This is a genomic window from Henriciella sp. AS95, from assembly GCF_038900055.1.
Taxonomy (GTDB): Bacteria; Pseudomonadota; Alphaproteobacteria; order Caulobacterales; family Hyphomonadaceae; genus Henriciella.
This window is the reverse complement of record NZ_JBBMQM010000001.1, coordinates 891525-949195: the sequence shown is the minus strand read 5'-3', so window position 1 is coordinate 949195 and position 57671 is coordinate 891525. Positions and strand designations below refer to the sequence as shown.

General features: G+C 57.3%; 46 protein-coding genes and 1 pseudogene (2 of these 47 cut by a window edge). 16 read left to right on the top strand and 31 right to left on the bottom strand.

The features are described 5' to 3' along the window. Nucleotides 1–411, bottom strand: partial view of a TonB-dependent receptor gene (locus WNY37_RS04885; protein ID WP_342972343.1) — the 5' end (the start) only. The gene continues 1860 nt to the left of window position 1, outside the view; only the first 411 of its 2271 coding nucleotides appear in the window; the start codon lies at nucleotides 409–411; its stop codon lies off the left edge, out of view. 309 nt (nucleotides 412–720) lie between these two features. On the opposite strand from WNY37_RS04885, the gene WNY37_RS04880 reads away from it, so the two are divergent. Continuing rightward, complete coding sequence (locus WNY37_RS04880; protein WP_342972342.1) at nucleotides 721–1407, top strand: TetR/AcrR family transcriptional regulator; 687 nt, start codon at nucleotides 721–723, stop codon at nucleotides 1405–1407. Between the two features lie 30 nt (nucleotides 1408–1437). Here the strand turns inward: WNY37_RS04880 and WNY37_RS04875 are convergent, their stop codons facing one another. The 3 genes from WNY37_RS04875 to WNY37_RS04865 are packed head-to-tail and all read right to left on the bottom strand — an operon-like array spanning nucleotide 1438 to nucleotide 4212. Beyond that, a complete protein-coding gene (locus WNY37_RS04875) occupies nucleotides 1438–2043 on the bottom strand; it encodes an FMN-binding negative transcriptional regulator (protein WP_342972341.1) in 606 nt (201 codons plus the stop codon). After that, nucleotides 2016–2972, bottom strand: a complete 957-nt coding sequence (locus tag WNY37_RS04870; protein ID WP_342972340.1) for an alpha/beta hydrolase — start codon at nucleotides 2970–2972, stop codon at nucleotides 2016–2018. The genes WNY37_RS04875 and WNY37_RS04870 overlap by 28 nt, the downstream gene beginning before the upstream one ends. Nucleotides 2973–3009: 37 nt before the next feature. Continuing rightward, complete coding sequence (locus WNY37_RS04865; RefSeq protein ID WP_342972339.1) at nucleotides 3010–4212, bottom strand: PepSY-associated TM helix domain-containing protein; 1203 nt, start codon at nucleotides 4210–4212, stop codon at nucleotides 3010–3012. 249 nt (nucleotides 4213–4461) lie between these two features. Here WNY37_RS04865 and WNY37_RS04860 point away from each other — a divergent pair, with 249 nt between their 5' ends. The 4 genes from WNY37_RS04860 to WNY37_RS04845 all read left to right on the top strand — a co-directional run bounded on the left by WNY37_RS04860 (nucleotide 4462) and on the right by WNY37_RS04845 (nucleotide 11559). After that, nucleotides 4462–6642 (top strand): TonB-dependent siderophore receptor, encoded by a 2181-nt coding sequence (locus WNY37_RS04860; RefSeq protein WP_342972338.1) that lies wholly within the window; start codon nucleotides 4462–4464, stop codon nucleotides 6640–6642. Between the two features lie 27 nt (nucleotides 6643–6669). Continuing rightward, a complete protein-coding gene (locus WNY37_RS04855) occupies nucleotides 6670–9984 on the top strand; it encodes an amidohydrolase family protein (protein ID WP_342972337.1) in 3315 nt (1104 codons plus the stop codon). A gap of 175 nt (nucleotides 9985–10159) precedes the next feature. Continuing rightward, on the top strand, nucleotides 10160–10915 hold the full coding sequence (locus WNY37_RS04850; RefSeq protein WP_342972336.1) for a helix-turn-helix transcriptional regulator: 756 nt from the start codon (nucleotides 10160–10162) through the stop codon (nucleotides 10913–10915). A 239-nt stretch (nucleotides 10916–11154) separates the two neighbouring features. Then, on the top strand, nucleotides 11155–11559 hold the full coding sequence (locus WNY37_RS04845) for a hypothetical protein (RefSeq protein WP_342972335.1): 405 nt from the start codon (nucleotides 11155–11157) through the stop codon (nucleotides 11557–11559). Between the two features lie 14 nt (nucleotides 11560–11573). Here WNY37_RS04845 and WNY37_RS04840 read toward each other — a convergent pair whose 3' ends face one another. The 7 genes from WNY37_RS04840 to WNY37_RS04810 all read right to left on the bottom strand — a co-directional run bounded on the left by WNY37_RS04840 (nucleotide 11574) and on the right by WNY37_RS04810 (nucleotide 18514). Beyond that, nucleotides 11574–12434, bottom strand: a complete 861-nt coding sequence (locus WNY37_RS04840) for a hypothetical protein (protein WP_342972334.1) — start codon at nucleotides 12432–12434, stop codon at nucleotides 11574–11576. Continuing rightward, nucleotides 12431–15169, bottom strand: a complete 2739-nt coding sequence (locus WNY37_RS04835) for a fimbria/pilus outer membrane usher protein (protein ID WP_342972333.1) — start codon at nucleotides 15167–15169, stop codon at nucleotides 12431–12433. The genes WNY37_RS04840 and WNY37_RS04835 overlap by 4 nt, the downstream gene beginning before the upstream one ends. After that, complete coding sequence (locus tag WNY37_RS04830) at nucleotides 15141–15863, bottom strand: fimbria/pilus periplasmic chaperone (protein ID WP_342972332.1); 723 nt, start codon at nucleotides 15861–15863, stop codon at nucleotides 15141–15143. Before WNY37_RS04830 ends, WNY37_RS04835 begins: the two co-directional genes overlap by 29 nt. A 93-nt stretch (nucleotides 15864–15956) precedes the next feature. After that, entirely contained in the window at nucleotides 15957–16532 is a 576-nt protein-coding gene (locus WNY37_RS04825; RefSeq protein ID WP_342972331.1) for a hypothetical protein, read from the bottom strand. Nucleotides 16533–17216: 684 nt separating this feature from the next. Beyond that, nucleotides 17217–17549: a metalloregulator ArsR/SmtB family transcription factor gene (locus WNY37_RS04820; RefSeq protein WP_342972330.1), complete on the bottom strand. Its 333-nt coding sequence runs from the start codon at nucleotides 17547–17549 to the stop codon at nucleotides 17217–17219. A 110-nt stretch (nucleotides 17550–17659) separates the two neighbouring features. Further along, nucleotides 17660–18085: a DUF6691 family protein gene (locus tag WNY37_RS04815; RefSeq protein WP_342972329.1), complete on the bottom strand. Its 426-nt coding sequence runs from the start codon at nucleotides 18083–18085 to the stop codon at nucleotides 17660–17662. Nucleotides 18086–18088: 3 nt separating this feature from the next. Beyond that, a complete protein-coding gene (locus WNY37_RS04810; RefSeq protein WP_342972328.1) occupies nucleotides 18089–18514 on the bottom strand; it encodes a YeeE/YedE family protein in 426 nt (141 codons plus the stop codon). A gap of 84 nt (nucleotides 18515–18598) precedes the next feature. Here WNY37_RS04810 and WNY37_RS04805 point away from each other — a divergent pair, with 84 nt between their 5' ends. From WNY37_RS04805 to WNY37_RS04775, 7 genes and pseudogenes are all read left to right on the top strand, one after another. Continuing rightward, nucleotides 18599–19264, top strand: a complete 666-nt coding sequence (locus WNY37_RS04805) for a peroxiredoxin (RefSeq protein WP_342972327.1) — start codon at nucleotides 18599–18601, stop codon at nucleotides 19262–19264. Then, nucleotides 19261–19542, top strand: a pseudogene (locus WNY37_RS04800) (metalloregulator ArsR/SmtB family transcription factor); the annotation flags it as partial. The gene WNY37_RS04805 and the pseudogene WNY37_RS04800, both read left to right, overlap by 4 nt. A 141-nt stretch (nucleotides 19543–19683) precedes the next feature. Continuing rightward, nucleotides 19684–20550 (top strand): MBL fold metallo-hydrolase, encoded by an 867-nt coding sequence (locus tag WNY37_RS04795; RefSeq protein WP_342972326.1) that lies wholly within the window; start codon nucleotides 19684–19686, stop codon nucleotides 20548–20550. Nucleotides 20551–20580: 30 nt separating this feature from the next. Then, on the top strand, nucleotides 20581–22389 hold the full coding sequence (sulP, locus tag WNY37_RS04790) for a sulfate permease (protein ID WP_342972325.1): 1809 nt from the start codon (nucleotides 20581–20583) through the stop codon (nucleotides 22387–22389). A gap of 106 nt (nucleotides 22390–22495) precedes the next feature. After that, nucleotides 22496–23233, top strand: a complete 738-nt coding sequence (locus WNY37_RS04785) for a hypothetical protein (RefSeq protein WP_342972324.1) — start codon at nucleotides 22496–22498, stop codon at nucleotides 23231–23233. Further along, nucleotides 23130–24836: a DNA polymerase Y family protein gene (locus WNY37_RS04780; RefSeq protein WP_342972323.1), complete on the top strand. Its 1707-nt coding sequence runs from the start codon at nucleotides 23130–23132 to the stop codon at nucleotides 24834–24836. The genes WNY37_RS04785 and WNY37_RS04780 overlap by 104 nt, the downstream gene beginning before the upstream one ends. Further along, complete coding sequence (locus WNY37_RS04775; protein ID WP_342972322.1) at nucleotides 24833–28090, top strand: error-prone DNA polymerase; 3258 nt, start codon at nucleotides 24833–24835, stop codon at nucleotides 28088–28090. Before WNY37_RS04780 ends, WNY37_RS04775 begins: the two co-directional genes overlap by 4 nt. An 82-nt stretch (nucleotides 28091–28172) precedes the next feature. On the opposite strand, the gene WNY37_RS04770 is transcribed toward WNY37_RS04775, so the two are convergent. The 13 genes from WNY37_RS04770 to WNY37_RS04710 form a co-directional block, all read right to left on the bottom strand. Beyond that, on the bottom strand, nucleotides 28173–30794 hold the full coding sequence (locus WNY37_RS04770; protein ID WP_342972321.1) for a TonB-dependent receptor: 2622 nt from the start codon (nucleotides 30792–30794) through the stop codon (nucleotides 28173–28175). A 103-nt stretch (nucleotides 30795–30897) separates the two neighbouring features. Continuing rightward, nucleotides 30898–33666 carry a hypothetical protein gene (locus WNY37_RS04765; RefSeq protein ID WP_342972320.1) on the bottom strand — a complete coding sequence of 923 codons (2769 nt, stop codon included), beginning with the start codon at nucleotides 33664–33666 and terminating at the stop codon, nucleotides 30898–30900. Between the two features lie 327 nt (nucleotides 33667–33993). After that, the gene (locus WNY37_RS04760; protein ID WP_342972319.1) at nucleotides 33994–35280 is read right to left on the bottom strand and encodes a glycosyltransferase family 4 protein; all 1287 of its coding nucleotides are present in this window, start codon (nucleotides 35278–35280) and stop codon (nucleotides 33994–33996) included. Further along, nucleotides 35273–36811 (bottom strand): hypothetical protein, encoded by a 1539-nt coding sequence (locus WNY37_RS04755; RefSeq protein ID WP_342972318.1) that lies wholly within the window; start codon nucleotides 36809–36811, stop codon nucleotides 35273–35275. The genes WNY37_RS04760 and WNY37_RS04755 overlap by 8 nt, the downstream gene beginning before the upstream one ends. A 119-nt stretch (nucleotides 36812–36930) precedes the next feature. After that, entirely contained in the window at nucleotides 36931–37977 is a 1047-nt protein-coding gene (locus WNY37_RS04750; protein WP_342972317.1) for an Ldh family oxidoreductase, read from the bottom strand. Then, nucleotides 37958–39187, bottom strand: coding sequence for a hypothetical protein (locus WNY37_RS04745; RefSeq protein ID WP_342972316.1), 1230 nt, complete (start codon nucleotides 39185–39187; stop codon nucleotides 37958–37960). The genes WNY37_RS04750 and WNY37_RS04745 overlap by 20 nt, the downstream gene beginning before the upstream one ends. Then, nucleotides 39184–40266 carry a cyanophycin synthetase gene (locus WNY37_RS04740; RefSeq protein ID WP_342972315.1) on the bottom strand — a complete coding sequence of 361 codons (1083 nt, stop codon included), beginning with the start codon at nucleotides 40264–40266 and terminating at the stop codon, nucleotides 39184–39186. Before WNY37_RS04740 ends, WNY37_RS04745 begins: the two co-directional genes overlap by 4 nt. A gap of 36 nt (nucleotides 40267–40302) precedes the next feature. Continuing rightward, on the bottom strand, nucleotides 40303–41013 hold the full coding sequence (locus WNY37_RS04735; protein WP_342972314.1) for an RraA family protein: 711 nt from the start codon (nucleotides 41011–41013) through the stop codon (nucleotides 40303–40305). 46 nt (nucleotides 41014–41059) lie between these two features. Beyond that, nucleotides 41060–41737 carry a hypothetical protein gene (locus WNY37_RS04730; RefSeq protein ID WP_342972313.1) on the bottom strand — a complete coding sequence of 226 codons (678 nt, stop codon included), beginning with the start codon at nucleotides 41735–41737 and terminating at the stop codon, nucleotides 41060–41062. Between the two features lie 291 nt (nucleotides 41738–42028). Beyond that, nucleotides 42029–43504: a hypothetical protein gene (locus WNY37_RS04725; RefSeq protein ID WP_342972312.1), complete on the bottom strand. Its 1476-nt coding sequence runs from the start codon at nucleotides 43502–43504 to the stop codon at nucleotides 42029–42031. 203 nt (nucleotides 43505–43707) lie between these two features. Next, nucleotides 43708–44850, bottom strand: coding sequence for an acyltransferase (locus tag WNY37_RS04720; RefSeq protein WP_342972311.1), 1143 nt, complete (start codon nucleotides 44848–44850; stop codon nucleotides 43708–43710). 78 nt (nucleotides 44851–44928) lie between these two features. Continuing rightward, complete coding sequence (locus WNY37_RS04715; RefSeq protein ID WP_342972310.1) at nucleotides 44929–46188, bottom strand: polysaccharide pyruvyl transferase family protein; 1260 nt, start codon at nucleotides 46186–46188, stop codon at nucleotides 44929–44931. Between the two features lie 38 nt (nucleotides 46189–46226). After that, nucleotides 46227–47111 carry a glycosyltransferase gene (locus WNY37_RS04710; protein WP_342972309.1) on the bottom strand — a complete coding sequence of 295 codons (885 nt, stop codon included), beginning with the start codon at nucleotides 47109–47111 and terminating at the stop codon, nucleotides 46227–46229. Between the two features lie 135 nt (nucleotides 47112–47246). Between WNY37_RS04710 and WNY37_RS04705 the strand changes: the two genes are divergently transcribed. Next, nucleotides 47247–48488: a glycosyltransferase family 4 protein gene (locus WNY37_RS04705; RefSeq protein ID WP_342972308.1), complete on the top strand. Its 1242-nt coding sequence runs from the start codon at nucleotides 47247–47249 to the stop codon at nucleotides 48486–48488. Next, the gene (locus tag WNY37_RS04700; RefSeq protein ID WP_342972307.1) at nucleotides 48485–48709 is read left to right on the top strand and encodes a hypothetical protein; all 225 of its coding nucleotides are present in this window, start codon (nucleotides 48485–48487) and stop codon (nucleotides 48707–48709) included. The genes WNY37_RS04705 and WNY37_RS04700 overlap by 4 nt, the downstream gene beginning before the upstream one ends. 47 nt (nucleotides 48710–48756) lie before the next feature. Here WNY37_RS04700 and WNY37_RS04695 read toward each other — a convergent pair whose 3' ends face one another. The 5 genes from WNY37_RS04695 to WNY37_RS04675 all read right to left on the bottom strand — a co-directional run bounded on the left by WNY37_RS04695 (nucleotide 48757) and on the right by WNY37_RS04675 (nucleotide 54505). Beyond that, nucleotides 48757–50961, bottom strand: a complete 2205-nt coding sequence (locus tag WNY37_RS04695; RefSeq protein WP_342972306.1) for a polysaccharide biosynthesis tyrosine autokinase — start codon at nucleotides 50959–50961, stop codon at nucleotides 48757–48759. A gap of 87 nt (nucleotides 50962–51048) precedes the next feature. Further along, nucleotides 51049–52308, bottom strand: a complete 1260-nt coding sequence (locus tag WNY37_RS04690) for an outer membrane beta-barrel protein (RefSeq protein ID WP_342972305.1) — start codon at nucleotides 52306–52308, stop codon at nucleotides 51049–51051. A gap of 100 nt (nucleotides 52309–52408) precedes the next feature. Next, nucleotides 52409–52885, bottom strand: coding sequence for a hypothetical protein (locus tag WNY37_RS04685; protein ID WP_342972304.1), 477 nt, complete (start codon nucleotides 52883–52885; stop codon nucleotides 52409–52411). A gap of 80 nt (nucleotides 52886–52965) precedes the next feature. Then, nucleotides 52966–53553, bottom strand: a complete 588-nt coding sequence (locus tag WNY37_RS04680) for a polysaccharide biosynthesis/export family protein (RefSeq protein WP_342972303.1) — start codon at nucleotides 53551–53553, stop codon at nucleotides 52966–52968. A gap of 13 nt (nucleotides 53554–53566) precedes the next feature. After that, nucleotides 53567–54505 (bottom strand): metallophosphoesterase family protein, encoded by a 939-nt coding sequence (locus WNY37_RS04675; RefSeq protein WP_342972302.1) that lies wholly within the window; start codon nucleotides 54503–54505, stop codon nucleotides 53567–53569. Between the two features lie 452 nt (nucleotides 54506–54957). Between WNY37_RS04675 and WNY37_RS04670 the strand changes: the two genes are divergently transcribed. Continuing rightward, a complete protein-coding gene (locus tag WNY37_RS04670; protein WP_342972301.1) occupies nucleotides 54958–55572 on the top strand; it encodes a hypothetical protein in 615 nt (204 codons plus the stop codon). Here the strand turns inward: WNY37_RS04670 and WNY37_RS04665 are convergent. Together WNY37_RS04665 and WNY37_RS04660 are read right to left on the bottom strand one after the other, a co-directional pair. Next, nucleotides 55511–56659, bottom strand: coding sequence for a glycosyltransferase (locus WNY37_RS04665; protein ID WP_342972300.1), 1149 nt, complete (start codon nucleotides 56657–56659; stop codon nucleotides 55511–55513). The genes WNY37_RS04670 and WNY37_RS04665 overlap by 62 nt on opposite strands. A gap of 54 nt (nucleotides 56660–56713) precedes the next feature. Beyond that, the gene (locus WNY37_RS04660) at nucleotides 56714–57421 is read right to left on the bottom strand and encodes a sugar transferase (protein WP_342972299.1); all 708 of its coding nucleotides are present in this window, start codon (nucleotides 57419–57421) and stop codon (nucleotides 56714–56716) included. Between the two features lie 220 nt (nucleotides 57422–57641). Between WNY37_RS04660 and WNY37_RS04655 the strand changes: the two genes are divergently transcribed. After that, a protein-coding gene (locus WNY37_RS04655; RefSeq protein WP_342972298.1) for an O-antigen ligase family protein crosses the window boundary here: on the top strand, nucleotides 57642–57671 show its start. It continues 1374 nt past the right edge of the window; only the first 30 of its 1404 coding nucleotides appear in the window; it begins with the start codon at nucleotides 57642–57644; its stop codon lies beyond the right edge, outside the window.

Sequence of the window (57671 nt, the reverse complement as noted above, 5' to 3'; positions counted from 1 at the left end):
GTCCAGGATCGTCGAGTTGCCATTACTCGAGATCGGAAGCTCGTTGATGTAAATGGCGGTCGCGGCCTGAAGGTTCGCGCCATAGCCATTCGTCGCGATGCCGCGCGTGGTGATTGTGTTGAAGTTCGCGGTGGGCTGGTTGAGCACGATGCCCGGCGTTTCGCGGGCCAGGCCATCATAGCTGACAATGCCCTTCTCGCTGAGCGCATCCTGCTGCCAGGCCGTCACAGCCAGCGGGACGTCCTGCAAACTTTCTTCGCGGCGAGTCGCCGTCACGTAAATACGCTCCTGGCGCGCCTCATCTTCCGTTGCCGGGGCTCCGGCGTCTGGGGTCGTTTCTTGAGCAAAGGCTGGCGCTGCCAGCGCGAAAAGCGAAATAGCAGACACGGACGCCATGAAATGCGTGGACATAGTTTCCTCCCTTAGTCCCGCGGGTTTTCCCGCTTGTGTCGGGAATATGAGACCAGGAAAAACGACATGTCAATAAAATTCACTCAAGCGATAATGAACATTATTCAGAGCGTGTCTTGACGGGCTCGCTCAAGTGAGGCGTGATCAAGAACTGGCGGAGTGATATGCGCTTCCCAAACGGACCATACGTGCATCGATGCCCGCAGAAGGCGGCCTTATCGATGACAGGTGTGACCTTGGGGAACGTTGACACCGTGACCAATTCGCCATTGACCAACAAATGAATAAAGCAAATGGCTGATTGACCTGATGACAAAAACAGCACCCAAACGCCGCCCGATGACCAAGGCTGAGCAGCGCGCTGAAACCACGGAACAAATCCTGGATGAGGCGGAGTACTTGTTTGCCCAGTCGGGCTTCAATGGCGTCACATTGAAGGACATCGCCAAGCGGGTTGGCGTACACCACACACTGCTCAACTACTATTTTGATGACAAGAAGAGCGTGTTCGATGCAGTCATCGCCAGGCGCGCGGGTGTTACCAGTTCGCTGCGCATAAAGGCCCTCGACGAATACGACAAAGCAAGCGGCGGCAAGCCAACCGTCGAAGGAGCGCTTCGCGCCTTTCTGGACACCGACCTCGATCTCTACAGCCAGGGCGGCGAAGGCTGGAAGAATTATGGCGTGCTTGGCGCGCAGTCATCAAACACGCCCTACGGCGCCGAACTGTTTGATTTTCACTTCGATCCAGTTGTTCTGCGCCTGATCGGTCTGCTCGAGAAGGCATTGCCCGGATGTTCACGCGAGGACCTGTTCTGGGGATATCATTTCGTCACCGGCGCGCTGATGCTGTCGCTCGGACGTACAGGCCGCATCGACCGGCTGTCTGACGGGCTGTGCAAGTCTGATGACTTCGAAGCCATAAAGAAACGCATGGCCTCATTCATGGCAGGCGGTTTCCATGAACTCTGCGGCAATAAAAGCGGCCGCGCCTAGCCAAACCGCCCAAGCGAGCCGGTCCACACGCTACTTCATCCACTGCGCCATCGGGTGGGGCTCAAGCGCCTGTTTGATCTCCTCATGGACGGCTGGTGTCTCGTCCTGCCCCAGCTTGAACCTAGGCTGGGCGGATGTGATGTTGGATCGAAAGCCAATAATTTGGTTCAGCAATGTGTCGTAGCGTTCACCGATATCATCGACACTCCAGTCAGAACCTTGTCGACTTTCCATGTGGCGAACCAGCGCCTCTACAGCAGGCCTGGTGAGCGAGTCCTCTATTTCCGCTTGGTCACTCAAGATCTTGAGCGAAAGGAAATTCCAGGTGGGAACCCAACCGGGTTTCGAGACCCAGGCCGGGGGGATGTAGGCGTTCGGCCCAAGAAAAAGAAACACGGCGCGCCCATCCTGCTGCAGCAGCTCAGTTGCCGGTGCACGCCTTGGAAGATGTCCTACTACGCTTACTGGCTGGCCTGCCGGATCGGTTTCAATAAGCAGCGGCATCAAAAGCGACGCGGCCGGATCCGCAACAGGCGTGATCCAGGCCAGAGGGAATTCGGCAGCAAACTTCACCACGTCATCGGTTGAAACGTCGCCAAACGCTGAACTCATTGGCCGAGAACCCGCTTCATCCACTGCGCACTGTCGTCAATAGCCTGCCTGGCAGTGGGCGAAATCGAAACGGCCTCAAGAAAACTGTGCGTCACTCCCGGATAGATGACGGCTGTCACATCATTTCCTTCGGCGGTGAGCCGACGGTGCAGTTCCTTGTTTTCATCAAGCAATATATCGCATTCTGCCACGCACAAATGCGTTGGCGGCAAGCCGCCCAGGTCGCCGATCAACACAAGCGCATACGGATCTTCTTCGGCGCCATCGGGGAGATAGGCTTGCCAGAAATCATCCATCTCCTTGGTCTCCAGCATGTAGGGAGCCCCGTCATAGCGTTGATGAGAGACGCGATGTTTCGTGTCGAGCGCACCGTAATTGATAAGTAGTCCGTCCGGGAGGCCGCGTTCGTCATCCCTGAGTTTCTTGGCTGCTGCGAGCGTGAGATTGCCACCCGCCGAGTCGCCGCCGATCAGCAGTTTGGTGGTGTTCAGGCCATATTCCTGCCCCGACTCACGCAACCAGATCACGCATTCGATAATCTCATCCAACGCCTTGGGAAACGGGTTCTCGGGCGCCAATGAATAGTCGAGCCCCACCACCGCGCACCCGGCAGCATCGGCATACTCCCGCATCAACCGGTCGTGAGTATCGAGGCTGAATAGCATCCAGCCCCCGCCGTGAATGTATAAGAGCGTACCTTCTCCCGCGCCGCCTTCCGGAATGTACAGGCGCATGGTTCTCGCGCTTTGGGGAAATTTGAGTTCACGAACAGACGCCATTGCGGGGCCACCATCAGCCCAGGAAGCGCGAACGAGTTCGGCGACTTCCCGCCGACGGCGCGGGTCGACGGGCTGGCCGGCAGTCAACTCGACCGACCGGCTTACAATGTCCTCGACGAAGGTCCGCACTTCTGGTTCGAGGTCATCAGTCTGCGTCTGGGAGGGAGCACTCATAGTCATGTCTCTGAATAATCTTTTCTGGATGTGATCCTCAGGCGTCCGACTGGTTGTCCGCCGCAAGTCTCTTCTTTTTGGCTGCGATCCTGGGGCCACGTTTCTTTAGCCAGACCCAAATGCCTGTGACGCACATTTCAGCCGTCGCGAGACCGGTGAGAAAAACGATGAAAACCGTGACCGGGCCGCCCACTTCGCCGCTATGCAGCGGGTAGACTGAACGCATCAGCGCCAGCCCGGTGCTGTCATCATAAGGATTGACCTGCTGGATGTAGGCACCGCTCGATCCATCGAAGTGATAATAGATCGGCCCCAGCGCCTTATAATTGAGCACGCCATTGTCGGTGAGCGTCGCGCCATAGAGATTCCAGTCGGGGTAATACAACATCGTAGCCGGCTGCCATGACACACCCGCTGCCTCGATTTGCTCTCGTGTGCGGCCAAGGGCGTCCTGAAACGACAGGTCGGGCTGAACCCCCTCTGGAAACAGGACAGCCTGATCAAAATAGGAGTCACCGGTCGGCGCAATGGTCTCGGCAAAGGGTGCCCAGAACTCGAAAAAAAAGTTCAACGCGACCGACGTGAACGCAACAATCACGACGAAGGCAAAGAGCCAGAGCCCGCTCGCCTGGTGAATATCCAGCATTTGGCGCGCGAAACGGCGTTTCGGACTATACGTCCAGGCAGACTTCCATTTCCTGAAGAATGGCCCGCGCTTTGGAAATGTCAGGTATAGCCCGATCAGGGAGGTGAGCAGCCACCCCAAAGCGATAAAGCCAAGGAAGATTCGACCGGAATTTCCCAGCAAAAGGTTTTCATGAAATCCGAGCAGGAGCGGGATGAACTGGCGTCCGGAAAGCCCGGCTTGCGTACTTCGCGTGCCAACCAACGTTCCAGACACGGGGTCGATAAAGACTTCGTCAAAGTCGAGCGCGTCCTGCCCCGGCTTCGGCACAACTTTCAACGGGATATTTTCGTTTTGATGCGGATTGAGCGGGAACTCGACAACCTGAATGTCAGGGTTTTGGGCTTCGAAAAGCGAAACGGCTTCAATGGCATCGATCCGGTCTTCGACAGCTCCGGAATAAACCATCAGATCGCTATTGATCCATCGATCGAGTGTCGCGCGGGCTGTCAGGACAGACCCGGTGACCGCTGCCAGGAAGAGAAAGACGGCCATCAGAACGCCGAACCACCGGTGCAGGAATAACCAGACATTGGAAGGCAGAACAGATGACATTGTACGGGATCGCTCCGGATTTGTTATCGTCGAGAATAAGCCAAGAGCCCTCGACGGAGCCATACTCAGTCCGGGTCGATATTTAGCTTGAATGGGTCTCTAGGTGCAAATAGTTCTCATTCTCTATAGCATTAAATGGCCAAATAAGAGAACTATGCGACCCAAAGCCTAAATTCAGTCCAGCCGACCACTGATATGATTTCGGCACAGGAGAGGTATGTGACGCAACCAAATCCAGAGGGATCAACAATGACTGTCAGACCAAAACAAACTTCGAGAAACACCAGGGCTGCACTGCTCGCCTCGACCATGGTTGCGGCACTCGTCGCACCTGTAGCGCTGGCCCAGGACGTTACACCCGAAGACGAAACCAGCGTGCAGGACACGATTTACGTCATCGCACCAGACTTCGTCCCCAAAGAAGGGCATAGCGCAAACAAGAGCGACATAGCCCTGATAGAGACCCCCCAGTCTGTGTCCGTCATCACGCGAGATCAGATTGACCTCCTGAACTTCATCGATGCCCAGCAAGCCGTGCGCTACACGTCTGGCGTCTTCGGCGAAAATTATGGCCCCGACCTGCGCTTTGACTTCCTCAAGGTGCGCGGGTTCACTCCGAAGGAATATATGGACGGCCTCGCCACGCCGAACACGACGGCGATCAAGAGTGTCGGCGTTGATCTCTACGCCTTTGAATCCTTCGACGTGCTGAAAGGCCCAGGCTCTGCGCTTTATGGCAGCGCCCCTCCCGGCGGTCTTTACAACCTCAACCTGCGCCGCCCGCAAGATGAATTCAGCGGCGAAATCTCGGCCAAATATGGCACCGACGACTACAAGCAGCTGGCTGGCACGATGACCGGCCCGCTCGGCGATGCGGTGAGCTTCAGCCTGACGGCGCTCTACCGCGACCGCGAAGCAGAGCGCGACTATGTCTCGGCCGAACGCCATTTGCTCGCCCCGGCGCTGACCTGGCATATGACGCCCGATACCGACCTGACCCTGCTCGGCTATTATCAGTCCGACATTGTCATGGGCGACACGAACGGCTTCCTACCCGTCTATGGCACGCTGCTGCCAAACCCGGTCGGCAAGGTCAGCCCGTCGATCAATCTCGGCAGCTCGGACAACCGGTATGACCGTGATCAATGGTCCATCGGATACGAGTTCACTCATGCTTTCAATGAGAACGTGTCCTTCATCTCCAACACCAAGATTTCCGACTATGACGAGGAAACCCCGACGGGCATTTATGGCTCGGGTGGTGTTGTCGATAATGATTTCGACGGCGTGCCAGACGATTACCGGACCGTCCTCCAGTCCAACTACACCTATCGGGAAAAGGTCGAGAGCCTTGCCACCGACAACCGTTTTGACATCGATCTCGATGCCGGCGGACTGCAGCATGACATTATCGTTGGCTATGACTATCGCGACGTCGACAATGTCGCCGATTACGGCTTCTTCTACGGCACAGACACGATCGACCTGTTCGACCCGGTCTATGACTATCCGGCCGACCTGACACCGGGTTTTCCGACAGCCTATGTCAATCAAAGCCTGAAGCAGTCGGGTTTCTATGCCCAGGATCATATCGGGCTCGGCAACCTCTTTTTCACGCTGAGCGGGCGCTATGACGATGTGAAGATCGACAATGACCTGACCGGGGAAAACCAGAAGCAGGATGCCTTCACCTACCGGGTCGGCGCCAACTATGTCTTCGATAGCGGCTTTGCGCCCTATATCAGCTATGCCACCTCCTTCGAGCCTGTGCTCGGCACAGATGCCGACACGGGCGAAGGGTTCGACCCGAGCGAGGGCGAGCAGGTCGAGGCCGGGATCAAGTATGACGCCCGTGGCCTGCCAGACGGGTATGAGCTGCTGCTCACCGGAGCGGTCTATCAGATCAACCAGAAAAATATCGTGACAGCCGCCGGTTCGCTCACGCCAGTTGCCGCCAAGCAGACCGGCGAAGTCGAGGTGCAAGGCGCGGAAGTGGAGCTGGTGAGCCGGATTAATGACCAGCTCTCGGTCAATGCCTCCTACAGCTATACCGACAGCGAAGTCGTCGACAGCACGACCCCGCAGGAGATCGGCGCCGAGCTGCCCGTAACGCCAAAGCACAAAGCGGCCGTCTTCGTCGATTACAGCTTTATCGACGGCCCGCTGGCCGGTTTCGGCATCGGCGGCGGTGTGCGCTATACCGGCGAAAGCCAGGGCGCGCTGCCTGGCCCGTTCGCGCCAGTAGTTTATACCGGCGAGGAATCGACCCTGGTCGACGCGATCATCCGCTACGACACCGAGGACTGGCGCTTTGCCCTCAACGGGTCCAACATTCTCGACGAGGAATATGTTGCCCGCTGTGACGGGGCGGCTGGATGTACCTATGGCGCTGGCCGCCAGGTCATTGCGACGGTGACGCGCAAATTCTGATTTGTTGAAGGGCATGAGGCCGGTTGAATGACATTTGAGACTTCATTCCGGCCTGCTGCTCGTCGCATGATCTCGAAACTGCTTCTCGGCGCTGCGCTTTTTTGTGCAGCGCCGAGTTGCGTTCAGGACCCGGTGTCGAGTGCCCCGCCAACTGAGACTTCATCATCCAACGCCATACCGCCGACGCCAGGCGTTTCAGGAAAGCCGCCGACAGCGACCGCTCAGCCGGGGCAGAGCCTGCCTCTGCAAGCAGAGCGAAGCGTGTCATTTGAGACGGACGAAGGAACCAATCTGTCGATCGACGTGTCACCCAGCGGCAATCATATCGTTTTCGACATGCTGGGCGACATTTACCTGCTACCGGTTGAGGGCGGCGAGGCGCAGGCACTCACACATGGCCTGGCGCTCGACACCCAGCCCGTCTTCTCACCTGACGGTCGTTCGATCCTGTTTCTGAGTGATCGTTCAGGCGCCGAAAACTTATGGCGCATGAAATCGGATGGCAGGGGTATCACCCAGATATCCTTCTACGACGACAATCCGATATGGGTTTCACCGGAATGGTCGCCGGACGGAAAACACATCCTCGTCTCCCGCTTCTGGTCCGATCGCAATGCCTATGAGCTCTGGGAATTCAACGCCGCAGAACCAAACATGGGCCATGTTGTCCGCTCGACAGGCGATGCCAATGATGCCGACGATGCAACGAGCTCATTGGGCGCGCTCTACTCTCCTGACGGAGACACAATTTACCTCGCCTCTCTCGCGCATGAGTCCCCAGCCTTTGACCGCCTCTCGCTGTGGCAGGTGATTGCTTTCAACACGGCAGACGAAACGGAGCGTCAACTGGCGGGCAGCAAAGCGCAGCCTGCATTCCGTCCGCGACTGTCTCCCGACGCTAGCCACCTTGCCTATGCAGAACGCCGGGCAAATCGGACCTTTCTTGTTTATCTCGACCTGACCTCTGGAGAAACGTCGACACTTGGCGAACTTGACCCAGACTCGCTACAGGCAAGCCAGTGGCACGATGCGGTACCGCGCTATGATTTCACGCCAGATGGAAAATGGGTGATCGCCAATGTCCGCGGAGGATTGAAGCTTTTTTCAACGGCCGGCGCGCCTTCCAGGAACATTTCATTCTCTGCACAGGTGGACGTCCCACTCGGGCGGCTGGCGCGGACTGAAATCCCACTTGAAGACGGTCCGGTTCATGCGCGGCTGCTGATGTCGCCCGATTTATCGCCGAACGGTGATCAGATTGCATTTTCTGCGCTGGGAGACGTTTACGTGGCCGATGCAGCTGAGAACGCCACGCCTCGTCGCCTTTCCACTACCGTGCAGTCTACTTATCACCCGTCCTGGTCACCCGATGACACGTCGATCGCTTTTGTGAGTTGGACAAAGCAGGCCGGCGGACAAATCTGGGCCGCCAAAGCCGACGGTTCGGCCCTGCGGCAAATCACAGAGGATAGTGCGTTCTACACACATCCTGTCTTCACGCCGGACGGCTCGGCTATCATCGCGGTACGGTCATCTCGCGAGGCGCGCTCGAAAACTTATATGGAATTCGGCCAGTTGCGGGACGCCGATCTCATCTACATCCCACTGGATGGCTCGTCAGAAAGCGTCATTCTGAGCGGCCGGATCGGTGGCACGCCGCATTTCGGTCCCGACACCAGCAAGGTCTTCATCAACTCCGACGAAGGGGTTGAGGCCGTCTCGCTGAGTAATGGTATGCGCACGGTCGTGACGCAGTCGAAGGGGCCTAATTGGTACTTTGCAGAAGGACCCGCCGCGGCCGATGACATACGCGTATCGCCCGACGGCGAGTGGGCGCTGGCACAGATAACGCAGCAGCTGCACCTCTATCGTCTGCCAGAAGAGAAGGGCAGCACGGTTGACCTGACGTCCTCCGACACGCCCCACATCAGGCTGACCGATATAGGCGCCGACTACTTCGGTTGGAGCGACGATGGCAATGGCGTGTACTGGACGGTCGGCTCGACTCTGCACCGACTGTCCTTGAAAGATGTGGCATTCGATACACCGAGCCAGGGCCGCATGGTGCCTATCGAACAGACCTACGCCGATGCGGTGCGGTTTGACGTGTCAGCTCCCAGAGCTTTGCTCGGACGCAGCATTCTCCTGACGGGCGCCACCCTCATTCCAATGGATAACCGCGCCGAACCGGAACGCATCATTACCAACGCCGACATTTTGCTTAAGGACGGAAAAATTGCGAGCGTCGGTCCTGCCGGAAGCGTTGAGGCAGATGCCAGCATTCCCCGTGTTGATCTAGCAGGTCACTACATCATCCCCGGCCTCATTGATGCGCATTATCACGTTGGCGACATTCGCCGCGATGTCCTCCAGCCAGACGCCACGGGACTGAAAACCAATTTCGCCTACGGCATCACGACGCTGTTCGATCCGTCCACTCTCACGATCGACATGCTGACCTATCAGGATTTCATCGACAGCGGAAAAACACTTGGTTCGCGGTTGTTCTCAACCGGTCCGGCAATATTCGACTTCAATGATTTTCGATCCAAAGCCGAGGTCGATGCTGTATTGAAGCGCTATCGCGATTATTACAGGATCAAGAATCTCAAGCAGTATAGAGTGGGCAATCGGCGTGTGCGCCAATGGCTTGCTCAGTCGGCGGCGGAGCTCGGGATGACGCCGACTACGGAAGGGGCGCTCTCCTTCAAGCTCGGCCTGACACACATCTTCGATGGGTATTCGGGCAACGAGCACGCGCTGCCCCCGCCGGCGCTTTACAACGACATCGCGCAGCTATTTGCACAAAGCGGTACAAGCAGCACCCTCACCCTCATGATCACGCATGGTGGAACGCCAGCCGACGAAAGTTTCATCGCGCGGCGCAATCCCGTTGCAAACGAGAAATATGCACGGTTCACACCGCGCTGGTTTATCGAGAGAGAGTTCGCAAGCGCGACAAAGTACTCGCCCGACCGGTTCTTGTACAAAACCATTGCCAATAGCGCCCACAAGATCTTTGAAGCTGGAGGCCTTGTCGGCGTGGGGGCACATGGCGACATTCCCGGCCTTGGTACGATTTGGGAAATAGAGGCCTATGTTGAGGGCGGATGGTCACCCGCCGAAGCGCTGTGGGCTGCCACAATGGGCAGCGCAGGCGCCATAGCGCGGCAGGAAAGCCTCGGCAGCCTGACCCCAGGCAAAGCCGCAGACCTCGTTGTTCTGCCCCGTAATCCCATTGACGATATTCGCGCCATTGAAGACCCGATCTTCGTGATGAAGAACGGCCATCTCTATGACGCGGCCACGCTTCAGGAGCACGCCCTGACATTGACTGAGTAGTTTGTCGGCGCGGCGACTTGCACGGATTCTGACCAAGACTGGACTATCAGTTGGCCTTCTGCATGCAATAAGGTCATATATTGTCTTGAATGGGCCACAACCAGTGTGATGCAATTGTCATGTTGAGTCTTGCTGGCATCATCTGATGGACCCTTAGCAAGCATGTGAGTTTGCCATGAAGAGCACTGTCGATATCGACCTGGACTGCCGCGCTGTCGTGGGTCTGGCTGATGAGTACCCAGCAGGCTTCCGCGATCCAGAGCATTCGCATAAGCGAATTCAACTCCTCTACGCATGTTCCGGCGTGATGTCGGTGGTAACGGACACGACGAGCTATGTCATACCGCCGCAACGAGCGGTCTGGATCCCGAGCGGTGTTCCCCACGAAGTCTCTTGCCGCGGACCTGTATCGTTGCGCTCGCTGTATATTGATCCAAGGTATGATCGCGGCGAGCCGCACTGTCACATTGTCGAGGTCAGCCAGTTGCTGCGCGCGCTGATTATCGAAGTGACACAGCTTCCGCTGGACCGGGAATTAAACAGCCGGGACGATCAGGTGATCAATCTGCTAATCCAGGAGCTTCTCGACTGCCGCAACATTCCCTACGCAGCACCGATGCCGAACGATACCCGCCTGGTACGCGTTTGCCGTCAGATTCTGGAGCAGCCTGCCGATCAGCGCGACACCAATGAGTGGGCCGCTGTCGCCGGCATGAGCCGAAGGTCGTTCACGCGGGCCTTTAAACGCGAGACTGGAATGGGTGTCGCGGTATGGCGCCAGCAGGTGCGATTGCTTGAAGCGCTGTCCCTGCTATCGACAGGGTCCCCTGTCACGTCAGTTGCAATGGATGTGGGCTACGAAAGTCCCAGCGCCTTCTGCGCCATGTTTCAAAAAGCATTCGGTGTCCCACCGAGCAAATACGCATTTTGAGCCCCTATCCCGACTTCAGGTATCCTTGATGCACGCTCAATGAGGGCGGCTCTACCTGCAGTTTGCGCATTGGTCGTCACCAAGCATTTCTCACCGTCAGATTGCTTGCGACCAATCAGCGAGTCAGTTAGCCGTTAACCATAGTGTTTGGTGGGCGCTGGGGCACGGGCGAGATCTCCACTGTTGCTGGCTTATTGAAAGGTAACGAGATGGAAAGCTCTCAGCCGTATCTTTCTGATATGAAGCCAAACAGAGCCGCCCTTCTCGTTTCCCTGACCTGTCTCGCTCTTTCAGCGCACGGCTCTGCCGCATTCGCCGAAAGTGATCTGCAGATCAATTTGAGCGCCAGCGTCGCGAGCAGCTGCGGATTAAGCTCCGCTGAAACAACACCCAATGCGAACGGCGCAACCATGCGTATCTCGACGGTTTGCAACGCCTCCGGATTTACGCTGACTTTCGACGGCGTTCCGGGCCTGGACATCTCAGGAGCCCGCTCGGCGCATATCTCGACTGGGCCTGTATCTGTATTAGCAGACAGCGTAATGCTGACCCCGGTTCGCCCCGGCCTTCAGGCGGTCGACATTGATTTCTCGAATAGCGCAGCTGAGCTGTCAGATCTGATCATCGGGATCGACGCCCAATAACGCAAGTTTCCCGATCAATCGGTCGTAAAGCTCAACGTTAGCGTATCGGCATAGTCGCCAGCGACGGGCGCACCAATATCTCCAACCCGCAACCGGACGGTCCCCATATTATGGGCCCCCATATTTGAGCTTAGCGGCAGTGACTGAGCCCCATTAGTGGAAATGGCGCGGTCATTGATGAACGCGGCATACGGGATCGAATAGACGCCCGGCCCATCTTCATGGACAAGCGTGCCATTATTCAGAGACTGTGCTGTCACAGACAGGTTTGCATTGGACTGGTAAATGAAGTTCGAGGTGATCTGTTCGCTGCTTTCCAGCGTCTCGAAATCGATCTGACCATGCCCATCGGAAACATCGCCAAGCAAACGCATCGCGGGCGATACAACCAGCTGTGGTTCAACAGTGTCGACTGGCACGCCGTTCACTTTTACATCGAGAAGGTTCGAGTAAGACCCTGCCGGAAAGAAAGCACCCGGTTCAATCCAGGCGTATTCGAAGAGCAGGCGACCGGTTGAGGTAAGTTGACTGACCGCCGGCTGGGAGAGACGAAGCGTTCGGTCGGTATAGGACGAAAACACTGACTGCCCTGGCGGGATTGTGCCCGAAATCGTCGGACCGCCATCAATGAGTTCACGTACGCCAGAGGCCGTCTGGCTTTCGATTTCCACCACGTTCGAAGCACAGGATGCTTCAGCCGGTCCATCGATGAGGAAAATCTCAATCTGCAGCGCCACCGGCGACAGATTGTTCGGGCTATATTCAGAGTCCCCGACTTGCTGTGCCGCAAGGTTGAATTCAGTACAGGCGTGAGCTGGCAAGGTCACACCCAGCCCGCAAATCGCCGAAGTCAGAATAGCTGCAGTCCTCATCATGAGTCCCCTTGCGTGAGATCGATCAAGCCTAGATCAGAAAAGGCCTCGGTGTCCTCGTCGACCGCAAACTCGAAAGTAAAGTCAGTTCCGGCGAATTCAAGCAGATACTCGCCTGGCGTGAGATTGGAAACCAATGCCCGGCCAGCATTATTGGTAAACGTAACCTGGGTGTCGCCGGTTGTCTTGTTGGTGATTGTGCCCGCCGTCAGTTTCAGCGGCTCGTCATATGCGACGAACGTTGCCACCACGCTGCGGAACGCATCGTTGCCAATTGTGATCTTGATGCCGGACCGTGCGCCCGGCACGACATAGTAGGCCCCTTCGCCAACATTGTATCCGATCGGCGCATCCAGGACATCAACCGGAATTGTGGTCGGCACATAAGGTGAGTTTACGCGGGCGATTGCCGGGCCAAGCAGTCCGGACGTCGCCTTTACGGCCCGCCGGCCACGCGCTTTGATCGTGGTGCGAGCACCATCAAGGCTCTCATGCTTGTCGACCATGACGAATCCGCGCCCTGGATCGCGGCCGATTCCGAACTGACCATCAGCGAAAGCGATACCGGTCTGGAAGCGCGCCGTCAGTCTTGAATCGTCCCCGATCGCGTCGTTATCGCGGTTTAATTGCGTGAAGGATACACGTGTTCGGTACCTGTTTGCAGTGTAGTCGGCCGCCCCTCTCAAGCTCACATCCTGGTCGCGGCTGCTAAGCTCGGCTTCGTACCCGAAACTGCCGACCTCGTCGCGCGCTGGACGTCTGTACCGCAGGCTTGCCCGGTCACTTCTCGTGTCATAGCGCGCATTCGCCGAGCCGCGATCGCCAAAGCGCCGGGTCAGCGTCACAAAGCCGCCGACGTCGTCGTCCCCATTGAGATCGGATCCCACGCGCACACCGGCACCAAAGAAGAAATGACCAAATTGATAGCTGCTTCCAAGCGCAATACTCTTGGCGGCAGTATCGGAGTAGTAGTCTTCCGAGTATGTCCCCGACAGGTTCATTCTGAGACGATTGGTCAGCTGCAGCTCATAAAAAGCCGAAGCGTCGTATTTAATGCCTACGCCGAATTGCGAACCCGCCGTTGTGAAATTCCTGTCCCGGTAATCAAATGCAAAAGCGAAATTCTGGGATCGAACGGCGTTGGGTGAACTGTTCCAGCGATAATCGAGTGACGTCGCGAGTCCATTTCCTGAGGTCTCGGAATCCGAATATCCGAGTTCCAGTTGCGCGATGCCATCGAGAAGGCCAAACACTGATTGTGTGCCGACGACTGAAAGCTCTTCCGAGGCGTAGCCGAAAGCGCCCAGCGTCAGATTGGAATTGAGACCGAAACTGTAGTTGCCCGCCGCCACGACGTCGTCAGTGTAGGTGAACCCACTGCGATTGCGGTCCCGTTTCTGGCCGATCCCAAAGGAATACTCAGACAGTCCGGGCTGAAGCAACATCGCATCCGACGCGACGCTGAAACTCTGGGTTTCGCGGCGGCCAAACTCGTCTTCGACAACAATCGAGACGCGGTTGGATATGTTCGCCAACGGAATATCATTGAGATTGACGGCCCCCGCCGGAGCATCGAAGCGGGAGATTTCCTGACCATCGACAAGGACCGTGACTTCGCTCGCTCGGTTCAGCTCAAATGATCTTTGTCCAAGCGGCCGCAAAACGCGTGTCGGTTGAAGACGGCGGTAGGACTTGGTGATGCCCACACCCAGGAAATCGTTCTCGCCCGCAAGTTCTGACAGGGGCGTATACAGCGTACCAGCCTCAAATCTGAGGGCATGTTCCGGACGGTCCATGAAGAGTATTGTCCGGTCAGCGTCGAACCGGCTCTCTCCCGTGCCATCATCGAAAGTCAGGATACCGCCATAGTCCAAATTCAGGCCACGAACGCCGCCGTAGTTCACAAACCCTGACAAGGACGTGGACAGCGTACTGGAATTGGCGTCTTCGAAGTCTTCGTTAAAGAGAAAAGTCGACGTGAGACCCGCCGCGAAGTTTGCGGCATCCGCCGTTTGAGTGCCCTCGGGCGCTTCGCGGCCGCCCAAATTCATGTCCAACGGACCCTCTTTTTTTGGAGGCGCCTCAATCGTCAAGGTTAGCGTGGCCGGGTCGAGGCGGGCCGTAACACCGATCGCCTGCAGTCGCTCAACCGAGACAAACCCACTTCTGAATTGGGACAGTAACAGCTGTGTGCTTTCGTCGACATAAGGCTCCAGCGCAGCCCTCAACTGGCTCGCTTCGACGTTCAGCACGCGTGTCAGCGTTGTTTCAACCGTTATGAGGCCGAGTTTGCGCCCCTGATAAGTCGCGGCGAGCTCAATCGTAACGACTTTCGACTGGTTCTCATTGAACGCGTCAATTCTCGAGGGCTGCTCATTTCGCGAAGACGAAGGTTGAGGCGCCGGCGTATCGAGCATGTAGAACGTCGGCGAATTGGACGGCACCTGCACCGACACCGACAAGGGTGCATCGCCGGACTTCGGTTCCGCTGTCGCTAAAGGCAGCCGCTTCGCCTGCTCCGTGGCAGAGCGCGGCTGCGCAGATTTCGGCACAACCGGTACCGACATCGTGGACGCGTCTATTGGTCGGGTTTCGTCAGCTTCTTCTGCGAAGGCAACAGGGGTTGCTATCGCGGCGGCTGTGCCGAGCAAGAAGGCCAGCCGGCGCTTTGCGCGCATCCTGTTCGAAGACGATGTGGGAGAGACGAACTCAGTCGGGAGTTTCTTCAAGTGAAACACTTAAGTCTCCGGCTGCTATGTTTAGCTCGCTCAAATTAAGCGTCAGAGGAATCTGGTTTTCAGGCGGCACAACAACATGATCAGCGATGCTCATAAACGACTCGCCTTCGAGCTCAAGCTTGGTGTCACCCTGGGACAGGATCAGGCGGTCATTCGTCAGTCTGCCAAACGAGTTGCCGGAATTCTTCACCGTCATCTTGAGCGTGTCGCCATCCCTGACGACGTCACTTATTGAAAGTTCGGATTCTGCCCGAGCATTCTCGACATAGACGACCACGCCGAAACTGTAGACGTAGCGCAGTCCGGTGAATCCGGGCTCGAGTTCGACAGGAACTTCCCGCACATGGATCGTATAGGCTGTTTCAGAAGTGACAGTCTGATCACCGACATACTGAAAGCGAAAAGCCTGCTTGGCACCTGGCTCTATAAGAGCCTGAAATGGAAAGATTATGAAATCATCATCTGCCGGAACGAGCGTCTGCTCGCCATTTTCCCCGAACACCCGTTTTTCAACGACCAGCTCCACCGGAAGCGGTTTGCTTCGTGTGTTTTTTACCGTCAAGAGGCCCGTGGTCTGTCCGCTTTCGGGATAGACAGAGTGCCGCATAGGCTGCACTTCGAACGCACTTGCACTTAGAGAACCCCAAGCCAAAACCAGGCTCAGTCCGATGGCGGCGTTTACGCTTCTGTGCATCGACAATCCTGCCCTTATTATAATCTACGCATAAGAACGCAAAAACGGGGCCAACCTGGTGAGATTGGCCCCGCTACATTAAAACGCCAAATATTAGTTGGCGGTTACCGAAACCGTTACAGTGTCGGAATAGGCACCCGCAAAGACGGTTGTCGTCGGTGCGTCGTTGAAGTCTGGGCCCTTAACGCCGTTCAGCACGATCGCTGCGCCAACTTCACGGCCGCTCAGGAGCTCGGTGGAGCCGGGAACGGTGAAGCTACGGTCGACCGTCAGGTTCAGCGGTGGCGTACCGGGAGAGATACCAGGGAACGCATCGCCGCCGGTGTCAAAGTTCACCTTGTAAGTGATCTCGTTGCCCGGACCGGTTTCGGTGCCGCCGCGAAGCAGGTAGCCGCCATTTGCCGAGCTCATGCCGAAGGTAGCGCCACCGGCAGCGTTGCAAACGATACCGAAGTCAGCGCTGCGGGTGATCGGGCCATCCGTCGCGGCCAGTTCACCAAAATCGACGTCGATGGAGCTGCTAGCAGCCGTGATGCCACAGATTTCCTGAACGGTTCCGTTCAGCACAAGCTCCAGCTCTGCATCGCCACCGTTTGCGTCGATGAACTCGGCAGATGCTGCGCCAGCGATAGCGAGTGCCGCTACTGATGCAATTGCAAATTTTTTCACGTGTTTAGTTCCCTTTTCTGAGGACCCCACCAATCGGTGTCGCTCGATAATCAGACTTCGCAACTTTCGCTGCGTCATCCCCAACCTGGGCCTGAATTCAATTTACATCCGCTTCAGGCTCTTCCGTCTCAAGGCTTCAAGCCTCAAAACTTATGTTTCGACAGGAGTTGGAATGGATCAGAACGCTTCCCACGATGCGCGCCAGAGAGGCGGCAGCGAAGAGCGCCGTAAAAAGCTGCGGTTCGTCCCCATGAACTCTAATTGTCGGCCCAACTGAAGATGCGGATCCCCAATCGAACACACCGAGAATTAAACTTTCAGTAACCTTTGTAAAGTGTAAATTACGCGCGTTCTGGCTTTTCACCTGACAGGGGAATCGGACACGCCTGATACGGGATTTTCTTCGTAAAATCTGGAACCTAGGACGCCGGGAAAAGCACTGACCGTGCGCTAATTCAGCCCCTTTTTCAGGGTCCAAAATATCTACCCTGGGTAACCATTGAATCAGCTGTCGCCTTTACAGGAACGGCCCTATCTCCGGTCGCATTTCCGAAGCAGCCATCTCGCGTCGCCGAAGCTCGAAATCACCAGAATCCAGACGCGCTGGCATTCAAAGGGGCGCAAACTCCGAAACAGTTGAAATCGCGCGCCACCCTTGCACTTAAGTCAGCCACGGCCGGAGTTTCAGTGGGCGTCAGGCCGGAAATGCCGGCAAAGCACGTCCATCAAGTCCATGCCAATGCCGTCACGCGCACAATAATAGATGGTCTGCGCAACACGGCGACTTTCGACCAATCCGACCGACTTCAACTTCGAGAGATGTTGCGATACCGAGGAAGCCGTCTGCTCCGTCTTTTCGGCGAGCGCAGTGACGGAAAGCTCCGATTCACTGAGCAGGCACAACATCTTCAGCCGTGACTCTGACGCCATCGCCTTCAAAAGGTCCGCGACCTCGGATACCAGCTGCGGGTTCGCCTCAAGATCCAAAATCGGTGGAATCTGGGTAACCTGTCCCACCTGAATACCTCCAGTTCATGAGCGCGCCGCACCAGAGCAGAATATCGCCGAATTTGTGAAATTATCAAAATCCGAACAGCAGACTTCACGGGGCTGCGACATTAGCCTTTTTACGACCGAACTCTGATCCACTCAAAGAATTGGTAAAGCACCATCCCGCCAATCATGGCAGCGAGAAATCCAGCCGCTTCCCAACCACCCAGAGTGATTGCCGTGATCGCAGGTCCCGGGCAAAGACCAACCAGGCCCCAGCCTATGCCAAACAGGACCGCACCGATCGCAAGTTTGCTGTCGACCTGCCGATTACCCGGCAACAGGAATTTGCTCTCGAAGAACGGACGCCGCCTTGTCCAAACCAGGCGATAGCCGATTGCCGTGACGAGCAGCGCACCGCCCATCACCAGTGCAAGTGAAGGGTCCCAGTCACCAAAAATATCCAGAAAAGCGATCACCTTCGCCGGGTTGACCATTTGCGAAATCACGAGACCAAGTCCGAAGATCAAACCCGCGAAGAGGGCTGCTACGTTGCGCGCCATGGCCTAGCCTCCCACCAACGGCTTTAAGAGAGCAACGGTCGCCATACCGGCGCCCATGAACAGCGCGACTGAGACCATTGAGCGGGGCGAAAGGCGAGACAGCCCACAAACGCCATGTCCGCTTGTGCAGCCTGAGCCCAGCCGCGTTCCAAATCCGACGAGAAGCCCACCCGCAATAATGAGTGGCCATCCGGCGCTCAACTGGAAGTCCGGACGTGTTCCGGTAACCGCCAGATAGACCAGCGGCGCGGCGATCAGCCCAAGCACGAAGAGAGCCCGCCACGCCTTGTCGCCCGGTTCGGCGAAAACCGCTCCGGAAAACACACCGCTAATGCCTGCGATCCGGCCATTGGTCAGCATCAATATCACTGCAGATAGCCCAATAAGCGCCCCACCGACGCTAGCGCTGACAGGCGTGAAATTTTCCATGAAGCCTCCTTGAAGCTTTGAAACATACTATCAATTGACATATTTGTATTTTGTATTTTATTAAAATGCAACTGAGGAGATCGCATGACCCATCAAATCGACGGCACAAGCGCCACGCCATCGCTGCCCACCGCGGGTATTGGTTCTGTCGCTCCCGACTTTGAGGCGCGCTCGACCCAGGGGCCCATACGGCTTTCCGATTATCGCGGACGCTGGCTTGTCTTCTTCTCGCACCCGGCAGATTTTACGCCTGTCTGCACGTCGGAGTTCATTGCTTTCCAAAAGAAGGCTGATCGATTTGCTGCGCTCAACTGCGACCTGCTCGGCCTGTCGGTTGACAGCCTTTACTCACATCTCGCCTGGGTAAAGGATATCGAAGCCAGGTTTGATGTTCGAATTTCATTTCCGATCATCGAAGACATTTCCATGTCGATTGCGCGCGCTTACGGCATGATCCACGACGATTCCCAGTCGACAGCCTCTGTCCGCTCCGTCTTCTTCATTGACCCTGAAGGACTCATCCGGGCCGTCATTCATTACCCCCTCGCGGTTGGCCGCTCCGTCGAGGAAGTTATTCGCGTTCTGGCAGCCCTCCAAACCGCTGAACAAGACGGCGTCTCCACCCCGGAAGGGTGGACACCCGGTGAAGAGAGCGTCCTTCCCGCACCAATAAGTCTTCAAGAAGCCGACGAACGCGCAGGGCTGAATGGCGACGCCTGGTACTTTACGCGCAGCGGAGACAGACAATGAACCGGGTTTCGAAGGAGATGCGTCCTCTCGCTGATGAGGCAGCCAGTCTTCTGAAGGCACTCTCACACCCAGCGCGCCTGATGATCTGCTGCCAGCTGCGTGGGCAGGAACTCTCGGTCGGAGAAATCGAGGAGGTTCTCGATATCCATCAGCCTCGGCTCTCACGCGAGCTCGCAAAGCTTCGCGAAGAGGGCCTCGTCGAGACCCGCCGAGAAGCAAAGTCAATCTTCTACCGCCTGGCAGAAGAGTCGCGCGTTGGCCCCATGATCGATGCGATCTGCATGGTCATGATGGGAAAAGTTGCACCCGACGTGAAGCCCCTGGCCCGTATCGCCCGAACGGCTTTCGTCAAAACGACCGTATCGGAAGGTGCCGGCCAATTTGCCCGCATCATCCGCTAGAACAAAAGGAAACTTCAAATGACCAAGCCTGAAGTGAAAGAGTTCTTCGACAAAGACACCAATACATATAGCTATGTCGTCTGGGACCCGACCAACAATGTCGCTGCCGTGATCGATTCCCTGCTCGATTTCGACCAGGCCTCGGGCCGCACGACAACCGACTCCGCCGACAGGCTGATCGCCTTCGTGAAGGAGAAGGGCCTCACCGTAGACTGGATCATCGACACTCACGTCCATGCCGACCACCTCACCGCCGCGCCCTATGTCAAAAGCCAGCTCGGCGGACGGGCCGGCATCGGCGAGCACATTTCCACCGTCCAGAAAGTGTTCGCGAAGATCTTCAATGAGGATCAGCGCTTCCACACCGATGGCAGTCAGTTCGACCACCTCTTCAAGGATAGTGAGACCTACACCGTCGGCACGATCGAGGCGAAAGCCATTCATACGCCGGGCCATACGCCCGCCTGTATGACCCACCTCATTGGCGACGCGGTTTTCGTCGGAGACACCATCTTCGCGCCGGACTACGGCACGGCCCGTTGCGATTTCCCGGGCGGCGATGCCGGCACGCTCTACGATTCCATCCAGCGTCTTTTCGAGTTGCCGGACGAGACCCGCGTCTTCCTCTGCCACGACTACAAGGCGCCGGGCCGTGACACCTTCATGTTCGAGACGACCATCGCGGACGAGAAGGCCCACAACATCCATGTCGGCGGGGGCACTTCGAAAGAGGACTTCGTGAAGATGCGCACCGCGCGCGACGCGACCCTCGACATGCCAAAACTGATCCTGCCTTCAGTGCAGATCAATATGCGCGCTGGCCACATGCCTGAACCTGAAGAGAACGGTCAGCGCTATATGAAGCTGCCAATCAACGCACTTTGAGGCACAGGCAGATGAAGGGGCGAAGCTGACATGACCGGAAAGCTCGCACGGTATTTCCCCATTTTTGAATGGGGACGCGCGTACAAGCGCGAAACACTGACCAACGACCTGATCGCGGCCGTGATCGTCACGATCATGCTGATTCCCCAATCGCTGGCTTACGCAATGCTGGCGGGGCTGCCGCCCCAGATCGGTCTGTACGCGTCCATTCTGCCGCTGTTCGCCTATGCGATCTTCGGGACCAGCCGGACATTGGCCGTTGGTCCCGTGGCCATCCTTTCCTTGATGACGGCGGCCGCCGCCGGCAAGATCGCGGCGCAAGGCTCACCGGAGTATATTCAGGCCGCGCTCGTTCTGGCGTTCCTGTCTGGTGCCATGCTCTTCATTCTCGGTCTTCTGAGGATGGGGTTTTTAGCCAATTTTCTCAGCCATCCAGTCGTTTCCGGTTTCATCACGGCGTCCGGCATCATCATCGCCGCGTCGCAAGTGAAACATATTCTTGGTGTGGATGCTGGCGGCCATAATCTCTTCGAAATCGTGGTCTCAATCGGGGAAAAGATCGGCAACACCAACCTGCCGACCTTCATCATCGGCGTGGCATCACTCGTCTTTCTTTTTGGCGCCAGAAAACTCCTCAAGCCGGCCCTGAAGAGAATGGGTCTCTCGGAAAAGACAGCCACAATCCTGACCCGCACCGGCCCCGTCTTCGCGGTCATCGCCAGCATTCTGGCCGTGGCTCTCCTGCAACTGCAGGATGAAGGGGTCAAAATCCTGCGCGAGGTGCCCCGCGAGCTTCCGGCGATCGGGATCCCGACCTATGACCACGATGTCTGGATGCAGCTTCTCGGGTCGGCGGCTCTCATTGCCCTGATCGGCTTTGTAGAGTCGGTGTCAGTGGCTCAGACTCTCGCCGCCAAACGCCGCCAGCGGGTCAACCCGAACCAGGAGCTGATCGGCCTCGGTGCGTCCAGCCTTGCTGCCGGTATGTCGGCGGGCTATCCAGTTACAGGCGGTCTTGCGCGCTCCGCCGTCAACTTTGATGCAGGCGCAGAAACGCCAGCCGCAGGCGCATTCACGGCCGTCGGCATCGCTCTGGCGACGCTTTTTTTGACACCTTACCTCTACTATCTGCCTCAGGCAGTTCTGGCGGCGACGATTATCGTAGCGGTACTGTCACTGGTCGACCTCAAATCGATCCGTCAGGTCTGGAACTACTCAAAATCTGACTTCGCAGCTATGGCAGCGACGATCCTTGTGACCCTGTTCTCCGGCGTCGAGCTCGGCGTTACAACGGGCGTTGGCCTGTCACTCTTTCTCCACCTCTACAATACGAGCCGTCCTCACTTTGCGCTTGTCGGGCAGGTTCCGGGCACACACCATTTTCGCAATGTGAACCGGCACGCAGTCGTGATTTCCGACAGCGCCCTCATCATCCGCATCGACGAAAGTCTCTACTTCGCGAATGCGCGTTTCCTTGAGGACACGGTCTACTGCGTTCTGGGCAACCGGCCTGATCTGAAACACCTCGTCCTGATGTGCTCGGCGGTAAACCGGATTGATGCAAGTGGCCTCGAAAGCCTGGAGGCCATCAATCTCCGACTGAAGGATGCGGGCGTCACGTTGCATCTGTCCGAGGTCAAAGGCCCCGTCATGGACCGCCTCAAGCGCTCGCACTTCCTCGATGAGCTGACAGGCAAAGTCCACCTCACCACCTATGATGCGATGGAAGATCTCGACCTCGAATGCGTCCAGCGCGCGTTCAGCAAAGACGCGCAGGTCACGTCTCCTCAAGCCGTGCCCTGCCCCTCCCTGGCGCTCGCTGGACTGGAACGGGTGTAGATGACGATCGGCTGGTAAACACGACAGCCGCCTGGTTTCAGAGCGCTCGCAAAAAGAGTCTGCTCCCCGATTGACTCTTTTTGATTTGAGAACAAATAATGAACAAATGGCATCGACACTTGACCTCCAGACGCCCGGCATATTCCGCCTTGGGCAGGCTGCCGCACCGCGTGAACCAGCCCAGTTTCCGCTTGGACTGGGGACCTGCGGGGTGCATGAAATCTGCGAGACCAGCTTTGGAGATATGCCAGCCCTGACAGGGTTTGCGCTGAGTGCCGCGCCCGCCAGAAGAGGCGCGATTATATGGGTCAGCCAGTCGGGCTTGCTCACCAATCATGGCAACCTGCTCGAAACCGGCCTTCGCGGCTTGCGGCGCGAGCGGGCGGACCTGCTTCATGTTCACGCGCGCAAGCTTCCAGATACGCTCTGGGCAATTGAAGAAGCCATCCGCTCTTCAGCTGCAGGCCTTGTTATTGGTGAGCTTTCCGACATGGACTTTACGGCCAGCCGCCGCCTCGCCCTTGCCTCCAGCCGGCATGGTATCCCGGTTGTCCTGCTGATGCCTTATACGCGCGAAGGGGCAACAGCCTCCATTGCCCGATGGCGGGTCATGCCCCGCCCATCCGCCCCCAATCGCTATGACCGCAAGGCCCCCGGCAATCCACGCTGGCAGGCCAATCTCGAACGCTCAAGACAGGCCCCGCATATGGCCGGCCACTCATTCGATGTGGAATTCGACGATGAAACGTTATCTCTCACTGTGGTTTCCGGACTGGCCGCTGACACGCCTTCGCCGGGAGAGACTGTCCCGGCAGACATCCTCCCCCTCCGGCGCACCGGCTAAACCACGCCGCCCCTTTGTCCTGACAGAAACCGGCCCTTCAGGCCTGCGCATCGCTGCGGCAAACAGCCTTGCCGAAAAAGCGGGCGTAACCGCCGGCCTCGCCTTCACCGATGCCAAGGCCCGCATACCGAACCTTACCAGTGAGGATATCGACCGCGCCGCTGATGCCCGCGCGCTGGACAGGCTCGCCCACTGGATGATCCGCTTTACGCCGCTGGTCGCAATCGATGGTTCAGACGCAGTGATGCTGGAAACAACCGGCTGCGACCATCTTCATGGCGGGGAAGAAAAGATGGTCAAAGCCATTGCGGCTTTGCTCGGCGCAAACGGAATTCCTTGCCAGTCTGGACTGGCCAGCACGCCGGGGGCAGCAACCGTGCTCTCGCGCGCAGCCCCGGGCACAATTCTGCCTGATGGCCAGGAGGCTGACGGCCTCGCGGATCTTCCCGTCTCGGCGTTGCGGCTTTCGGGCGAGGCGACGCTTCTTCTTCGCCGGTTCGGACTGACACGAATTGGCCAACTGTACGGAATTGACCGCAAGGCGCTTGCCCGCCGTTTTCAATCGAAAAGCGCTGCCGACAAGGTGCTTCACAGGCTGGACCAGGCACTTGGACTTCGCCATGAACCGCTTGATCCGCTCCGCCCTGTCCCGGCAAAATCGGCCCGCCTGCCCTGCCCGGAACCGATCGCGACACGCGAGGCGATAGAGATCGCACTGGAGCAGCTGACGGGTGAGCTCTGCGCTGATCTCACAGCTTTCGGACAGGGCGCGCGACACTTCGTTCTCACGGCCTTCCGCGCGGACGGCACGAACACCGCCATCGACGTTACGACAGCCCAACCCGTCCGCACACCAAAGCACATCCTGCGGCTCTTCCATGAGAAGATTGACCGGATCGACCCCGGCTTTGGCATAGACCTGCTTTTGCTGGATGCACACCGTACGGGATCGATGCAGGTAAGCGCGGCAGCCCTCTCTGGAGATCTTGCGGCCAGTGATACCGATGAGGTCGCGCTTTCGGCGCTGGCCGACCGGATTAACGCCAAGCTCGGGGCCGGCACGGTCAGCATTCATCAGCCTGCCGAAAGCCATATCCCTGAGCAATCCGAACGGCGCGAAGCTTTTGATGGGGCCTTGGCAGAGGCCCCACAACCAAACCAGAAGGCTGGCCCCCGCCCGCTTCGTCTGCTTGCGCGTCCTGAGCGCGTCACTGTCATGGCCGAAGTGCCGGACGGCCCGCCACTTCGCTTTATCTGGCGGCGCGTCGCCCGAAGTGTCGTGCGCGCAGACGGGCCAGAACGCATCAATCCCGAATGGTGGACGCATACCGCTCCGCCGCAGGGCCACAGCCCGAAAGGCGTATCGCGAAAATGGCTCTCGCCCAAGCTCGACAAGCGGGCTGACTTCGATCTCATTGCCGAGTTTCGCCGCAGCCTCGAAGCCAGCGAAGAAAGCGCTCCCGTCACTCACCTGCCCCGCGCACGCGACTATTACCGCGTCGAGGATGAAGCGGGGCGACGTTACTGGCTTTATCGCGACGGGCTTTATGAGGATGGACGGGGCGGGCCACCCGACTGGTTTGTGCAGGGGCTTTTTGCATGACCCGCTATGCCGAACTCGCCGTGACAACCAATTTCTCATTTCTGCACGGGGCGAGCCATGCCGAGGAGCTGGTGCTACAGGCTGTCAGCCTTGGTCTTGAAGGCATCGGCATCGCTGACCGCAACACACTCGCCGGTGTTGTACGGGCCCACCTCGCGGCCAAGGAGCATGGGCTTCGTCTCGCTATTGGCGTGCGCCTCATCCCGGCGGATGGACCGGAAATGCTCTGTTACCCGACGGACAAGGCCGCCTATGGGCGACTTTCAAAGCTGCTCAGCGAAGGAAAATTGCGCGCCGAGAAGGGTGAGTGCCTTATCCATGTCGAGGATATTGTTCACGCTTCAGAAGGGCAGATTTTCATTTTTCTGCCGCCTGAAAAACCGGGCGAAGACTTCTTTGACCTGCTCGAACGGTGGGCCGAAAACCGGCCACATACAGTCTATTTAGGGGTCAGTTTCCGGTTCCGCGGACGAGACCGCGAGCGAATTGCCCGGCTCGCCGATCAGGCCGCCCGCGTCGGTGTGCCGATCGTTGCCATCAACGACGTTCTCTACCACCATCCTGAACGCCGCCCGCTTCAGGATATCGTGACCTGTATTCGCGAGCATTGCAGCATTGAGCAGGCCGGTTACCGCCTCGAAGCCAATGGCGAGCGCCACCTCAAGCCAGCCGCTGAAATGGCTCGGCTGTTCAAGGGGTTTGAGCCGGCCATCGCCCGTACGGCGGAAATCCTTGAGCGTTGCAAGTTTAGCCTCGACGAGCTCTCCTACCACTATCCCGACGAACCGGTCCCGCCCGGCAAGACACCCCAGCAGCACCTTGAAGACCTGACCTGGGCCGGAGCGGACTGGCGCTATCCAGGCGGCGTCCCTGAGACCGTACGAAAAGCCCTCGAGAAAGAGCTCAACCTGATCGCGGGCCTCGACTATGCGCCCTATTTCCTGACCGTCCACGACATTGTCGCCTGGGCGCGCGGCGAAGGCATTCTTTGTCAGGGGCGCGGATCTGCCGCCAATTCCGCTGTCTGTTACTGTATCGGCATCACAAGCGTCGACCCGAGCGTGACCAGCCTGCTCTTCGAGCGCTTCCTTTCCAAGGAGCGCAAGGAGCCGCCGGATATCGATGTCGACTTCGAGCATGAGCGGCGCGAAGAAGTCATTCAGTATGTTTACCGTCGATATGGCCGTCACCGTGCTGCGCTGACAGCGACCGTCATCTGCTACCGCCCGCGCTCGGCCGTGCGCGAGGTCTGTAAGGCACTCGGTCTTTCAGAGGATATTTCCTCGGCACTTGCAGGGACGGTGTGGGGCGCCTGGGGCTCTGAGATCAACACAAAGCAGATCTGCGAGGCCGGCCTCGACCCGAACAACCCGATGATCCGCCGCGCGATCATCCTGACACGTCAGCTCATTGGCTTTCCGCGCCACCTCTCCCAGCATGTCGGCGGTTTTGTCCTGACGCAGGGCCTGCTCACAGAAACCGTCCCCATCGGCAATGCCGCCATGGATGAGCGCACTTTCATCGAATGGGACAAGGACGATATTTCCGCGCTCAACATCATGAAGGTCGACGTGCTCGCGCTCGGCATGCTGACCTGCATCCGAAAGGCCTTTGACTTCCTGAAGCTTCACAAAGGGATCGAGCATGATCTGGCTTCGATCCCGCAAGGCGATCCAGCAACCTATGACATGCTCTGCGAGGGTGACAGTCTTGGCGTCTTCCAGGTCGAGAGCCGGGCGCAGATGAATATGCTGCCGCGCCTTCGGCCGAGGACTTTCTATGACCTTGTCATCGAAGTCGCCATCGTCCGCCCCGGGCCGATCCAGGGCGACATGGTCCATCCCTATCTTCGCCGCCGCAAGGGCCTTGAAAGCGTTTCCTATCCAAGCCCTGCGCCAGAATTCGGGCCACCCGACGAGCTTGAAAAGATCCTGAAGCGAACGCTTGGCGTTCCGCTGTTCCAGGAACAGGCCATGCAGATCTCCATTGATGCGGCCTGTTTCACCGCCGACGAAGCCAATGGCCTTCGCCGCGCCATGGCAACCTTCCGAAAAGTCGGGACGATCCAGAACTATGAGGAATTGATGGTTTCCCGCATGATTGCGCGGGGGTATGACCCGGCCTTTGCTCATCGTTGTTTCGACCAGGTAAAAGGCTTTGGCGAATATGGCTTTCCGGAAAGCCATGCCGCCTCTTTTGCCTTGCTCGTCTACGTCTCTTCCTGGCTGAAGAAACATCACCCGGATGTTTTCTGTGCCGCCCTGCTCAACAGCCAGCCCATGGGATTTTACGCCCCGGCGCAGATTGTTCGCGATGCGCAGGAGCATGGCGTCGAAATCCGGCCGATTGATGTGAACCTGTCAGACTGGGACAACACATTAGAGCCAGACGGGCAGAACGGGTTCTGCGCGGTCCGGCTTGGCTTTCGCCAGGTTGAGGGCGTGCGCGAGGATGAGATGGAAGCACTGATGGAAGCGCGCCGCTCAGGCTATGAACATCCTGAAGACATTCGCCGGCGAACCGGGATTGGCCGGCGGGCGCTGGAACAGCTCGCCGCCGCCGATGCTTTCGGCTCTATCGGCATGGACCGGCGCGCCGCGCTTTGGGCTGTCCGCGGAGAGACACAGGGCAAACCCCTGCCGCTCTTTGCGGCCACTGATGCCCCAGAGCAGCAAGCCGAACTTCCGGTCGACCTGCCTCAGATGCCGACATCCGAACATGTCCTGCAGGACTATCAGATGACCCGTCTGTCCCTAAAGGAGCATCCGATGAGCTTCCTGCGTCAGCGCTATGACAGCTTCGGCCTCAAGACGACCGCTGAAGCCAATTTACTTCACAATGGCGCGCGTGTGCGCACGGCCGGTGTTGTTCTGGTCCGCCAGAGACCAGGCTCCGCAAGCGGGGTCTATTTCGTAACGCTTGAAGATGAGACCGGCATTGCCAATCTCGTCATCTGGCCACGCGTCGGAGAGGTGTATCGCCCCACGCTGATGGGCGCGCGTATCATGCTTGTAAACGGCCGCGTCCAGACAGCCGACAACGTCACGCATATCGTGGCGAACCAGCTGATTGATCTCACCAGCGACCTGCACCTCCTGTCAGAGGAAGCGCAGTTCGACCCGCTGAAGGGCGCCCTGGCACGGGCTGATGAAGTCCAGCGGCCTATACCGGAGCGAAAGGGCCCACCAGCGCGAAGCGCGGGGCGTCATCCGCGCGATGTTCGCATCATACCCGCGAGCCGCGACTTTCACTAAGCAGAAACAAGAACACCGGCGGGAGGCTCGGCTCTGAGACCGTTGCCACCCGCCGGTGAAACTCAACAAACTGCACTAAGCTCTAGAACCGCATGGTCAGGCTGGCAGAGAAGCTGCGTCCCCGGTCGTAGGTGTTGTACTCGGTCCGACCCAGGCCGTCGCTTTGCTGAAACTCCTGGTGCTGCTCATCAAGAATGTTGCGCAGGCTAAGACCGAGTTTCAGATCCTGACCAGCAATCATCAAATCCCGGTTATAAACCGCGTCAAGTGTGACGCCCGGATCCTCGATAATGTCGGGCAGGCTGACACTCTGCGAGTCGATGCCGCGCTGCAGGATGCGCTCATCAACCCAGTTCAGCAGAAGCGTGAACTGCTCTGAATTATTCTGCCAGCCAAACTGCATATTCAGGATATTCTCTGGCGTGCCCTGAAGCTTGGTACCGTCGATATTGAACTGCGTCGCATCAAGAGCACGGCCGGTGAATGGATCCAGAATGGTCGACCCACCAGGCGTCTGCACTTCAGACTCAGTGTAGGTGTAGTTGACCGCAAACAGCCAGTCGCGATCATTGACCCACGAATACTGCGAGAAGACCGGCATATCGAAGGTGGTGCGATACTCAGCCTCAATGCCGTACAACTCAGCTTTCGGCGAGTTGATGAACGTCGTCTCGTAAACGAAGGTGGCGTTCGCGAACTGGACTTCCTCAATCGGGTTCTCCAGTTCCTTGAAGAAGCCAGCAAGGGTCACAAACTCATTGCGACCGAGATAGTATTCGAGACGCGCATCGTAGTTCGTCAGCTCACTGTCGAGCAGGAAGCGGTTACCGCGATAATTGCGGTCGCCAACCGGATCAAAGTAGAGAGACGGTGCCAGCTCCCGGAATTGCGGGCGGGCAATCGTTTCCGAATAACCGAGGCGAAGCTGAAGGTCGTCTGCGAAGTTCCAGGTGAAGGTCGCCGATGGCAGCCAGTACTCGTTGGAAATGGCACCGCCAGTTCCGACATTTCCGAACCGGTCAAAGGTCTCGACAGTCTCATCGCCCTCTTCATAACGCACACCGAGCGTCGTCTGAATGTAGGGCAGGATCTCCATGTCAGCTTCAAAGAAAGCCGCCGCAACATCCAGATCGGCGCGGTAGGAGTCGTTGATGGAGGTGCTTTCCACCAGCACAAAACGTCCTGGCTCAATATTGTCCGGCGAGAACAGGAAGTCTGGCCGTGCAAGCTGAACATCAAGCGGGAGCGCGTTGCCACCCGCGAACCGGAAGGACACGAAATTGTAGTCGCGCTCAGTCGTTGAGTAGTCGTAACCGGCCTTGAAAACCGCCTCACGATAATCGCCCAGCGGCATAGTGTAAGACAGGTCTGCACCGATGCTCTGATTGTCGTCCGTCAGCTCGGAAAAGCGAATATTGTAGTTATTCGCTTCAGCATAGCGCACCCGGCCCTGATCATCGATCAGGCGGCGGAGAGAGCGCTCATACGGCGCGTCACGGTTGGACCGCGAAATCGACCCACGCCAGTTGAAATCAAAATCACCAAATTCATGCAGGCCGCGCAGCTGGAAGAAAGTGAGATCACGCTCGAACCAACCCGTCGACTCGTCATATACGAGTCCCGTCGCGCCCGGTGCGTTAAAATCACTGCCTTGGTCGACCTGCGCCTCTTTCGAGGTCGTGTGGACGTAGAACAGCGTCGCCTGGACCTCATTGAGGTCCCAGCCCAGCGTTGCGGAGCCGAGCGCGTTGACGGTCGCGTCGAAGGTCGTTTCCACCGAGTCGATATCAATGCCGACGGTGTCGTTTGATGCAATCTGGCGCTTGGCTTCCTGGATCGACCAGCTGCTATCATAGCCAACGACGCCGACCAGTCCGAGATCGAAATTACCGAAGTCGCCGCTCCAGCCGCCATCGATTGACGCGTTGAAGTCCGGGCCAACTTCACCCTTCTGGATCACTGTCAGCGGCGAGTTCACCAGGCTTTCACCCACCGCCTCAATTTCGGTCGGGCTCAGGGCGCTAAGACGGGTGCCGCTGGAAATGACGCTGGAAAGCGGGCCGGGAAGGTCTCGAAGACCGTCATCATAGCCCGACCAGTCAGTGTCAGACCCACGATAATAAAGACCATCGTAAAAGTTCGATTCCGGATTGATTCCGATACCGACTTTGACGTTCGCATAGTTTTCGCGCGGGGTACGCAGCGTTTTCAGATCGATCACACCGCCGCCAAACTCACCGGGATAGGCCACCGAATAGGTCTTCTGGACGGCGGCGCCTTCAAGCACATCCGATGGGAACAGGTCGAGTGGAACCGTCCGGCGCAGCGGCTCTGGGCTCGGCAGCGGCGAACCGTTCAGAAGGGCGGACGAATAGCGGTCGCCCAGCCCCCGCACATAGGCGAAGCGCTCGCCCACAATCGACAGGCCGCTCAGGCGGGTCAGCGCGAGAGCGGCGTTGGAGTCGCCCTGGCGCTGCAGGTCCTGCGCGCTCAGGAAAGAAGCGACCTGAGACGTTTCGCGTTGCGGCGCTGGAATGAATTCACCGCGAACCACGACGGTGTCGAGGTTACGGTCAGCTTCCTGCTCGTCTGCGACTTCAACAGGTGCATCAGTCTCCGTTTCCTGAGCGATAGCCTTCTGCGCAGGAAATGCGCACAGCGCCGTAGAGAGCATGAGATAGACGTAAAGAGATCGATCAGTCATTTCGATGTGTCCTTTCCGGTAGGACATGAGTTTTCTTGGATGTTGCTGTTGGGATCAGATGAATGGCGCCAGACCGGGAATTGGCCGGTCTGGCGCCGTTTCTTCAGCAAGGATCAGAGGTTTCGAGACCGCAGCTCCAGCCCTGCCACCATGTGTCCTGGGCATTCTCGACGGCGCCGATATAGCTCGTCGCTTCGAAGAAGCTGTCCAGGGTCGATGCATCAAACGGCGTGACGTCGGCTTCTGCCGTTCCGTTCACGAACGTCGAGGTCAATGTGCTGCCCACTGCTGTCGTGTTGTTCGAACCAGCCGCGACCGCTTCGCTCGGCGAGGTGGCATCGTCGCTGGCCAGGGCCAATCCGCCATCACAATCGAACAGGACAGAGTCGAAACTCGGATCGAGGGCGACACCGTCATAACCGACCACGCCGTTACCGGCTGAAGACTGCCAGCGGAAGCATTCCTGGCCGTAATCGACCACACCGTTCACATAACGGCCGATCGTGTTCGTGTTCAGCCGGAAGGCATTCGAACGGTTACCCACGAAGGTGAAGTTCGACAGGGTTGCGTTCGACTTTGGATCGACGTCGCCGCCTGCCGAAGATGCCTCAACGATGTTGTCGCCGCCGTCGGTCCGCTGAACGACGATGGCATACTGAATGTTGCCCTGGAAGCCGTTATCGGTGTCGATGGAGTCGTCATCATTCCCGGTCAGGACCAGATACCGGATGTTGACTGTGCCGCCGAAGAATTCGACGCCGTCATCGGCATTGTTGTGAACCTGAATGTTCTCGACGGACGTTCCATTGCCGACCCCGCCGAAGGTGATGCCATTCAGTTCATTGCCGGTCGACAATTCATTACCCGCAAATTTCACCAGCGTGTAGGAAAGGGAACCGGAATTGTCGGTCGCATCAGCACCGCCATAGAATGCGGCTGGCTCAACGCCTTCGATGACATTGTCACAGTCGGCCGTGCCTGGGGTCGACCCTGGTGTGAAGCAATTATTGACCGGGGCCTGGCCAAGAATGACGAGCCCGCCCCACTCACCGATCGAATTGGTCGCGTCGACCTGCGAATTGGTGAGATCGTCTTCGGAGGTGAACACGACCGGGTCGGCTGACGTCCCGTTCGAGAAGATCTGCGAGCCACGGTTCACAACGAGGTAGTCGTCACCTTCGTCGCCGAAGACAGTCACGCCGGCTTCAATCGTCAGCGTCGCAGCGTCACCGGCAGCATCGCTACCGTCAGCGCCGGTATCCACACCAACGTCAACGCGGCCAACCAGCTCGTAAACATTGCCCCGTGTCAGACGCAGGTCGTCCGTGATCGTACCGGTCAGCTGGCAAACATTCGAACTGTTGAGATCAACGCCGGAGTCGGTGGTACCAACCGGGCATTCCGGGTCGGCGAAAAGTGCGAACGTCCAGCCGGTCGCCCAGTTTTGATCTTCGCTTTCAGTCGGGCTGAACGCACCAACATAGGAGGTCGGCTCAAAGAATGTGTCGAGCGTCGAGGCGTCGAATGGCGTAATGTCACCTTCTTCAGGCCCCGGGAAGAAGCCGGACGAGAGGGAGCTTGGGCCGTTCACATTGTTCGACCCAGCAGCGACCGCTTCCGCCGGGGAGGTGGTATCGTCGCTGGCCAGGGCGAGGCCACCATTACAATCGAACAGGACAGAGTCGAAGCTCGGATCGAGGGCGACACCGTCATACCCAACCACGCCGTTACCGGCTGAAGACTGCCAGCGGAAACATTCCTGGCCGTAATCGACCACGCCGTTCACATAACGGCCGATCGTGTTCGTATTCAGCCGGAAGGCATTCGAGCGATTACCGACGAAGGTGAAGTTCGACAGCGTTGCGTTCGATTTTGGATCAACGTCGCCGCCTGCCGAAGACGCCTCGACAATGTTGTCGCCGCCATCGGCCCGTTGAACAACAACCGCGTACTGAATGTTGCCCTGGAAGCCGTTATCGGTGTCGATGGAGTCGTCATCATTCCCGGTCAGGACCAGATAACGAATGTTGACTGTGCCGCCGAAGAATTCGACGCCGTCATCGGCATTGTTGTGAACCTGGATGTTCTCAACCGTGGTGCCCGCGCCGATACCGCCGAAAGTAATACCGTTCAGCTCGTTACCGGTCGAAAGCTCGTTACCTGCGAAGCGGACCTGCACGAAGTTGAGTGTACCCGAGCTGTCATTGCCGTCTGCGCCGCCGTAAAAGGCTGCTGGCTCAACGCCTTCGATGACATTGTCGCAGTCAGCGGTGCCCGGCGTCGACCCGGGCGTGAAGCAGTTATTGATCGGCGCCTGGCCGAGCAGGACCAGACCGCCCCACTCACCAATATTATCACCGCCATCGTCGTTCGCTGGGTTGCTATCGGCCTGACGCTCAAGATCAGCCGCTGACGTAAAGATAATCGGAGCGGATGCACTGCCAGCCGCGTCGATTGAGGACCCGCGATTCACGACGAGGTAGTCATCGCCAGATTCACCAAAAAGAGTGACGCCCGGTTCAATTCTCAGGGTTGCTGCCGTTCCACCAGCGCTGCCGTCGGCGCCAACATCGTCACCAATGTCGACGCGGCCGCTCAGCCGATAGGCAACGCCATCAACATTCGGCACGGTCAAATCAGCGAGGACAGTTCCGGAAATGTCGCAAGTGGTGAGGCCGCCTACGCCGGATCCTTCAGTGAAGCCGCTTGGACATGACGCCGTGCCGCCGTCACCGCCGTTTCCGCCGTTGTCGCCGCCACCGGATCCCGTCCCCGGATTGCTCGCGCCCGGCGACGAAATATCAGAACCTTGCGTACAGGCAGCCGCAGCGAGCAGTAGCGCAAAAGCGCTTCCAGCAGTTTTCAATTTCATGAGGAACCCCATCAGTTTCCGAGCTTCAAAGTTGCGCAAGACAAATTCAGCACCTTGCTCGGAGCGGACCGGTATCCTTAACGAGTGACAGTTTGACTACAGAAACTTCATGGTTTTGTGACCGAGGCGTGCTCTGGATTTCCGACACCTCAGGAATTGGAGAAATCCGAACGGTCGAAACACAATTCGTCCTGATTCAACTTGGTTTTCCCGGCATTGGGCAGATGTTGCAAATTTGCTGCTGCGGCTCGATTTCGAATGCGGAGGGAACGCCTCAGCGGTTTCGCGACGGCAATTCAGTCGCTGAAATCCTTGGTGCGGGGCGGATTACGAGCAAGGATCAGCCGTTGCCACCTGCCCGATCTTGGAGGCGATTGCCTCTTGCCTTGCAGACGCGGCTGCAAGCTTCCCCGAGAAAACAGAAATATGAGCGTCGGCCCAGCTCTCGGGCGTGTGGCAAAGCGAGCGAGCAACCTCAGTGGCGCGCTTGCTCATTGCACGGATGACATCATCTTCGCGCGCAAACGTCTTTAGCACGTCAACGAGAGCAGCTTCATCCAAAACACTGACGCGTTTGCCAAAACCCAATTCATCGACGTCTCGCGAAAGGTATGCCGAGTCAGAGACAATGACCGGCAGACCGCTCACGGCCGCCTCCAGAATAACGAGCCCGAATGGCTCGGTTACTCGGCTCGGCACGATGAGCGCACGCGCCTTGCGCGCATGGTCCGCTATTTCTTCTGGCCCGAGCCAGCCCGTGAACGTCGCGTTCGGAAACGCCGCTGCGTCTTTCGTAAGCTCGCCCGCGCCAATGATTGTAATTTTCTCCCCCGCGTCCCGGGCCGCTCTCAGCGCGATGTCCGCCCCCTTGTCTCGTCCGACGCGGCCGACGAACAGAAAACCGGAATTCTCCTCAGCGCGAATGCGATCACTGGTCCAGGCACTGACCGGGTTTGGAATGATGGCCGTGTTGGGTGCTTCGAAGCCCGATCTCACAAACTTGTCGCGCATCTGCTTGTGAATGAACGCAAATGTGCTCGGATTATTATCGAAATCAGCGAGTTGGTTCAGGTGAACATGCCGGGCAAAGCGCCAGTATTTGTGCAGAGCGCTCCGACGGTCACATTGTGAGAAGAAGCATTTGGCCGAGAGTGGTTTTAAATGGCACGTCGTCGACGTATCAAAATGCAGGAAAGACCCGTTCGGGCACACATTGAAGAAGTCGTGACACGTCACCAGCGTCCGGTCCGCGACGGGACGAAGCGCCTTGTAGATCGTCGGGGACAGGATCTGCGCCCAATTATTCAGGTGATAGACCGTGCCCGGCGTATCGTTCTCATCGATCCAGGCCCGCACGCGCCGTATCGTTGCGGAATTGTGTATCCCGTTCCTCAGCGCTTCAAGCTTTGATCGCGCAAGAAGGCTCTTCGATCCCAGACCAACGACGGACACACCAAGCGCGTCGAGCGGAGCATTGGACAATTCGCCGGTTATGAGCGTCACCGGATAACCACGGCTCCGGTATTGTCGTATCGCCTCCATAGCAAGCGTCCCAGCGCCGCCTTCGGCCTCGCTGTAGTCATGAATGACGACGATGCGATCGATATTAACCACCAACTCCCCCGGAGCGCTCAGCGCGCGAACGCGCGCCGTAACCACCTACCCTGCGCCTAACGTCAATTACCACCTTGTCCCCCCGCGCGTCCATATGGTGGCACCCGATAACGCCCGGTTCAAAGTCAGGTTCTATCTTGCGAACCATTGTCTCGCGATAGTCGTTCAGGGAAATATGGTCGATCTTCATCACGTTCAGACCATAACCATATCGGCCGTGAGAGTTATCCTGCGACATACGAAAATAGGCACCATCCTGCTCCAGGATGCGCCCACCATTTCGGGCTGTGCGCGTGTCGAACACGACGGGATTGAGCGCATGAGGCGTCAGCTTCGTCATGGCTGGACTGTCGGCCTTGTACAGGTGGAGTTCCGAATTCATCTCACCGAACGGGTCAGTTGAGATATTGGTGAAGAGCCACCAGTCCTCCCCGATCTGCACCAGGCTCGAGTCAGCGGCGATGACATCGTCAAGGATGGTCGCTTCGCGAACCCATTTGTGCGGAAACTCCACACAGCGCCAGGTTTCGATCCTTTTGGCCCCGCACGTCTCCGGCATCATGAAGAGCTCGTCTTGATATTCAAAAAGGAACGGGAATGAGAGGTGATAGTCTGTTTTCAGAACAGGAGCGACATCCTCCAGACCATTGTCACCCAACCGGCCGGCGCTGATATGCCCCTTCTGGGTCGCGTAGTCGAACACCTCAAAGAAGCAGAAGGTCTCCCCATCCTTTTCCCAGAGAAACGGGTCGGCATAATATTCATTTGATGGCGCGGTGTGCGGCTGCATGATCGAGGGATCGGCCCCTGATATGTCGCTGTCCATCGTCTTCAAAAAGAACATGCCCGGACGGAGCCCTGCCTTTGTGGCTATCTTCTCAATGACGCGGGCGGCCAGGCCAGCGATGAGCTTCACCGAATAAAGCGCCAGGTCGGCGATACCCGTGGATTTGACCGCATCCGGCGCGGGCTTCAGCGTTTCCATATCGAGCGCATTGAGCGATGCACGTTTCAGTTCGCGCAAGATAAGCGTCACCGTTTTCTCGCACATGAAAAGATGGTTGCGGGAAACGACGAACTTCGTGTTCAGCGCGGCCGACGCGATGACAGAACGTGGCTGGTTCGTACCGGAGACATGAACAAGATGGATGTCAGTGACAGGCGAGGCTTTCACGATGGCGTGCATCGCCGAATTACCAACGCCGTCCCTGATGACACTCGGTGCCCAGATTCCATACCGGAACTCGCCGGCCAGATGATCGAGACGTTTGTCGACGCTCAAATCAATGACGACATCCGCCCCTAGGCCAAGGACACTCGCCTTATCCGAAACGTCGGTCTTGGTGACGCTCTCCAGGTACGTCTCGAACAGGCCGCATTCTGCCGCCATCGGCTTTGCGGCAAACCGGCGCTCTAATTTCCACCAGAGCCGGAAAATTGCATTTTCAGGAACGGGTTCTGAAGCGTCCGAGGAGGAGACAATCAGCCCACACAGTTCAAGACCTGGATCCCTGCAGATGCCTTCAGCCAATCGACGCATCCAGGGCTCAAGCGTTTCTGAGCCATTGCATAGAAGAGCAATTTTCAACGGCATGTGAGCCACCGGACGTCACGGCGGCACAAGCAGTCAATTGCGCAAGTCCGTTTCATTCAGCCCCCACAGCGCGCCCACGGCAGCGAAACGCCCTGTTCTTGCGCGATCGCTTCAAGCGCTTTCAGCGTGTCCGGTTCAAGTCGGATCCCGTTTGCGACACTGTCATCATAATACTGCCAGCGCGCCTCACCCGGCAGTCTCGCTTGGCCACCTTCATCGCCGCCAGCCACCGCGTCGGCGAGAAATTCCATGCGCTCACCAAACGCTTCTGGGGACATCCAGAATGAGACGTCGAGCACGATGAAAAACTGTCCGTTATCACCGCCCGCATCGACATTCTTGTACATCGAGCCGACCTGCTTCGAGATGCCGGCCCCCGTCAGCACAGCCCCCAGAATCTCGACCATCAGAGCCAGACCGAAGCCCTTTCCACCAGACGCCGGCAGCAACGTTCCTGACATCACCTTGTTCGGGTCGACGATGGGTTCGCCTGCAGCGTCTATTGCAATGCCCGGTTCAAACATTTCGCCTTTCGCCGCCTTCTCGCGAACCGTCGACCCGGCAACTGCGGCCGTCGACATATCAACGAGGACGGACCGCCCATTGGTCCGCGGCGCCCCGAACGTAAACGGATTGGTGCCAAGGACCGCCTTCAGACCGCCGGGCGCGGCAACCTTCGGAAACGAATTGCTAAGCACCAGGCTGATCATGCCCTGACGTGCGGCAAGCTCAGAATAGTAAGCGCCAGCGCCGTAAAAATTGCTGCCGCTCACGCCGACAACGCCGACGCCCTGCTCCTTGGCGAGCCGACAGGCGCGGTCGATCGCGAGTTTGCCGGCATAATGACCAAAAGCATTGTCGCCCGCGAGGCGCTCAACCGATGGCGATAGCGAATTGAATTTGGGTGATGCCGGGCACTTGATGCCGCCCGCCGCCACTCTTTTCAGCAAGACGGGAAGCCTCTCGACCCCGTGATTTCGCCTGCCAACCAGGTCGCACCAGACAAGATTGTCCGTGACAGCCTCAGCTTGCGCCTCATCAACACCTGCTGACGTCAGAATGCGGCGGGTAACGTCCGCAAGATCATCGCTTTGAATCCGCATGGCGCTCCGCTCTCTTGAACACACCGGCAATTTTCCCGAACAGGCGAGAAATATTTGCTCCGGTTTCGGCCAAGCTTGGCATCGGATCGGTAAAGCTGAAATAGGGCAGCACAAATTTCTGCGCGAAGACGGATTTTAGCCACGCCGTAAAGCCTAGGCGCCCAAGACCACTCAACTCCCGCAACGCCATGAAGTCACGAATAGGATACCACATCCGCAGCCTGTTATTGTAGGTCGTGAACGTCGGGACCGGCTGACCGGTCATATGGCAGTAGATCATCTCGTCGACCGGCGCCCCCGAAGCGGTGACGAGACGGTGCGCTGCAGTGAAGCGCGCATTGACCTCAATGATTTTCAATTTGCCGTCACGCGTGTCGCGCTTGAACTCGACATTGCCAAAGCCCTGCCAACCAATCCGGTCAAAAAGCTTCTTACCAATGTCGGCCGTTTCAGGCAGCCATTCAGACTGATGGAAACAGGTGCCGCCGCGATTGAGTGGCCAACGGCGAATAACGCTCTTTGTATAGTCGAACAGGCGCACACCCTCGGCAGTGCGGTAGGTGTAATAGGAAGACAACAGATCGTCCGGGCCCGGGATCATCTCGACCACCATCACCTCGTGCCCCTTGGAACGAGCCAGCGCAACTTTCTCGACAACCTCGTCGAAGCTGTCATGAATGATAAAGAGCTTGCGGCCGAACTCGTGACTGAAAGCGTAGGAGTCGAGCGGCTTCACCATGACCGGAAAAGTGATCTCCTCACGGATATTCTGTACGTCCAGATTTGACGTGATTTCCCAATATCTCGGCGCTGGAACATCGACCTCGCGAGCCAGTTTGAGGGTCGCCTGTTTGTCGAGCATGATGCGACGCAATTCGGGTACGAATTCTTCGACAAGATAGTGCTCAGCGAGTAAATCCCGGTGCGTTTCCATGAAGGCCAGCGACTCATCGCAGAATGGGAAAATGATAGCGCCCTTGAGATGGTCGAGCTGGGCGGAGAGCAGCAGCTCCCGCCAATAGCTGCTCGCGCTCATGCCGTCGGGCACGGGGTACGACTCTTTGGTATATCGCGAGTTCATCGAGCGGCAGCCAGGAAGGCCGCTTGCGATAATCCGGATACCTTTGCGACCGAAATTACGGGCTACAGCCACCGCGTTTTCTCGTCCCCCCAGAAGGATGACGGGCGTGCTGGAATCAAACTGGCTCATATCGTAATCGTTCCGGCTCCGGTTTCGAACATCCGGGTCAGAAGGAGCGGTGCGAGTCCAACCTGTTGGTCCCGGTCTGAGACCAGGTAATGGTGGTGGATTCCCGGATTGACATTGACCTCGTTAAAGATCGTATCCCCTTGCTCCAGCGGCGCCGAAATGTCGCTTGCTGTGACATCGAGCCCTGCAAATCTTATTCCGAAAGACTTCACCAGTTTGGCACCGGCTTCAATGATGCTCGGGTGAACGTCATCGCGCACGACATGGTTCTGCGCGGCCCCGTTTTCGTTGACCGCAAGCTTGACCTGCACGCTTTCGACCTTAGCCGGTACATAGCTGGCATTCCGGCCAGCCGCCGCTAGCGTATTGCGGCTTTCCTGATCCAGGATGAGCGGGCTGAGCGCGGTTATAGGATCGGCGTTCAGTCGGCGCTCGTTTTCGGCTTTGACCAGCCCCGCAACCGACGAATGACCGTCACCGACGACGACCGGCGAGTCGCGCCGGACCGCATCAATGAAATCACCATCGAAATAGAGAAGCCGGAATGACGCGCCGGTCAGCTGCTCTTCGACCATCAGGGCCTGGTTGAACCCTGCCGCATGCCGCGCTGCAGCGTGCAGTGCCTGCAACGAATTGATCCCAGTCGTCACGCCCCGTCCGCCGCCCGTGCCGTCAGCAGGTTTGACCACGACGACGGGCCCCGCCTGACTTTCAAGGAAGGCTTCTGCCTTCTCGATCGTTGAGAGCGTGAACTTCGCAAAGGCGGGCGTTCGCAGGTCAGTGCCAGACATCAAATCGAAGGTCATGGCCTTGTTCGCCATCAGGCGAAGCGTGATGGCGCTGTCCAGCATGAGGTCTGAATGGTCAACGAAAGTCGAGCGTTGCCCCTGACTGATCCTGACCAGTCCGTTCGGGCACCGCGACAGCGTCGCGCCAACCTGCTCGGCCGCTTCTGACCAGAGCGAGGTGTAAAATGCGTTGCGTATTCTGCGAAAACGCCGCCGTGCCAGTCCCGCCTGAGCGTCGAGCAAGCGGCGTTTATTCCGCAGCCAGACGCGGGTTACAGGTTGGACCGACATGGCTAAGCCTCTCGAAGCGAGCTCGAATGTATGGCGTTAGTCGTTAAAGGCACATCCAGTGGAACGCAGCTGGTCTTCGACCCATGCGTTCGAGAAGATTCCGCGCTTTACATCCTCGACATATGCGGCCTGACGGGCCTTGCTCGCGCGAAGGCGCTCAAGGATCTCGGATCCGTAGTCACGTGGAACGACAGCAATACCGGTCTTGTCGGCCTTGATGATATCGCCCGGATGGACGACGACGCCGCCGCAGCTGATCGGCGTGTTGATTTCGCCCGGGCCGCGATGCAGCGGTCCGAACGGTGTCACACCGCGAGCGTAGACCGGCATTCCGGTTTCCTGAACGCCGGGAAGGTCACGGATCAGACCGTCGATAATGAAGCCTGCAATGCCGCGATAGGTTGCCTTATTGGCCACCAGATCGCCGAACACCGCATTCGTCATCGCGCCGCTACAATCGACAACAACAACGTCACCCGGCTTGGCGATGTCCAGCGTCTTGTGGATCATCAGATTGTCGCCAGGGTAAAGTTTGACGGTCAGTGCCGGGCCGAGAAGGTCCTTGTCATTCGACAGGTTCCGGATCTCTCCATTCATCGCATAGAGCCGGTTGAGGCTGTCGGAAACGTCTGCCGTTTCGAACTCTGCGTAGCCTTCGATGACCTCTTTTGGAGGGCGTGGAAAGTTGTTCCGGATCATGAAGCCTGGTCCGGGAGTCATTTCCGCTGATTTGAGTTTCTCTGCCATGCGTTGTCCCCTTTACGCTGTACCTGATGGTCGGAACAGAAGCGCTTTAAAGCGCTTCTGCCATGGGTTTCTGTCCAAAAATGTTCTCACCAAGCGGGTCACGGCCGTCGCCATTCGCCTTGATGTAAAGGATCGCCGCACCGGCTGCCTTCACACGTTCGTGGAAGATGGACGAGCCGAGAAAGACAACCAGGTCACCGATGCTCTCATTGAGCATGACGCAGGTTTCTTTCTGGTAGATCTGCTCCAGGTCCGGATGGTCACGGTCCGTCATGAAGAGGGCTTTTTCTTCCGGGTTCGGACCGAATTGCAGCTCTGGAAAGACGCAAACCGTCGATCCTTTTGGAAGATGGACTGGAAGACCAATAGACACTTCCGAGGCGGCCCGGTCTTTATGAGGTGCCGGCCACGGATTGGCGGCCTTGTCATAAACTTTCAGGTGACGCTCTGAAATCGTGAAGGCATCGCGATCAATGCCGGTCAGTGCGGCAAGGCCGTCGCGAAATTCTTCAGCAGCTTCCTGAGACGGAAACTCGAAGACGTATTGGCGTTTCTTGCCATAGACTTGCCAGTCCTCCGCTTCGGCTGAAGCGGTTTCCTGAGTTTCGTCATAAAAGGCTTTGATGTAACCGACGAAATCGTCAGCGAGCACATCCTTCAGATGCACGTAACCCTGTTCATTGAACTGCTTGTGGGCAGAGCCAGGCTCATACTTGAACAACATGGTGTCCCCTCTCCATGCTTAGATATGTTTTCAATTCAACCGGCACCGGATTTGGCCGCTGCCGACTGTCCCCATGACCCAACCGGCTAGACTGCGATCCACGGCAAGGTCGAGCATATTCTGCTCGCTGTTTACCATGAGCGCAATAGCCAGGCCTCATTTTCCTTACAAAAAATCCATGCTGGAAAGTGGTGCCGGAATTTTGGGTCATCGAGCTCTCAATTTGTGCGAAAAGCGTATCACTGCTGCACACTTCCGCCTGAACGCTCGATATGCATTTTCTACGCCAAGCTAGAAGAGCTGACCTCTCATGCGGGCAGAAACGGCGCCTTTTACGGGCATAATGGGTTCTTCATCGGCAGACGGATCGTACACATTTGCTGGCGCCTTGCGATAAAATAGCGATGCGCAGGCTATGCCGGCCATCACGAAGAAATGGATCCCGAGGTCTACCGATGACGACGACACGGCGGAGGCGGTGAAGATCGTGAAACATCCCGCTCGCGCAGCGGCTGCGTATTGGCGCGAGTCATCGTTTGCGAGGGCTGATCGAGCCGACCGATCGACCAGGAACAGGCGCGCCAGGAACACACCGAACAGGACGGTTCCAATCACGCCCAGATTGGCCAGAACCCCAACCAGAAAACTCGACGTTCGAACGCTTCCAATACCCGCGCCCAGACCGAAGGTCTCAAAGAACGCTCGCAGGCCAACCATATTCCATGTCGTGCGTTCAACGCCGCTCGCGCTGCCAAGTTTGTTCGTGATGGAGCTATCAAACGTCTGCACGATTGGCGCAATCAGGTCTGGCTTGATGGCGACGGCTGTCGCGCCCAAAATCGCGATGACCGGGCCAAGCGACAGGAAAATGATGCGGTTGGTCGAACTACGCATCGCGTACGGCGTATTCTTGTCCGCCCGAATGAGAACGCTGGAATAAGCAACTGTCAGATAGACAATCAGCGCGAGATAGCCGGTCGACGAAAACGAAAATAGGATCGCCGCCAGCGTACCAAGCGCAATCCAGCCCGTAACGTCCGTACGGACTCCGCCGCGCCAGAGCCTGAAGTTGAAGGCAAAAAGCCCGACGGCCGTCGTCGCAAATGAGGACGCCTCGGGAAATGAACCAGTGACCCGCTTCACCCCCAGGAACTTATGATAAAAAATCTGGGCGTAGTCGGCGTTTCGAATGAAATCCAGAACATGGTACGCACCCACCGCAAACGTCACCGTATCAAAAAGCACGATGACGATGTTTAGAATGCCCGCGATGATCAGCGCTTCGCCAGCTTTCTTGAGCATTTCATTGGTTCGCGCCATCGAAGAGACGGCCGCGAAGACGAAAAGACCGCTCACAAAGTAGATGGCATGATTGAAGTTCGAGCCCGAAGGATAGAGCGGCACCTCGATAATGAATTTCCGATCTGAAGACATCGGAAAGACCATGAACTCGCCTGCAAACAGCCGGGGCAGAAACAGGCCAGATATAAATCCCCAGGAGCACAGCAAGAGCAGAACAAAGACCGGTCCGCCCCGCTGCATGGGCAATGTCGCATATCCCAGACCACCCGGGCGCAGAAGCACCGCCATCGTAAAGAAACCAAGGCTAAGGTGCCCGGGGGTGACGTTCGCCCCGCCAAACGCCATTGCAGAGGCCGCACCGAGCAGTCCCATGCAGCACACCAGTGTCAGCGCCGCGGCAGACGACCGCAGGGTCGCATAAACACCCAGCGCCGCTGTAATCAGGCCGATGAGCTCGATACTCAAGACGCTACTCCCGGCAGGTCGTGGAGACTTGTGAACCGGTATGCATGGGCAACCAAGCTGGTGGCAGTATCGGTATTAGCGTCACACTTCATAGACGATCGCACGGCGACGGTTTCCCCATTAGATGCTGACCAGAAGTCGGAGATTAAGAGATAGCGCCTGTCACGCAAGAAGCTTGCCGCGTCGCGGCTCGCAGAGCCGTATCACCTTGCCGATTGCATTTGCAACCTGACGATCGATCGATTCAGTGGTTGCTCGTAGCGCGTGAAGATAATCCGCGAGGCGACCAGCAAGACAGCAAGGGTGGTCGGCAAGACAAACGCAGCGACCGCCCAGCCCGGCATGAACTGGCCGGCCCAATACATTATGCTGAGCCCGATGACCTGATGCAGCAGATAAAACGAATAGGAGGCACGGCCGATCTGCACCAGCGGCGACCATGAGAGCATCTTCTTGAAGGAGTCGCTCCACAAAGCGGCGCCGAACAGCACGAAGATTGCCGCATATGCGACGAAGAATTCGATGCCCATCAGCGCGCCACTGTTCAAAATCAGAACAGTCGCAACAGCGTGAACCGCGCAAAACGCGAGTGCTACTTTCATCGACGTGGAAAATGCGCCTTCGGAATAGGCCTTGTAGGCGATCACACCGATCGAAAAATACACGACGTCCTTGAAGAAGAGCAGGGAGCCAAGCTTCTCGAAGGCGCCATTGCCTGTGACCCAATACGCCAGCATCAACAAAGCGCAGATCGCCTGAAAGCTGAACCAGGCCATCATCCAGCGTGATCTCAACACAAAGAAGCACACACCAATGACGGCATAGAATCTGATCTCAACCCAAAGGGACCAATAGGCCCCATCCAGCCAGGCCCATTCCGGCTGGCCAATCTGGTCCCCTATGTATTGAGGCGGAAAGGCAAGGATGCTGAGAAAAAACTCAATCGGATTGGCCTTGAATTGGTCTGGTCCGATGGCCCACGCGATCATCCAGGTCAGGCATCCGCACAGGGCCAGGGTGGGCCAAATTCTGGCAATCCGGCGAACCGCGAAATTTCCGATCGTCGCCGTTCGCTCAAGTGTCATCAGGATGACGAAGCCCGAAATCATGAAGAACAGGGTGACACCCAGATAACCGACACTGGAGAATGGCATCCACGCAAGCAGGTCGCCATAAGGCAAAACTGCATCGCCTGCCCCTGAGGGCGCCCAGAATGAACAGAAGTGATAAATTGCAACCCAGGCAATCGCGATGCCTCGCAGCGCATCCAATGGCGCCAGCCTGCTCGCGGCACGCGCTCCGGAGGGGCTAGGTGTGCGCGGCGCTTCAGTTGCTACAACGCTCATTCCACTGCCCTCCCCAAGCTACATTAAAAAACCTTAATCCTGATGCAAGTCTCAGACCAGCACATTTCGCTGCTCGTGCTACAGGATGGGCGATACACCGAGGCCCCGGCTATCTGCGTCGACCAGATCATGCGCACTTCTGGATTTGCCTGTGCAAAGGCGGGCGCACATGCGCTCAATGTCATTCAAAGCATCACGCTTGGCTCTTGAGACGCCGTCAGGATCAATGCCTTCACGAAGCGCACGACCAACGAGGTCCGTCGCTTTTCCGCTCCACATGAGTTCCCGGGGACCGATCAGAAACTCGGATCTGTCCACGGCCTTGAAAAACTCGTTCACTTTGTGGTCCCACGAAAGCCCGACGTGCGGCACGCCGTAGGAGTAAGCGATAATATTGGCATGAAGCCGGTGAGCCACAATGGCATCAAACCCGGCAATCATCTCAGCGAGCTGCTGAGGAACGACTGGCCGGTCCATGAGCGATATCGACTTGCGACTTTGATGCTGGGCCTCAACGCGCTTCATGACCCTCAATGCGAAGGCCTGATCGTCTGGGGCTCCATTCGAAAACAGGCTTACATCAAAGCCTTCTTCGATGAGCGACGTTACGAACTGAGCATAAAGTCCGATCCAGTCCGGATTTTCACACCAGGCGTCGTCAGCGTCCGAGTGGAGGCGCAGAACGCGTGGATCAGTGACCCCCACACCAATCCTCGGTTTGCTGGATCCGTTCACTTTCGCGACTGGATAAAGGTCGCTGACAAGAAGGCCGGGGTCACGAACTCGGTATGGGGTGGGTTCTTCAAACACCGCGCGCCAGCGCGCAATCGAAAGGTCGTCTCGAAGTCCCACCAGCTCCAGACCGTCATCAAAGGCTTCACGGAAAAGCTCGATGCCTTTTTCGCTCACAAGGTGCCCGACCCCAGCCCCGAAGATTGCGATCCTGGCACCATTGCGGCGGCCAAGTTCGACGGCAGCTGAAATTTTCAGGGGGAAATTGAGCCCAGCGTCGGCGATAAGCTGGCCGCCGCCGATGATAACAACGTCAGCGTCGGACAAACGGCGCCGATACTCACCGAGCCCCTTCGCCTTGACCTGATAGCGAACCATGCTGGCAAGCGCCGGGCGGCGCATCGCAGCTGGCAGCATGTTCAAGATCTCAAGCGCGACGCTACGCAATCCGCCGGATTCGACGCCGTAACCAGTGCGACCAGCCAGATCGCAACTTTCGACCGTCAGCTTCTGACCAGAGCGCCGCAAAGCATGCTCGAAGCACTCGGCAATGATACCATCGCCGAGATTGTTCGAGTATTTGACGTTGAGAAGTACGACTTTCAAATCAGCCCTTTCTGAGCCCCATTACGACCACGGTTTGCTTACAGATGCTGAATGTAAGTCGGAGAGATTTTTCCGGTCAGGGCGTGACGTATCGCCAGCCAATTGCCTTTGGCGCGACCCCAGCGGTCTACCCACGGCTCAGGTGCGACCGTACGAGCATGGTTGGCGAGCATATTTCGGCTCATCATCTTCCACGCCTTGTATTTTGGCAGGGTGCCCTTCTTCATCAGGTAAACCGGGTTCGCGATCTGCGAATATCCGAGGCGCAGCCCTGGCGACCTTGATGTCTTTACGCCGCAATGAACGCCAGCAAAGGCGTTGGTGTGAACCAGCCGCCCACGGCTCATCAACTGATTTGAAAAATCGTTGTCCTCAAGCCACCCGTAATAGAGAAGATTCTCGTCAAAACGGGTCTCCCCGATCGCGGACGCCCTATAGGCCATATTGCACCCATACAGGCCATCGGATTCTCCGAACTCTCGAACGGACGGACGCTCGCCGGCGTCATATTCGTCCACGATACGGCAAGCTTCGCTGTAATCGATGCCAGGGCCCTTAATCCCGTCCGCCAGGACTTCACCCATGATGCCAACGATGTCTGGGTGACCGTTGAAATACTCTTCGATGCGCTCAAGCGCATATTTCGATGCTACGTAATCATCATCAAAGTAAACGATATAGTCGACGTCGCCCTGGAGCGCATCGAGCGCGCGATTTCGCTGCGCGCACAAGCCCTTGGAGCCGAACACAGTTTCGATACCGGTCATGTCGATGTTTGTCGGCAGGTCTTCTGGCCCGGTCACGGACAGCAGAATTCTATCCGCAGGACGCGTTTGCTTGCGCAGTCTTTCCACATTTTCAGCGACCGTATCCGGACGCCCCAGTGTTGCTATCGCCACAGCAAGTCTGGATTTCTGTGCCATGTTAATGTCCCTGTTGTCCCCGGACGGAAACTACTACTGCAAGCCGATTTTCGCCAGCCCATGCAAATCACTTGCCATACAACGTTCTGGTGCAAACATTGCAGCGAAGGGCCAGGAGTCTTGGTGGAAAGTGAAGTGAGCAGCATTCAGCGCATCGTCGTCATTCATGACAGTATCGAAGCTCGCGGCGGCGCGACCGGATTGGCACGTCTTGCTGCCATCCAATATCGGAAGCTGGGCCTGAACGTCACGTTTCTGACCGGCGCACCAGATGACGGAAGCCTCGATGAATATGGTATCGAGACACATGGCTTAGGTCAGAACCGCCAGATCGACCAATCTGCTCGCGCGGCGCTGCTGTCAGGTCTCGATAACGCTGCCGCAAGGCAATTCGTCTCAAACTGGATCAGTCAGAATGACACGCCCTCGACGGCCTATCACCTGCACAACTGGTCTCACATTCTTTCTCCCGGCGTATTCAGCGCACTCAAGCCGGTAGCAGCGAGAACAGTTGTCTCCTGTCATGACTTCTTCAATGTCTGTCCGAATGGCGGGTTGCTACACTTTCCATCGGGGCAGCCCTGCAATTTGAAGCCTATGTCGACAGCGTGCTGGCTGAGCCAATGCGACCGGCGCAGCAGCCTTCACAAGTACTGGCGAATGGCGCGCCACACCATTCTCTTGCGCAAAGCCGACTTCTCCAGTTCGGCGATGACTTTTGTCTGCCTTCATGAGGGGATGAAGACCGTGATGCAGCAAGCGGGGTTCGACGCACCGGATTTCACCAGTATTCCCAATCCGGCCACCGCCTATCTGGATGAACCGGTTGATGCAGCCTCCAATGAGGGCTTCCTGTTCATCGGACGCCTGACACCAGAAAAAGGCGCCGACATTGCGGCTGCTGCTGCCGATGCAGCGGGCGTGAAACTCACCATGATCGGTGAAGGCCCGCTGGCCGATGAGCTGAAGGCTAAATATCCCGCGATCGCCTTCCCCGGTTTCTGTCAGCGCGAAGCCATTGCCGCCCATGTCCGCCAGGCGCGCGCCCTCATCGTTCCGGGCCGATGGCGAGAGCCTTATGGACTGGTGATCGCAGAGGCCGCGCTGAGCGGACTGCCCGTTCTACTATCTGAACCCAGCACACTCGCGCCGAAAATCGAGCAGCTCGGAATGGGGGCCGTCTTCGACCCGGCTCGCCCAACGGCATTGGTTGAAACGTTGGAGAAATGGGCAAGCGATGACGAGCTGGTGCGCGCATCAAGCGAGAACGCATTCAAGCACGCCAACAGCATTTGCACTTCACCTGAAGGATGGGCAAAACAGTTTCTCAATTTGATGCAAGACAAGCTGAATGAGAGCAACGCCAACTCAAAATGACTGACCAGCCCATCAACCCCGTCGTCCTTGTGGCCAAGGAAACGCCTGAAAAGGTTCGCGAGACGCTTGGCGCAATCGAACTTGCTGAACTGAAGAAGCTGGCCATCAGCTCTCGTTTGGCCACGTCGAGTGATATGCGCGGCAAGTCGCTGAAGGATGTTGTCGAGCTGGTCCAGCATCGCGCTGAGCTACGGCTCGCCTCTCGCCGCCCCACCCAGTGAATTGAACAGCATGGCGCGCCGGTTTTCGGCGCGCCATCTGTCCTGTCTTAGTTGGTGTAGTACTTGGCGTACGACTTGTAGCCTGAATGACCGTAGCCCTGGCGATGATAGCGGTTCGTATCGACGCGGTTGATTGCAACACCGGCAACCTGGGCGCGGAAGTCCCGCAGCAGCGACAGCGCCTGTTTGAGCGCGGCCCGGTTGGTCTTCAGCCAGCGCGAGATCACAACGACCTGGTCAACCTTACTGGTGATGATACGCGTTTCTGCGAGCAGAAGGAGTGGGCCGGTATCGATCAGGATGAGATCGTAGCGCTCCTCGAGCTGCTCCATCAGATTGTCGAAGGTCCGCGACCCAAACACATCCCGCGGCGTATGGCGGTCTGGCGTCAGAGGCAGGATATCAAGCCCGGTCTCTTCATCCGTCGTGATGGCTTCTTCGATGGTGCACTCGCCGAAGAGACACTCAAGGAAACCTTTTTCAGCCGGATCCTTGAGCACCGTTTCAGACAGGCGCTTGCGGCGGAAGTCACCGTCCACGATCAGCGTTTTTGTACCGGACATTGCGGACATGATGCCGAGGCCATGTGTCAGCGTCGTCTTACCTTCATCAGGTTGTGATGACGTGATCGCGACCGTCTTCATGTCATTGTCGAGGTCTGCGAACATGATCGACGCGCGCAGGTTCCGGAAACTCTCCGCATAGGCCGAGGTCGGATTATTAATCAGGTAGCGACGCGGATCCTTCTTCTCATTACCGACCAGCCGAGGGAAGTTGCCCAGGAATGGCACATGGAAGCTCTCTTCGATCTCTTCGCCTGTGCTGATCTGACTATTCAGCGCCTCAGCGGCAACCACTGCACCCACACCCAGCATGAGGCCAAGCGCGAGGCCGATCACCAGGTTAAGACCGGTTTTCGGGAAAGACGGACCACGCGGCACCGGCGCAGACGACAGCAGCCGGGCATCGGCTTCGGCGAGCCCTTCGGACTCATTGGTCTGTTTGAACCGGGCAAGAAACGCCTCATAGATTGAACGGGAGGCTTCCGCCGACCGCTCAAGCTCACGCAGGCGGACGCTGGCCTGATTGTTCTGGTTCACTGTGTTGCGGATCTGGCCGAGATTGGACTGCAGGCTGTTGACGCGTTGGCGAGCGATGGAAACGTCACCCTCAAGATTCGTCACGATCCGCTGAAGCTCTGTTGTGATCTGTGACTGGATGTTCGCTTCTTCATTGTTGATGCGCTGAATGTCCGGATGCAGCGGACCATAGCGGTTCTGCAGATCGGCCCGCTCACGCAGGATTTCGGCCTGCTGGCGACGCAGCTCGGAAATGACGGGCGAGTTGAGCGCTTCACCGCTGACCTCTGCCGAAACGCCGCGTGTCGCCAGTTCACGGACTGTCGACAAACGCGCTTCCGCCTCAGCGAGTTCGGCACGGCGCAGAATGAGCTGGGCGTTCAGATCGCCCATTTGCTGCTGATTAAGCGTGGTGGAGCCAGCCGACATCAGTCCGGAAGACGCGCGATATTCCTCGACGGCGTTCTCGGCCGTGTTCACTTCTTCGCGCAGTTCAGAGAGACGCTCTTCAAGCCACGCATTGGCCCGGCGTGTCGCATCGAACTTCGCGTCGAGCTGCTCGACGAGATACTGGTCAACAATCTTGTTCGCGATTTCAGCGGCCAATTCAGGATCCTGGCTGCGCGCTGAGATTTCGATTCCATATGTCGTTGCAATTCGGCGCGCAGCAGTTTTGCTCAGCAGCGCCGAAACGACGAGTTCCATTTCGATTTCTTCATAGTCGGCAGGAACAGCGGCAGTCTCGCCCGCTGTATCGGCAGAGCCGCCCAGCAACCCCTGGACCCAGGTCTTTGCCTTGGCGGTAAAGCCTGGCTCCTGAAGAAACGGATTGAATTCCTGCACTTCGGTGAGGTTCAGCTGGCGCACGACTTTCTCGGCGAGCGAACGTGACCGGATGATCTGGACCTCTGTGTCCACCACCGAGGATTCAGGCGGCAAGCCGGACAGAACCGATCCGATGTCGATGACCGTCTTGTCCCGCGAATCCATGATGACCGACGCGCTGGTCGTATAGACCGGCGTCGCCTGAAACGTGAAAACGGCGACCGCAATAAACGTCGTCAGGATGACGAACAGAAACAGCATCAACCGGCGTCGGAGCGCGCGCAGTGCTTGCTTCGGATCGGAAATCCGGTCATCGACCTGCCCGTAACCCTGAGTATATGGGACCATTTTGGAATTTCGCTGGTCTATCGGTGCCTGGCTGTTCAATTTCTTTGTCCCTCTAGGTCGCCGTATCGTGCAGCGGTCTGGCTTGCGTTACGGACGAAGCGTAACGCCGACCAGGACCCTGTTTTCGCTGAATGGTTGCTGGTTCGAGTCCTGATCGAAATAATCGTAGCTCGCATTCAGCGAGGCATTGCGATTCAGTTTCCACTCAGTTCCCAGACGAACGCGGATGCGCTCGTCCGTGCGATTGATATTTTCATAGTCATAGTCAGACATGCCGAGGGTGGCATTGATGAGCCAGTTGCGACGCAACTCGTGATCAACACGGACTGAAACATCTGTCTGGGTCGCGCCAGCCGCTGTTTGCAGGCCAGGGTCAACGACGCTGCGAGAGGCAGAACCGGTGACCGTCGTCAGCTGCGTGACAAACCAGCTCGCATTGGCGGCAACGGACAGGCCGTCAATATCGCCGAAGGCTGAATCATCGAATTCGGTCTGGAAGTAACCGACAGCAACGTCGCCGCGCACCAGGAATGGAAGCTCGAAGTCAGAACCGACACGAATGACCGTATCCTGCGAGTCGCGATTGAGTGTGCTTGGCGCAACAGGAGCGTCATAATCACGCTCGGTCACAATGCCTTCCACGAAGACCGCCCAGTCACGTTGCGGTGCATAGGCGACGCGAACATTGGCAGATGTTTCGTCACGGTCTCTGAAATCCTGATCGAGCATAGGGCCAGCATTCAGACGGACATCTTCATAATCGAAGCTCTCTGACGACAGGCGTCCACGGATCTTGACCCGGCCAGCGACATAGTCCGCCCCAACTTCACCGCCCAGGCGAGAATACTCGACTGGCTCCACGGCAGCAGGGTTGCTTGCCACCGATGAGCGTGGCTCGTGAATGTTTTCAGCGATGACATTGCCGACAAGGCTGGCTGTTGACGATGCATCAACCCGACCTGAAATGCGACCGCGCAGGTCCGTCGACGATTCCGAACTGGTGTCATTGTACTCGGTCGTCTCCGAAGACAGCGAAACTGCCAGCGAGTGGCGCGACCAGGTAGACTGCAGGTTCACCGTCGGACGCAGCAGCAAGTAGCTGTCTTCCGTCTCGTTTGTCGATGACGCAAACAGGTTGGTCCGGTAACCGGCGCCGACATAGACGGCTGGACGCGCTTCGAACGCGCCGAGCCGAATTGGCACAGAATCGTATTCTGGCTGTGCCCGTTCGGTCACCGATACGTATCGGTTTCGCTCGTAAAAGCTCGCTTGCGCACTCGCATATCCAGCTGAAACTGCCGCAACGCCGGCGAGAAGTGCGATTTTGGTAGATACTTTACTTGCCACTACAATGTCCCCATCAAGAAACCTTGTCTGTGCCAAAGCAAGGTCGGTGCCGAATTAAACGCCGAACCAGACAAATTTGGAGTTAACGTCGATTGTCGAATTAATTTCGGTAGTCGGATGTATTGTCGTCCGAACCAGCCAGTGGCGCGCTACCAGACTGGGTGAAGTTGCTGAAGTCACCGTTTCCGGCCTCAGACTTCACGCCATTTTTTCCGGGTCCTGAACCGTTGGAAGCATGTGGCTTCAACAGGTGCAGCTCAGCGTCGAACACTTGTGGACTGGATGAGGCCAGGCTCGACATGAAGGACGCGTACGCCATCAGAGAGCCGCAGGCACCATGCTCAGGTTGCGCCAGCAGGGTGAAGGCATCCACGATCTCGTCGCGGTCGACTGCTTCCCAATTGGCAAAACTGGATTCGACTTGTTGTGCGGCTGGAACCAGCGCATCGCACTCGAAATGACTCGCAATAAGCGACGCGTAGAGCTCCGCATTCGTGATGTCATCATTGGCGGCCATTGCCGCCGGACTGGCCAGTGCGCCTGCGAGCACACCTGCCAAGGCAAGGTGAAGTTTCATTTTTTGTCCCCGTAGCTTTAAAAGCTAACATTACGATAGCTTAACAAAGCCGCCAATGCACGCGCTTTTTCAGAAAAAGCTCAGAAAAAGCGCTCAACCACCCGGATAGTATCACCCGGCTGTACTTTGGTCGTTGGCGTAAGTTCGATCCTGAACTCTTGATTGTCGTCAACGCCCTTGATCATGATGACTTTCCGGTTCGCACGGTACGTAAATCCTTCCGCCGTCGCGATCGCGTTCATCACAGTCAGTCCGTTGGTATAAGGATACTCACCAGGGCGCGCGATCTCGCCGAGGATGTAGTATGGGCGGTAATTCGTGACCTCAGCGCTCACCCGTGGTTCACGCAGGAAACCCTCTGCCAGCTTCTGTTCGGTCAGGCGCTGGAACTGCCGAACGGTCAACCCGTTCACGTCTACCTCACCAATGAGCGGCATCGACACATAACCCTGCCCATCGACGACAAATTCGCCCGAAAGTTCTGGCTCATTGAAGACCGTGACGCGCATTTTATCCGCTGGCCCAAGCGTGTATTCACTCGCCGCACGTTCGGCGATCGTCCCCTCTGCAGGGGCCTGCTGCTGCGAAATGATCGGTGCAGCCTGGCAGGCGGCCAAGACCCAGCAGAGCAAGGCACCGAGAAAGATCTGAACTGAAAGCTTCGGCATGTGTGTCCCTTCCCTAGCGGGTTGAAATGTATCTCATTGTATCGCCCTCTAACCGCACAGCAGTTAACCGGCCAGAAAAATAAGCGCCGGTATCGATATTTATCCGGCGGCTGTCGCTGTACGCCTGATCCACAGGCGTATGCCCGTGCACCACGACCAAATCCTCTCGGCTGGTTGCCGAAAGAAACTCGTCTCGTATCCAAAGCATGTCGTTTTCGGATTGCTCTTCGAATGGGCGCCCAGGTTTCACCCCGGCATGGACAAAACCGTATCCGCCGATCCGTTTTGAAACATCCAGCGTTCTGAAAAAGTGCAGATGGTCCTGCGGAAATTTCTCGATGAACTGATCATGCGCGATGCGCCACTCTTCGTTCATCGTGAAGCTGCGGGGCGGTCGAACGCCATATGACACAAGAGTTTCTCGACCACCGTAAGTGGCCCAGTTTGGGCCATACTCAGGCTTTTCCAAAAAGTTCAGCAAGGCTTCTTCGTGATTGCCCTTGAGAAACGTCGTGTTCGGCCAGCGCTCACTCAGTTCAAGGAGCAACTCGATGACCTGCCGCGACTGGAGTCCGCGGTCTATGTAATCACCGAGGAAAACCAGATGCCGCTCATCACTCGACGGGGCATCCTCGTCCAACCTCTCAACAAGGTTTTTGAGCAGATCGCACCGCCCGTGAATGTCACCAACGGCATAGACCACCAGGCCGTCGGGGACTGTCGCATCGGGGGATCCAGCCACGGCTGGCGCGGCTGGACCAGAACCTTGGCTCTGATTTTGGGTCTCTTCGGTTTGGGTAAAACTGAAAGGAAGGACGCGTGAGATGGCTGCGCCCACACGACTGAAAAATCCTGCACTGTCCCTTTTCGGCAAGGCAACAGCGTTACTTGCGCGTGCCTTCAGAGCACGCCAAGTTGACGCAATGGATTTTACAATCGCCTGGCGAGTCAATCGTGTCCCCCTGGACGCCGCCAACGTGTATTAACGGCTTACAATTACTATAAAGCAATTATCTCGCCAGTACCATTATAGTCGATTGTGGAATAATTTAGACTTCTAAAAAGCCATTGAAACCAGCATGAAAATGCCAGCCCATGCGAGGCTGCAAAACACGATGAAGAATGCAAATGTCCGCCACAGAGGCCATTTCGCATGTGGATCATGGTTATCCTCAGACAAAACGAGTCCTGTAATAGTGGTATTCTGGTTCATCGAAACTTCTCTACACAGTCTTCATAAAACCGAACGCACTATCGAAACCATGGTTCAAAATAGTTCGGAGTTATCCTTAATATACATCACAATTGTGCTCGGCTGTATTGGTCACAACTTTGCACAGCGCTTTCCTGAAATATGAAGCTGAGGCGACAACAAAGTGTTAAGGCGATAGCGGAGGCGGCCTGGTGACATTACCATCCTTGCTTGTTCGGATTGCCGTGAGCGCGATGACGCTCGGCGCAGCGTTCGTGTGTGTTGTCTCAATTCGGGACGGCAGGCACGCCAACGCCATCTCGGCCGATGGCATATCGACAGCGGATGCAGCAGAACTTCTGGAGAGCGAAGGGCCGTCGCATCTGATGTTTGCGGCCGCCAATACACTCGATCCGGATGATGCGGCTGAACGTGGCCTCGCCATCAAGCTGCTACAGTCCGGCCTGTCGGCATCGCCGTACGATAGTTCAGCGCTGGCGCGGCTGTCTTATCTGCAGACGCGTGAAGCAGGCCAGCTGACGTCGGCAGCGGCTGAAAATCTCCAGAAATCGATAGAGCAATGTGGATTTTGTGACCGGGAGCTTCTTCGCTGGCGGCTACAATTTGTTCTGGAAAACTGGCGCGACACGCCTGAACAAATCAGGCGGAAGGTGTTCGAAGGCGCCGAGTTTCTTCGCTGGTGGCATTCAGATCATGCATTTCTGGCCGAGGCCCGCGCCTATGCAAAGCGCAGATTAATCCCGTTCAACCAGTACCAGAGAGCCGTTGGTTCCCAGATCCGCCCTCATGAACTTCCAGACGATTAGGGTCGAGGCCCCGCTCCGCGAGTAGTTTGCGAATTTTCGCCTTGAATTCATTCTTGCTGAATTTCTGAGCGTGCTGAATAAGCTGCTCCCGGGGAAATGCAGCCGGGTCGAAGCGTTCGATCGCGGCCACAAATGCCTCAGCGGTCTGCTCATTGACAAGCACGCCCGAAACGCCCGGTATCACCGTATCGAGCGCACCGCCCCGGCCATAGGCGATAACAGGTTTGCCGGCGGCCATGACCTCTACCGGGACCATTCCGAAATCTTCCTCACCTGGAAAGATCAGCGCTTTGCAATTGGCAAAATGCCGCTTCAGTTGGGTAAATGGCACCCGGCCGAGAAATGTAATGTTGTCCTTGGCCTTTTTTTCCAGCGCAGCGCGCTCTTCCCCGTCACCAACGACGACGAGCTTCAGGCCGAGTTCGTTGAACGCGTCGACGACGAGGTCAAACCGCTTGTATCCAACGAGCTCTCCGGCCGCGAGGAAATAGTCGGCCCCTTCTTCAGGCACAACAGCTGAGAATTCGTCCACCGCGACAGGTGGGAAAATGACTTCGGAGTCCCGGCGGTAGAATTTCTCAATCCGCTTGGCGACGAAATTTGAATTCGCCACAAATTGGTCGACCCGCGCCGCACTTGCGACATCCCAGTTGCGCAACCGATGGGCGATACCTGGAAAAACCAGCTTCGCCGGCCAGCCTGCTGATGCGCGGTAATGGTGGAACTGATCCCAGATGTAGCGCATCGGCGAATGGCAGTAGCAAAGGTGGAAGGCGCCTGGTTTCGTGATCACGCCTTTGGCAGGGCCTGACTCTGAAGAAATGACCAGATCGTACTCGGACAGGTCAAGCTCTTCCAATGCCCTTGGCATGAAAGGCAGATACTTCTGATAATGCTTGTTCGCGAATGGCAGCTTCGAGATGAAGGTGGTCTGAATATTGTGACGATTCAGCGTATCCGACAGTTTCGAGCGATCGACGACATGGGTAAATATGTCGGCATTCGGAAACATTTCCGCGAAGGCTTCGAGGACGCGTTCGCCGCCCCGCATCCCATTTAGCCAGTAATGTACAAGGGCGACACGCATGCCAGTCCTTTCAATCTACTTCTTAGATTCTGACTGCAAGATGCGGGCCGCGGCTTATCGAGCGCCGCGCGCCTCCAGGACGGCCGGGATCGTCTTCATCATGATCACGATGTCCTTGCCGATATTCCAGTTCTCGACATAGTTCACATCGAGATTGACGCGGTGGTCATATGAGGTGTCGCTGCGACCGCTGACTTGCCAAAGACCTGTCAGACCAGGGCGCGCAGCAAGGTAATAACGAATGTCGTCACCGTAGCGTGGCACTTCGTCACGAACGATTGGGCGGGGCCCAACGAGCGACATGTCCCCGCGCAGAATATTCCAGAGCTGCGGAATTTCATCCAAAGACGATTTGCGCAGGATGTTGCCGAGCATGGTGATCCGTGGATCATTGGAAAGCTTCTGCGTACGGGACCACTCCTCGCGAGCGTCCGGATTGTTTTTGAGGTATGCTTCTAGCTTCGCATTTGCGTCGGTCACCATGGACCGGAACTTAAGGCAGCCGAACTCACGATTGTTCCGACCGATACGCTTGTGCGAATAGAGAATTGGGCCGCCATCCTGAAGCTTGATGCCGATGGCGATCAGCAAGAGCAGCGGCGCTCCAAAAATAAGGATCGATGTCGAAACTATAATGTCAAAGGCTCGCTTCGACACGCTTGTTCCGCACCGTGACGGTACCGTCGCACCGTTGATCTGCTTAGGTGTGTTGGTAGCAATCGGCTGCGATCCGACCGCACCATCCATGTGACTTCCACGCATGTTAAAAGTGTCCCCCACCCATTTGTAGCTCTCCGCGCAATTGTCCCTAGCGCAAGAGGAGCTGCGTGCTTGTTAGCGATGTCCCGTCGCTATGCATACTCTGCACCAACTCGCATATTAACACAATGTTAATCTTGGTATTTTTTCGAAGAAATATCAGTTCCTTGGTTAACGCCCGTCATTGACAACGGTGTCGTCCGCTCACGGAAGAGTCACCCGCGTGACTATCAATTTCAAAATTGGCAGTTTT

Coding starts and splice junctions, on each gene's coding strand:
- WNY37_RS04665 (WP_342972300.1), bottom strand. CDS start 56,659: ATGCGTGTCGCCCTTGTACATTACTGGCTAAATGGGATGCGGGGCGGC.
- WNY37_RS04740 (WP_342972315.1), bottom strand. CDS start 40,266: ATGTCGGTCCAACCTGTAACCCGCGTCTGGCTGCGGAATAAACGCCGC.
- WNY37_RS04680 (WP_342972303.1), bottom strand. CDS start 53,553: ATGCCGAAGCTTTCAGTTCAGATCTTTCTCGGTGCCTTGCTCTGCTGG.
- WNY37_RS04765 (WP_342972320.1), bottom strand. CDS start 33,666: ATGAAATTGAAAACTGCTGGAAGCGCTTTTGCGCTACTGCTCGCTGCG.
- WNY37_RS04805 (WP_342972327.1), top strand. CDS start 18,599: ATGACCCATCAAATCGACGGCACAAGCGCCACGCCATCGCTGCCCACC.
- WNY37_RS04710 (WP_342972309.1), bottom strand. CDS start 47,111: ATGGCACAGAAATCCAGACTTGCTGTGGCGATAGCAACACTGGGGCGT.
- WNY37_RS04855 (WP_342972337.1), top strand. CDS start 6,670: ATGACATTTGAGACTTCATTCCGGCCTGCTGCTCGTCGCATGATCTCG.
- WNY37_RS04660 (WP_342972299.1), bottom strand. CDS start 57,421: ATGCGTGGAAGTCACATGGATGGTGCGGTCGGATCGCAGCCGATTGCT.
- sulP (WP_342972325.1), top strand. CDS start 20,581: ATGACCGGAAAGCTCGCACGGTATTTCCCCATTTTTGAATGGGGACGC.
- WNY37_RS04730 (WP_342972313.1), bottom strand. CDS start 41,737: ATGTTGTTCAAGTATGAGCCTGGCTCTGCCCACAAGCAGTTCAATGAA.
- WNY37_RS04860 (WP_342972338.1), top strand. CDS start 4,462: ATGACTGTCAGACCAAAACAAACTTCGAGAAACACCAGGGCTGCACTG.
- WNY37_RS04735 (WP_342972314.1), bottom strand. CDS start 41,013: ATGGCAGAGAAACTCAAATCAGCGGAAATGACTCCCGGACCAGGCTTC.
- WNY37_RS04700 (WP_342972307.1), top strand. CDS start 48,485: ATGACTGACCAGCCCATCAACCCCGTCGTCCTTGTGGCCAAGGAAACG.
- WNY37_RS04750 (WP_342972317.1), bottom strand. CDS start 37,977: ATGCGGATTCAAAGCGATGATCTTGCGGACGTTACCCGCCGCATTCTG.
- WNY37_RS04795 (WP_342972326.1), top strand. CDS start 19,684: ATGACCAAGCCTGAAGTGAAAGAGTTCTTCGACAAAGACACCAATACA.
- WNY37_RS04770 (WP_342972321.1), bottom strand. CDS start 30,794: ATGACTGATCGATCTCTTTACGTCTATCTCATGCTCTCTACGGCGCTG.
- WNY37_RS04830 (WP_342972332.1), bottom strand. CDS start 15,863: ATGCACAGAAGCGTAAACGCCGCCATCGGACTGAGCCTGGTTTTGGCT.
- WNY37_RS04815 (WP_342972329.1), bottom strand. CDS start 18,085: ATGGCGCGCAACGTAGCAGCCCTCTTCGCGGGTTTGATCTTCGGACTT.
- WNY37_RS04685 (WP_342972304.1), bottom strand. CDS start 52,885: ATGAAACTTCACCTTGCCTTGGCAGGTGTGCTCGCAGGCGCACTGGCC.
- WNY37_RS04810 (WP_342972328.1), bottom strand. CDS start 18,514: ATGGAAAATTTCACGCCTGTCAGCGCTAGCGTCGGTGGGGCGCTTATT.
- WNY37_RS04720 (WP_342972311.1), bottom strand. CDS start 44,850: ATGAGCGTTGTAGCAACTGAAGCGCCGCGCACACCTAGCCCCTCCGGA.
- WNY37_RS04695 (WP_342972306.1), bottom strand. CDS start 50,961: ATGGTCCCATATACTCAGGGTTACGGGCAGGTCGATGACCGGATTTCC.
- WNY37_RS04850 (WP_342972336.1), top strand. CDS start 10,160: ATGAAGAGCACTGTCGATATCGACCTGGACTGCCGCGCTGTCGTGGGT.
- WNY37_RS04870 (WP_342972340.1), bottom strand. CDS start 2,972: ATGAGTGCTCCCTCCCAGACGCAGACTGATGACCTCGAACCAGAAGTG.
- WNY37_RS04780 (WP_342972323.1), top strand. CDS start 23,130: ATGAAACGTTATCTCTCACTGTGGTTTCCGGACTGGCCGCTGACACGC.
- WNY37_RS04745 (WP_342972316.1), bottom strand. CDS start 39,187: ATGAGCCAGTTTGATTCCAGCACGCCCGTCATCCTTCTGGGGGGACGA.
- WNY37_RS04845 (WP_342972335.1), top strand. CDS start 11,155: ATGAAGCCAAACAGAGCCGCCCTTCTCGTTTCCCTGACCTGTCTCGCT.
- WNY37_RS04865 (WP_342972339.1), bottom strand. CDS start 4,212: ATGTCATCTGTTCTGCCTTCCAATGTCTGGTTATTCCTGCACCGGTGG.
- WNY37_RS04785 (WP_342972324.1), top strand. CDS start 22,496: ATGGCATCGACACTTGACCTCCAGACGCCCGGCATATTCCGCCTTGGG.
- WNY37_RS04775 (WP_342972322.1), top strand. CDS start 24,833: ATGACCCGCTATGCCGAACTCGCCGTGACAACCAATTTCTCATTTCTG.
- WNY37_RS04840 (WP_342972334.1), bottom strand. CDS start 12,434: ATGATGAGGACTGCAGCTATTCTGACTTCGGCGATTTGCGGGCTGGGT.
- WNY37_RS04880 (WP_342972342.1), top strand. CDS start 721: ATGACAAAAACAGCACCCAAACGCCGCCCGATGACCAAGGCTGAGCAG.